Origin of the sequence: Cryobacterium sp. 10I5, from assembly GCF_035019865.1 — a bacterium.
GTDB classification, from domain to species: domain Bacteria; phylum Actinomycetota; class Actinomycetes; order Actinomycetales; family Microbacteriaceae; genus Cryobacterium; species Cryobacterium breve_A.
Window position 1 is genome coordinate 1 of record NZ_JASJVI010000020.1, and the last position, 47,310, is coordinate 47,310.

A 47,310-nucleotide genomic window follows, 5' to 3' on the forward strand; every position below is an offset into this window, starting at 1 on the left:
GGGGCCCCCCCCCCCGGGGGGGCCCCCCCCCCCACGGAGGTGGAACAGCCCGGTCGGAGCATCCGCCTGGGGAGTGTGAATCACGAAGTTCGCTGCTAACTGCTCACTCGGCGTGAACGGATCGGACGGGCCAAACGGGTCGAGCGAGTGGTGCGGGCCGTGCGCGTCAGCTGACCCGCACGACCCGCAGCTCCCCTACTTGTTGACGGGGATCGACTGCGCCGTCATGGCCGCAATCGTAGCCGTCTGCCCGGTCTTCAGGGCATCGATCAGGGTGCCCTTCTTAGTGACCGCAGCCTTGAATCCGTCCGAGACGTCGTTGTACGTCTGCGTCATGGTCGGGCCCCAGGTGAAGTCGGGCGAGACCTGCGAGGATGCCTTCGAGAAGACGTCGTAGATGGCCTGGCCACCGTAGAAGTCGACTCCGGCCTTGAGCGCGGGCAGTTCGAGGCCGGACTTGGCCGCCGGGTACAGGTTGGCGGACTTGTTCAGCAGGGTCAGCGCCTCATCGGAGGTGTTCAGCCAGAGCGCGAACTTCGCGGCTTCATAGGGGTGCTTCGATCCCTTGAAGACGGCGGTCGAGGATCCGCCCCAGTTGCCGCTGGCCTTGTCGCCGGCAGCCCACTGCGGGGACTCGGCGACGGCCCACTTGCCGGCCGTGTCGGGGGCACCGCTCGCGATGGAGTTTGCACCCCAGGCTGCGGAGTTCCAGGTCCAGTCACTGCCGGTGTTGTAGGCGTTGTTCCACTCATCGGTCCACGGCGGGTTGGTCGAGACGAGGTCCCGGTCGATCAGGTCCTGCCAGTATGCGGCCACCTTGGCGGTGGTCGGGTCGGTCAGGTTGACCGTCCAGTTGGTGCCGTCGTTCTTGAACCAGGTGCCGCCGGCCTGCCAGACGAGTCCGGCGAACTGGTTGATGTCGCTCTGGGAGAAGTTGGTGATGTAGCCGCCGGTCGCGCGGATCTTCTCTGCGGCGGCGGTGTACTCGGCCCAGGTGGTCGGGATGGCGATGTTGTTCGCCTTGAACAGGTCGGCGCGGTAGAACATGGCCATGGGGCCGGCGTCCTGCGGGATCGCGTACACGGACTTGTCCTCGCCGAAGTTGACCTGTCCCCAGGTCCAGTCGACGAAGTCCTTCTTCGCATCGAGCACGCCGGCGCAGGCGGCGAGGTCGGTCAGGCCGTCCTGTACCCGGAAGTTCGGGAGCGCGTCGTACTCGATCTGGCCGAGGTCGGGCGCGTTGCCGGCCTTGAGCTGGTTGAAGAAGTTCTGATAGGTGCCGCCGTTACCGTTCGGGCCGGTCTGCACCTTCACCTGGATGTCGGGGTTCGCCTTGTTCCAGACCGCCACGGCGTCCTCCATGCCGGGGACCCAGGTGGTGAAGGTGAGGTCGACCTTGCCGGTGGACGGTGCGCAGGCTGCGGCAGCGGTGTCGGAGCTAGTGGTCGAGGCGGAGCAGCCGGTCAGGGCAACCGAAGCTGCGGCGAGCAGGGCAACGGCGACCGCTCTTTTCTTCATTCGCATGTGTCTTCTTCTTTTCTCTTGGGAAAGGAACCGTCCGGCGTTCCGGGCGGGTGGTGCTGTGGGTGACGCGGAGGTGAAGCGGGGGGGCTACTTGACCGAGCCGGCGCTGAGGCCGTTCCGCCAGAAGCGTTGAAGGAGCAGGAAAATGATGATGAGCGGGATGATCGACAGCAGCGCGCCGATGAGCACGTAGTCGCGCAGCACGGGGATCTGGTTGACCTGCGAGTTCCAGCCGTAGAGCCCGAGCGTGACCGGGAACAGCGTCTCGTCGCGCAGCATGATCAGCGGCAGGAAGAAGTTGTTCCAGATCGCGACGAACTGGAAGAGGAACACGGTGACCAGGGCGGGCACCATCATCCGCACCGAAACGGTGAAGAAGGTGCGCACCTCGCCGGCCCCGTCGAGGCGCGCGGCCTCGATCAGTTCGTCCGGCACGCTCGCCGAGGCGTAGATGCGGGCGAGGTAGACCCCGAACGGGCTGACGAGGCTCGGCAGGAACACCGACCAGAACGTGTTGGTGAGGCTGATCTGGCTGAAGATCAGGAACAGCGGCAGCGCCAGGGCCGTTGCGGGAACGAGCACCCCGCCGAGCACGACGTTGAAGATGAGTTCGCGTCCGGGGAACCGGTACTTGGCGAGGGCGTAGCCGCACATGCCGGCGATGATCGTTCCGACCAGGGCGCCGAGCCCGGCGTACAGCGCGCTGTTGAGCATCCATTTGAGGTAGACGCCGTCGCGGTAGCTGACCAGGGCACCGATGTTCTGGAACAGGGAGAAGTCCGCGAACCAGAGCGGGTTCGTGCCGGTGAACTGGGCGCGGTCCTTCGTGGCGGCGACGAGCAGCCACCAGACCGGCACCAGGAAGTAGAGCGTGAAGACGCCCATCACGATCATGGCGCTGGCCCGGGCGAACGGGCTCTCGCGCTGGGCACGGGGCGGCTTCGCGGTCGAGGGGCGGATGCCGCGGGCCGGGCCGCCGGCACCGGTGGAGGTCTCGGGGGTGGGGACCAGGGTGCTCACTTGGCTTCCTTCCGCTGGGTGAACTTGAGGAACGTGAACGAGAGCACGAAGGTGGCCAGGGCCAGCACCACCGAGAACGCGGCCGCGAGGTTGACGTTGGGGATCGACGAGGTCGTGTACACGGTGAGGTTCGGGGTGAACGTGCTCGTCACGGCGGAGCTGAAGCTCCGGAACACCTGCGGCTCGGCGAGGAGTTGCAGGGTGCCGATGATGGAGAAGATCGCGGTGAGCACGATCGCGGGCATGATCAGCGGGATCTTGACCGACCAGGCGATGCGCAGCTGCCCGGCGCCGTCGAGGCGGGCGGCCTCGTAGAGCTCGGCCGGGATGGCCAGGAGCGCCGAGTAGATGATCAGCATGTTGTAGCCGACGTAGACCCAGGTGACGACGTTCGCGATCGCCCAGAGCACGAGGTCGGCGGAGAGGAAGTTGACGTTCTGGGTGACCGCGCTGAACGGCGACAGGTTCGGGGAGTAGAGGTAACCCCACATGATCGCGGCGATGACGCCGGGGACCGCGTACGGCACGAAGAACGCGAGCCTGAAGAACTTCTTGCCGCGCACGAGCGGGGAGTCGAGCAGCAGCGCGAACAGCAGCGCGAGTCCGAGCATGATCGGCACCTGCACGGCGCCGAAGGCGAGCACCCGGCCGACGGACTGCCAGAACGGGCCGTTCTGGAAGACCAGCACGTACTGGCTGAAGCCACCGAAGACCTCACTCGCCGCGCCGAAGGTGCCCTCCCGCTTGATCACGAGCAGGGACTCGTAGATCGCGTAGCCGATCGGCACGAGGTAGAACAGGGCGAACAGGACGCCGAACGGGAGCACGAAGATCAGGATCGCGCGCTTGTGCTGCACCCGGGGCCTCGCGGGCCGCGGGCGGGTGCCGGGCTGTCTCGCGAGCCGGCGGGCCGTGCGGGCGTCGCCGCCCGGGGCATCCGTGAATCGGGCGGTGGAAGCGCTCATGCTGCCGTGTCCTCTCTGATGACGCGCACGGCGCCGGCCGGTACGCGCACAATGCGGTCGACGGCGACGTCGGTGACGAGTTCGCGCCCGCTGGCTGCGATCTCGATCGTGCTGTGGCCGTGGTTGATGATGAAGAGGTAGCTGTGCGTCGCATCGGCGCGACGCACGACCTCGATCGAGCCGTCCGATTCCGGGCCGAGCGCGGTGACGTGCGCGGCCTGGGTGGCCGTGCGCATCACCTCACGCAGGGCGTCGGAGTCGAGGGCGGTGGCCAGGTACCAGGCGGTGCCGCGGCCGAAGCTGTTGCGGGTGATCGCAGGGAAGCCCGGCAGGGGGCCGTCGAGGTACCGGGCGATCGCGGTTGCGCCGTCGAGGTGCAGCCGCTCGGTCCAGAGCCCGGCGGCCGCACCGGAGTCGAGACCGACCTGCCGGCCAGGCAACAGCGGGGAGAATTCCTCCACGCGGATGCCGAGCAGCTCGCGGAACGCTCCGGGGTAGCCGCCGGGGCGCACCCGGTCGTCCTCGTCGACGATGCCGCTGAAGAAGGTCACGACCGAGTGCCCGCCGTTCGCGACGTAGTCGCTGAGGTTCGCGGCATCCGCGTCGTTCACCAGGTAGAGCGTGGGCACGACGACGAGCCGGTACCGGCTCAGGTCTGCATCCGGGGCGACCACGTCGACGGTCACGCCGAGCCGGTGCAACGCCGTGTACGCGGCGTGCATCTGGCCGAGGTACTCCACGGAGTGCGAGGGCCGGGACTCACCGTCACCGGCCCACCACGCCTCCCAGCTGAAGATGATCGCGGCGTCGGCAACGACCCGGGTGCCGGCGACGTCGACGAGCCGGTCGAGTGTGGCACCGAGCGCGACGACCTCGCGCCAGAGTTCGGTGTCGGTGCCGGCGTGGGGAACGAGCGCGGAGTGGAATTTCTCCGAGCCCTGCAGCGAGGCCCGCCACTGGAAGAAGCAGACCGCGTCCGCGCCGCGAGCGACATGGGTCAGCGAGTTTCGGGTCAGCTCCCCCGGAGCCTTGGCGAGGTTGTGAGGCTGCCAGTTCACGGCGCCGGTCGCCTGCTCCATCAGCAGCCAGGGTGCCCCGCCGGCGAGCCCGCGGGTGAGGTCTGCGGCGAAGGAGAGCTCGGTGACGGGGTCGCCGAGGCGGTGGTCGAGGTAGTGGTCGTTGGCGATCACGTCGACCTCGGGGGCCCACTGCCAGTAGTCGAGGTTGCGGATGTGCGCGGTGACCATGAAGTTGGTGGTGACCGGCACCGCGCTGTGGCGGCGGATGATGTCGCGTTCGCTGCGGTAGTAGTCGAGCAGTTCGTCGGAGCTGAACCGGTGGAAGTCGAGCACCTGGCCGGGGTTGCGGCTCGAGAGGGTGAGGCGCGGGGTGAGGATCTCCGACCATTCGCCGTACTGCTGGCTCCAGAATGAGGTGCCCCAGGCCGCGTTGAGCGCGGCGATGGTGCCGTAGCGCGCCTGGAGCCAGCGCCGGAAGGCGACCGTGCTGTCTTCGTCGTAGCAGAGCGCGTTGTGACAGCCGAGTTCGTTGGAGACGTGCCAGAGTGCGATCGCAGGGTGCCGGCCGTAGCGTTCGGCGACCTTCTCGACGAGGGCGAGGGCATGCTCGCGGAACACCGGCGAGCTCGGGCACCAGGCCTGGCGACCGCCGGGGTAACGGATGCTGCCGTCCTCGGTCTCCGGGAGGATCTCCGGGTGCAGCGTGGTGAGCCACGGCGGCGGCGAGGAAGTGCCGGTGCCGAGGTTGACCCGGATGCCGTTCGCGTGCAGCAGGTCGATGATCGTGTCGAGGTTGGCGAAGTCGTACTCCCCCGGCCGCGGCTCAATGTGGGACCAGCCGAAGATGTTGATCGCGACGAGGTCGACGCCGGCCTCGCGCATCAGCCGCATGTCCTCGGCCCACGTCTCGGGGCCCCACTGCTCGGGGTTGTAGTCGCACCCGTATGCGAGGCCGTCGTGGGCGAACGGGACCGCAGGGGCCGCCTCGTTCTGGACTGCTGCTCGCGCGTTCATCGGCTCCCTGACGTCATTGGCACCGGCATCCGCCGGATAGTCTGTGAACGTGCACAGAGCCGGCGGAAAAAAAAGGCCGTACCGGTGATCTGTGAACGTACACAGAGTAAGTACGGATCGCGATCCGTGTCAAGGACCATTTCGCGAAACGGGCGATACAGTTATCGAATGGTGACCAATCCGGGGCAGCGCAGACGTGCCACGATCCACGATGTCGCCCTCGAGGCCGGGGTCTCGCGCGGCACCGTGAGCCGGGTCGTGAACGACGAGCCCTACGTGTCCGCCGAGGCGCGGATCGCGATCGAGGCCGCCATCGAGAAGGTCGGCTACGTGCCGAACACCGCCGCCCGCAACCTCGTCATGCAGCGCTCGCAGGCGATCGGCTTCATCGTGCACGAGCCACACTCGCTCTTCCTGGAAGACCCCAACATCGGCGAGATCCTGCTCGGGGCCAACGCCGCGCTGTCCCTCGCCGACTTCCAGATGGTCTGCCTCATCATCGACTCCGAGCGGGACACCGACCGGGTCGCCCGGTACCTAAGCGGCGGCTTCGTCGACGGGGTCATCGTCGTGTCGGCTCGCAAGAATGACCCGATCACGCGCATTATCGAGAAGCTGGGACTGCCGTCGGCGTTTGTCGGGCATCCGCCGGACCTCCGGAAGTTGCCGTTCGTCGGCATCGACAACCGGAGCTCGGCGCGCGCGATCACGGACCGCCTGCTCGCCACCGGCCGCACGCGTGTCGGCATGATCGCCTCCGCCCTCGACCGCGACTCGGGTGCCGACCGTCTCGCCGGGTTCACGGATGCCCTCGGCCCCCTCTTCGACCCGGCCCTCGTCGCCCGGGTGCCGTTCTACGCGTATGCCGATGGCGTCAAGGGCATGCGTGCGCTGCTCGCCGCCGAGCCCCATCTCGACGGGGTGTTCGCGGCATCCGATGCCGTTGCGGCCGGCGCACTCGAGGCGCTCCGCGAGGCGGGTCGCAGCGTTCCAGGAGACGTCGGCGTCGTCGGCTTCGACGACAGCGCCTGGGCGTTGCGTTGCCAGCCGCTGCTCTCGACCGTGCACCAGCCGGCCGCGGGCCTCGGCGAGCGGGCCGCGGAGTCGGTGCTCGCCCAGCTGCGCGGCGAAGAACCCGAGCTCGGCGGCATCCTGCTCACCACCCCGATCGTCTGGCGCGACTCCGCCTGACCCGTCTGCCCCGCCTTGCACCCGTCGCTCTCCCTCGCGAGAGTACGTTTTTGGCCCTTAAACCACGGGTTTAAGGGCCAAAAGTGTACTCTCGCGGGAGGTCGTGGCCCGGTTCGTGGGGCGGGAGCGGGAGCGGGAGCGGAAGCAGGAGCGGGAGTGTGGCGGCTAGCGGCCGAGCCAGCCGCCGTCGACGGGGAGGACGATCCCGTCCACGTAGTCCGAGGCGGCGGATGCGAGGAAGACCGTCGCTCCGGCGAGGTCGGCGGGGGTGCCCCAGCGGGCGGCGGGGATCCGTTCGAGGATGGCGTCGGACCGGCCGGCATCGTCCTGGAGGGCCTGGGTGTTGTCGGTCGCGAAGTACCCGGGGGCGATGGCGTTGACGTTGACGCCAAGCGGCGCCCACTCGTTGGAGAGGGCCTTGGTGAGTCCGGCGATCGCGGACTTCGAGGCCGTGTACCCGGGCACGTTGAGCCCGCCCTGGAAGCTCAGCAGCGAGGCGGTGAAGATGATCTTGCCGTGTCCCTGCGCGATCATGGTGCGGCCGATCTCCCGGCTGAGCACGAACTGGCTCGAGAGGTTGACGGCGATCACGCGGTCCCACATCTCGTCGGGGTGCTCGGCGGCGGGCGCGCGGGCGATGGTGCCGGCGTTGTTGACGAGCACGTCGACCGGGCCGAGCGCCGTGATCTCGGCGGCGAGGGCGGTCACTTCGGCCCGGTCGGCGAAGTCGGCGTGCAGTGCGGTGAACCGGTGCCCGAGTGCGGTGACCGCGGTCTCGATCGCGCTGCCGTGTTCGGGCATCCTCGACGAGACGCCGACGATGTCCGCCCCGGCCTCGGCGAGGGCGACGGCCATGGCGAAACCGATGCCGCGGCTCGCGCCGGTGACGACGGCGGTCTTGCCACTGAGGTCGAAGAGATTCAGGACACTCATGAGTTGTTTCCTAACGTTGTGGTCGCGAATGCGCTTCCCTGGTAGCCGAGGGCGTTGGAGATCGCGGCAGCGGCCTGCAGAAGGGGCCCGGACATCGCCTCGATCTGGGCGTCGGTGTGCTCGATCGAGAGCGTGGACACGCTGAGACCGTAGCGAACGGTTCCGGTGTGGTCGAAGAGGGGCGCCGCGATGCAGGCGATTCCGGGCACGTTCTCGCCGCGGTCGCGGGCGGTGCCGCGCGAGCGCACGTCGGCGATCTCGCGGCGGAAGGCGTCCGGGTCGGTGATCGAGGCATCCGTCACCCGGGCGAGGCCGGCGCTTGCGATGATGCGGTCGACGGTGTCGTCGGGATAGCTCGCGAGGATGACCTTGCCGATGCCGGTGGTGTGCAGCGGGGCGGCGTGGCCGACGCGGGACGGCATTGTGTACGGCTTGCGGGAGTCGCTGCGCATCACGTAGACGATCGAGTCGCCGGCGATGTAGCCGACGTGGACGGTGCAGTCCACGGTGGCGACGAGCACGTCGACGAAGGGTTGGGCGATCGCGGAGATGTCGATGCCGGCGAGCGCCCGGCCGGCGATCGCGAGGAGCGCCGGGCCCGGCAGGTAGCTGCCGGCCGGGTCGGTGGCGAGGAATCGCTGGGTCACGAGGGTCGCGAGCAGGCGGTGCACGGTGGCCTTGGGCAGGCCGGTCGCGGCGACGACGTCCGAGAATCTCGGGTGCTCGAGGGCGGCCTCGAGCACGACGAGGGTGCGCTCGGCGGCGCCGGCCGGGGCGGCGGGGTGCGCGGTCGGCGCGGCGGGGTGCGCGGTCGGCGCGGCGAGCGCGGCGTCCGCCGGCGTTGACGAGGGCAGAACGGGCGCAACGTCCGCGGCGACCCGGACGGCGGCGGGGGCCGACGGCATCCGCTCGCCGGCCAGGTCAGCGGTCATCAGGAAACGGCCGTGATGTCCACGGCGTCCATGTCGTCGAAGGACTGGTTCTCGCCGGCCATGGCCCAGATGAAGGAGTAGTTCGAGGTGCCGACGCCGGAGTGGATCGACCAGCTCGGCGCGATGGTCGCCTGGCGGTTGGCGACGATCAGGTGGCGGGTTTCGGTCGGCTCGCCCATCAGGTGCACGACGCGGGCGGCCTCGGGCAGGTCGAAATAGAGGTAGGCCTCCATGCGACGGTCGTGGGTGTGCGCCGGCATGGTGTTCCACATGCTGCCCTCGTGCAGGCTCGTCACGCCCATCACGACCTGGCAGCTGCGCACGCCGTTCTCGTGGATGTACTGGTTGAGCGTGCGACGGTTCGACGTGGACTGGTCGCCGAGCTCGCGCACGATGCCGGTTCCGGCGGGCACGAGAGTGGTCGGGTACGCGGTGTGCGCCGGAGCGGAGAAGACGTAGAAGCGGGCGGCGTCTTCGGTCTCGGGCGCGGCGCTCGCGCTGTCCGAGATGAATTCGACGACGGATGCCCCGCGCCCGATGTACAGGCACGATCCGTGTCCGAGGTCGAACGGCACGCCATCGACGACCACGGTTCCGGATCCGCCGACGTTGACGACCCCGGCCTCGCGGCGCTCGAAGAAGTGGTCGGTGCGCAGTTCGGGAAAGCTCTCGAGGGTGAGCGGGGACGTGACCGGGCTGACCCCGACCAGGATGACGCGGTCTTCGTGCGAGTACACGGCCCGCAGTTCGTCGTCGACGAAGAGGTCGGTGACGAGGAAGCGTTCGCGCAGTTCGGCGGTCGTCATTCCCTGAACTTCGGTCGGGCTGGTGGCATTGCGGATCTGCACGGAGACTCCTTGCGCTTCACGGCCCCAAAATGGAACTTAGTTCCATTCTGAGCGCTGATGCGCCCTCGGTCAAACCGACAGCGACCGTCGGACTGGTGTGACGAGCCTCGAATGGGGGATCCGGCTGCCGCGCGGCCACCCGATAGCCTGACGAGAGGTGCGCTGGTGTATCCCGTGGATGCCCAACCGACGTCCCCCGATCACCGATGAAGCGAGGACTGCATGGGCACCGGAACAGGAACCGACACGACCGCAGCCGGCGGGGATCGGCCCAGCCCCGCACCGGGTGGCGCGGACGGGCCTGACTCGACCTCCCCTGCCGACGGATCCGCGGTGCGGCTCCCCGTGCGGTCCCGGAAGCAGCGAACCGTGCTCGCTGTGACAATCGCCATCGGTCTCGCGACCCTCCTTACCGCCGGGATCGGCATCCCGCTGGCTTCGGCCGAACACGATCGGGTCGTCGCCGAGGACGCCAGGCGTGCGACCCTCGCGGCGACGGCCGCGCGAGCCGTGAGTGAACTGGCGGCGCTGCGCACCGAAGTCGCCCTTTTCGTTCTCCCGTTGGATGACTTCGATACGGGCCTGGCCGGTGTCGTCGACCCGACCCTCGTCGCTCAAGTGAACGTCGCTCGGGACCGGCTGAGCTTGGCCGCGCACGCCGGTTACCCCCGGGCGATCGCCGAAGCTCGCTCCGTCGTCGTGCGACGGCTCCAGGCCATCGCGGATGCGGAAGCCACCGCAGCGGAGACCGCCGTCGGTGTGCAGACCGCTGCCGATCAGAACTCCCGGGATGCTGTCACCGCGGCCGTTCGCGCACTGCGCGCCGCGGCCATCACCCAGGGGGAACTGCCGAAGGCCTTCACCGCGGTCGTCGTCGCGAATGCCGCACTGACGGCAAATCAGGCGGCCGCCGTGGCCGCAGCCCAAGCCGCAGCCGAAGCCGCCGCCGCTGAAGCCGCACGGGTCGCCGCAGCGACCGCCTCCAGGAATTCCGGTGCCTCCGGGAGTTCCGGGTCGAGCGGAACCGGCAGCACCGGCGGCACGACGCCCAACTACCCGGACATCAAGGTCCTGCCTTACCCCAGCTTCCTGTACCCTCCCGTTGTCCAGAACAACGCCAACTACCGACCCATGTGCCAGGGCGAGGCCTTCGACGACATCATGGTCGAGGGCGGCACCTCGTATACCTTCGACTACGACTTCGCGTACTCCTACATCGTCCGGATTGCCTTCGAGACGAGACAGTGGCGCCTGACCGTCTTCGCCTGCCTCTGACACCGGCCGCCACGTCGCGCCACTGGTGCACTCCCCCGCCACTCCCGGCAGCGCGGGTACGTCCGGGACGGGCCGCACCCACGCCGGTCACGAACACCGCGGTCCAGAGCGGTCGCGAGCGCGACAGCCGCGCATCGAACCGCCCCCTAGGCTGGCGGGATGGCCGACTCCAGCTCCAGCCCAGCGCACGACGCCAGCCCGGTGGAACCGGCGACACCGGTAGCATCCGGTTTCGTCGCCGCATTCGGCCGGCGCCTGGAACGCCTCGATCGTTGGGCGGATGCGATCGGCATCGGCCGCAAGCGGCTGATCCTCCGCACGGTGTGCGTGCTCCTCACCCTGGCCGGGCTGGCCATGCTGCTCGGCAAGGATCTCACCCCGCCCGACACCCTCGACCAGTACCTGCACCCGGCCAAGACCTCCGCCGACGAGTTCCTGATCCGCAACCTCTCCGTCGACTACACGCTCGACGCCGACGCGCAGGGCCACTCGCGGGCGACCGTGCTCGAGACCGTCGATGGAATATTCGGCTCCGACTCCACGGCCACCGGCATCACCCGCTACCTGGTCGCCGAAAGCCGCGGCCACACCGTGCACACCACGGTGACCTCGGTGACGGATGCCGAGGGCACCGCCGTTCCGTTCACGGTCACCCGCAGCGGCGACACCTGGAAGATCTCCACCGACACCGGCGCCCGACTCGTCGGCGACCACCGGTTCCTGATCCGTTATGTACAGACCGAGCTGACCGATCATGTCCAGGACGCCCAGAACACCGCGTTCGAGGACAGCCTGAACTGGAGCGTGACCGGCGAGCGCTGGCTGCAGGGCATCGGCGGTATCGACGTGACCGTGCGCATGGACACAGCGCTCGCGGCGCACTTGACCGGAGAACCGAACTGGGGCGTCGCCTGGGCGATCCTGGGCAGCACCGCCTCATTCGACCGGGTCGCCGACGACGATCCCCTCGCCCAGCCCGGGCAGGCGGTCTTCCACAACCGGGTGCTCTCCACGCTGCCGCCGTTCGGCACGGTCTGGGTGGAGTTCCACTTCGCCGACGGCACTTTCGTGCCCTCCGACCGCTCGCTCCTCGAGTGGATGCGCCTGCTCGCGCCGTTCCTGCCGATCCTGGTGGGCGTCGGGCTGCTCCTGCTCGGGCTCCTCGCCCGGGCCACGGTGTGGCGGAATGCCTCAGGTCGCGGCATCGTCATCGCCGAGAGCACGCCCCAGGCGGGCGTCGACCTCATGCTCGCCTCACACATCCTGGGCCGGAGCCGCCGGTCCATCGTCGCTTCCCTGCTCGACCTGGCTGTGCGCGGCAACGTGCGACTGCTCCGGGTGAGTCCCGTGACCGACGGCAGGGTCGACGGCGGCAACGACGGCGCGAACTCCCCCGCCGGCCGGCACTGGTACGAGTTCGAATACGTGCATGAGACGGCCCTGACCGACGCCGACAAGGACCTGCTCAACGCCGTCTTCGGCGACGCCCGCATCATCAGCACGAAGAGACGTCCCGCCAAACGCTCGATGCGACCCGTTCGCCTCGACGTGCGCGGCGGACTGCTGAGACCGGCATTCCGGCAACTGAGCCTGCGCGGCTGGCGCCGGTCCCTCGCCGAGGGCTACCGACGGGTGCCGAACGGTTTCGTCCGGGACCTGCTGACCTGGGGCGTCATCGCCACGACCTCCCTGCAATGGGGTCTCTCCCGCCAACTCGCCTACGACGGCATCGAATCGCAGGCCTGGTTGCTGTTCTGGGTGAGCGTGGCGAGCGCCGCCGTCACTTTCAGCGCATTCGCTCTTGCCGTGACCCGCTACCCGCTGACCCGGAAGGGCGCCCTCGCCCGGGAGCACCTGCTCGGCCTGCGGGAGTACATCCGGGTCGCCGAGCAGCTCCGGATCAACTTCCTGCAGAGCCCCTCCGGCGCGCTGTACACCCAGCGCCGGGCATCCGTCGAGGTCGCCGACCTCACGGACCCGCTGCTCGCCTACGCCATCCTGTTCGGCCTGGAGCGTGGCTGGCGACGCGAACTCGACCTCGCGTCGGCCGGCGCGCTGCCCCGCGGCTGGTGGCTCCCGCGGGACCTTGACCGCACCCCCTGAACATGAAAAGGTAAGGAAATTCTGTCGATCGGCGTGACGAATGAGCTGCGACACCGTCCTACCAATGACGGATGTCGCTTGAGAGTGGCCGCCGAGCCGCGCGGGACCGAACCCCCGCGCCCAACCCGGAGGACACCATGACGGACACCGACCTGACCACCCCGAACGCGCGCGGCGCCGACGCGCCCGGCACGTTCCTGCGAGGATCCGACGCCGACGCGGCCACCCGGACCGGCCTGGCCGCGGTCGTCTACAACCCGATCAAGGTCGACCTTCCCGCGCTCAAGGCCTCCGTCGCCACCGAAGAGTCCGCCGCCGGCTGGCCGGAGACACTCTGGTTCGAGACCTCGAAAGACGACCCGGGACAAGGCGCGGCCCGGCAGGCGATCGAGGCGGGCGCATCCGTCATCATCGTGGCGGGCGGCGACGGCACCGTGCGCGCGGTCGCCGAGGTCGTGCACGGCACCGACCGCGCGCTCGCCCTGCTGCCCTCGGGCACCGGGAACCTGCTCGCCCGCAACCTCAAACTCGCCCTCGACGATTCCGCAGGGTCGATCCGCTCGGCGTTCACCGGGACCGACCGCCGCATCGACGTGGGCATGATCGACGTCCGGCGCGCCGACGGCACGGTCGACCGGCACGCCTACCTGGTCATGGCCGGTCTCGGCCTTGACGCCAAGATGCTCGCCAACACCGACGACGACCTCAAGGCGAAGGTCGGCTGGCTGGCATACGTTAAGGCCCTCGTCGCCGTGGGGCAGGACCGGAACGACCTGCACTTCCGGTACAGCCTCGACAAGCAGCCCGCGCAGTCCATGCGGGCGCACACGATCATGATCGGCAATTGCGGCCTGCTTCCGGCCGAGATCGTGCTGCTCCCCGACGCGGTCGTCGACGACGGGCACTTCGACATCGTCGTGCTCAAGCCGAAGGGAGTCCTCGGCTGGGTGCAGATCCTGTCCAAGGTGATCTGGGAGAACGGGGTGCTCAGCCGCACCCCGCTCGGGCGCCGGTTGAGGACCAAGGACGTCGACGCCCTCAACTACGCGACCGGGACCGAGCTCGTCGTGCGCCTGCACCGGCCGGAGGAGATCGAGCTCGACGGCGACGAATTCGGTTCGGCCATCGCGTTCAAGACCTGGATCTCTCCGGGCGGCCTCACCGTGCGGGTGCCCGCCCCGACCGCGTAGCCGTTACGGCCGGGACCCGGCCTGCACCGGGTTCGCGGCCGCTGCGACGGAGACCGCAGCGCCGGTGAACCGCACCCGGCGAAACCGCCGAGCACGTTCCCTGCACTTCTCCGACTCGGAGGCCGGGAAACGACTACCCGCCGACGCTCAGCAGTGCGGCAAGGGCCGGATTGTCGATCTCGGCGCCGAGAAGCCGCGCCGCGCGTCCGGCATTGTCGTCGCCGAGGGCCTCCGCGTGGAGCAGGGACCGCACCACGAACTCCTTCATCCCCGTACGCGAGGCCAGCGCGCCAAGCGCCGCGACCCAGGACGCGGTCTCGGGATGCCCGTGACGCAGCCCGAGGGAGCACTGGGCGTCCAGGATGTGTGCGTCCAGCCACACGTAGGGGTCGGCGAGCCGGTTCGAGCGGATGCGCGCGTCGGCGAGGATCTCGAACGCCCGGTCGGATTCGCCGGTCGCCTCGGCCGCGAGGGCGCGTCCTCTGGCCGATATGCCCTCCCAGCACGGATCGCCCAGCTGACAGGCCCTGGCGAAGGCCTGGTCGAAGAACGCAGCGGCGAGCTCCGGTTCCGTTCGACCCAGTTCGACCTCACCACGAAGTGCCTGCGGCCACGGCACGAACGCGAGCCAGTGGCTTCGCTCGCACAGCTCGAGCGCGAGATCGAGGCTGTCGGCAGCCGCGTCGAAATCGTGGCGGAGCACGTGGAACCGGCCGAGCATGGCCAGCGCGAAGGACTCCAGCCGGACTTCGCCCGCGGAGCGCGCGGCGTCCACGGCTCGGCTGAGATGCCTCCGCGCGGCGGGATAGTCACCACGATCGCTCTCGACCGCCCCCCGGTACATGTCGGCCTTCGCGGCCATCGCGAGCGAATTCCTGCCGAGCGTGCGCGCATCCGTCAGCCACACGTCTGCCCGGTCGTAGCGTGCCCGCAGGAAGTCGACGTAGCCGATCTCGGCGCGAGCCTCGGCGGCAAGGCCCGGATCGTGCAACTCCCTGGCCACCTCGTCCGCGGCGTGCAGTGCGGCCAGGCCTTCCTCGTCCTGGCCGCGCAGCGAGTGCACCAGAGCCTCGGCGAGGGCGAGGCGCGCGAGGATCTTCAGCCGGCCGGACGAGCCGGTGTCCGCGAGGGCCACGCCGCGCCGCAGGGTCTGTACCCCGGCCTCGACCGCTCCCGCGCCGACCGCTGAGCGGCCGGCCTCGACCGTTGCGGCAATGGATGCGGCGTCCGCCGTGCCGTCAACGTGCACCCGCCGTGTCCGCAGCGCCGCCTGAACGGCCGCGCCCGGGTCCACTCCCAGCTCGGCGACGAACAGCTCCGCGCAGGCGTCGAACTGTCGCCGCGCGGCCTCATCGTCGCCGGTCAGCCGGTAGAGCCGGATCAGGAGGGACTGGTGGTTCTCGTCGAGGGGGTTCATTCCGATCAACCGCACTGCGCAACCGATGGCCGCCTCCAGGTCCCCTCGGGACATCATCCCCAGGGCCGCCTCGTGCAGAATGGCCTCGGCGGCCGCTGCGAGCCGGCGGCGTTCCGACAGCAGCCAGGTCTCGAAGGGCGCCGCGTCCCGGAACGTCGCGCCTTCCAGGAACTCCAGGCCCAGGCCCGGCAACCTCACTGCCGCGGCCCACTCGCCGCGCGTCACGACGCTGACATCGACCGTGGCGTGCGGGGGCATCCGCAGGACCACCGGGTCGCCCACGATGGACCCGTCCGGGCCGAGCGCACGGCGAATCTCGGCGATGCTCCACCGCAACGCCCGCAGCGGGTCGTCCGCCTCGCCGAACAGCAGGGCGGCGAGTTGCCTGCGCGACGGCGGCCGTTCGGTCGAAAGGAGGTAGGCCAGCAGCCCCCAGCTTTTCCGGCTGCGAAAGGCGGGAGATCGCTCACCGCCGTCATCGATGGCCGGATGACCGAGGAGTTGCACGACAAAACTCATGAGTTCCACATCCGGGAAACAGTCAAACGCTCCGTCAAACGCTGAAGATGCTCAATGGTATCCAGAACCTCGAAAACGTCGAGGCCACACGAAAGGAAACCAAACAATGTCGCTGTACATGGACGTTCACACCATCGATGGCGGAGTCACGGCCGAGGCCGTCGCCGGGGCGCATCGGGCGGATCTCGCCGAGCAGGACGCCCACGGCGTGAAGTACCTGCGGTACTGGGTCGCCGAAGACGCCGGCAAGATCTTCTGCCTGGTCGAAGCGCCAGACGCCGAGGCCGCCACCACTGTTCACCGGGAGGCACACGGTCTCGTGGCCGATGCGGTCTTCCCGGTGAGCGAGCACGTCTAGAGCCCGCGGAGCTCGCGAACGCCGAGGGAGAGTGCGATGAGGCGACATGACCGACCGAACGGATGCCGCGTCGCCGCCGCCGCCCACGCTACCCCGGGTTCGCGGCCGCTTCGACCGAGACCGGGGCGCCGGTGAAACGCACCCGCACGGCGTCGCCGGGAGCGGTGTGCACCCGCACGCCGTGCTGCACCGAGACCTCGGCGCCGTCGGCGAACCGCACCCGGGTGCGGCGAAGCGACCCGTGGAAGCTCGAGGCGGTGACGACGCCCTCCACTCCGTCCGCGGACAGCTCGAGGTCTTCCGGCCGCACCGCGACGAGGACGGTCCCGTCCGCCTGCGACGGGTCGAGGAGGGGCAGCCGGGTTCCGTACAGCTCCGCGAATCCGTTGCGCACCATTCCGGTCAACTGGTTGCTCAGGCCGACGAAATCGGCGATGAACGGCGACGCCGGCCGGGAGTAGAGGTCTTCGGGCGTCCCGACCTGCTCGATCCGGCCGTCGCGCATGACAGCGACCCGGTCGGCGATCGCGAGCGCCTCATCCTGATCGTGCGTCACGAACAGGGTTGTGATGCCCAACTCAGTCTGGATCCGCCGGATCTCCTCGCGCAGGGCCACCCGTACCTTGGCGTCGAGAGCGGAGAGCGGCTCGTCGAGAAGGAGCACCCGCGGTTCGGTGACGAGGGCGCGGGCCAGCGCGACCCGCTGCTGCTGACCGCCGGACAGCTGGTGGGCGAACCGGTCATAGTGGTCCGCGAGGCCGACGAGGCCGAGAGCATCCGCGGCCCGACGGCGGCGGGCCGCGGCGGCGACCCCGCGCATCCGCAGCCCGAATTCGACGTTCTCGCCCGCGCTCAGATGCGGGAACAGCGAGTAGGCCTGGAAGACCATCCCCATGTCGCGCCGACTCGTCGGGAGAGTGGACACGTCGACCCCGTCGACCGTGATGATGCCGGCATCCGTCGATTCGAGGCCCGCGAGGGCTCGGAGTGCCGTGGTCTTGCCGCTTCCGCTCGGGCCGAGCAGCGCCACGAACTCACCGGCCTGCAGGGTCAGGTCGAATCCGGCGAGGGCCCGGTGTCCCCCGAAATCCTTGGTGACGCCCGAGAATTCGACGACGGCTCCGTGCCGCGCCGGCGGTGCGCTCGCGGCTTCCACCCCCGTCACGGCAGCACGCCCGGCAGGAGCCGGCGCCGTGCCCCCGGTCGGCGTGTCCAGCGGGGTGTTGCTCGTGTTGCGGGTCATTGCCGGCCTCCGATGGGGCGGTGTCGTGGCGAGCGGGTGCGTTCGGCACCCAGGCGGCCGATGAGCAGGAGCAGCAGGAACGCGAGGATCAGCGAAAGCAGGGACAGGATCACGGCCGTGTACGGGTCGGCCTTGCTGACCACGACGAGCGCGGTCTGCAGGTTCACCCGGCTGAGCAGCGACGCGATGGTGAATTCGCCGAGGACCACGGCGACCGCGATGAAGGCGCCGGCCAGCAGGCCACGACGCAGGTTCGGCAGAAGCACGCGGAACAGCACGCTCCCCCAGCCTGCTCCCAGGGTGCGGGCGGCCTCGCTCAGCGTGCGCACGTCAACGGCGTCGAGGTTGGCCTGGATCGCCCGGTAGGCGTACGGCAGCACGATGATGCCGTATGCGAGGGACAGCGTCCAGACTCCGCTGCCGACGAGCCGGGAGAGCGCCGAGTAGACCGGCGCCAGTCCGACGACGAGGACGATCGCCGGGATGCTGATCGGCAGGATGCAGACGAACTCCAGCAGGCGTCGCAGCCGGGGAAAACGGATGTGCACCAGCAGCATCGTCGGCACGAGCAGCAGGAGCACGATCAGCACCGTTCCGACGGCCAGGCCGACCGAATTGCCGACGGCGACGGGCACCTGGCGGTACGGCCCGGTGAGACCGCCCTGGAACAGGGCGATCCAGCGGGAGAAATCGTGGCCGCCGGCCAGTCCCTTGCGCAGGGTGAACTCGACCATGGCCACGAACGGAATGATGAAGAGGAAACCGATCACACCCAGGATCAGGGCGCGCACGACGCGTGAGGGGGCGTGCGCGACGCCGTCCCGCACGATCGGGCCGGTCACCGCTGCCACCGGGCGGCCCTCGATTGCAGAGCCGAATATCCGGCCATCACGATCACCATCACCACAACCATCCCGAGCGCGAGAGCACCGGCCAGGTTCTCCCGGCCGAGCACCGTCTCACTGGTCAGCGCCGACCGGATCTGCAGGGGAACGATCTGGGAACCCTGGCTCGTGAGCGCCGCAGCGGTCGCATACGACGAGAACGCGTTTGCGAACAGCAGCAGGAGGCTGCCGAGGAACGAGGGCGCGAGAACCGGGCCGGCGATCCTCAGCCAGTAGGAGAGGGTGCTCCCGCCCAGGGTTGCGTTGGCCTCAGCCCAGGTCGGTTTGAGCGCCTGAAGAGCGGGCATGAACGTGATGATCATCAGCGGAATCTGAAAATAGAGGTACGGCAGCACCAGCCCGGGCAGTTCGTAGAGCCAGACACCGCCCGAGAAGATGTCCACGCCGAAGGTGTCGCGCAGGATGAGCGTGACCATGCCCTGGATGCCGATGGTGGCGATGAACGCGAAGGCCAGCATGACGCCGCCGAACTGGGCAAGGACTCCGCTGAGCGAATCGACCACCGTGCGGAGGGCACCGTCCGGCCGCGCTCCGAGCAGCCCGTAACACGCGATCGCGCCGAGCACCGCCCCGAGGACGGCGGTCAGGGCGGACAGCCACAGGGAGTTGCCGAACGCGTTGAGCACCACCGGGTTACCGAGTGCCGCGATCGTCGCCAGGGTGAACCTGCCGGACTTGTCGAAGAATCCGGTTCCGACGGCGATCAGGGTCGGCAGGGCGAGGAAGAGGAGCACGTAGACCGCGAACGGCAGCAACCCGAAGGCTGCTGCCGATGCGCGGACCTTACTGGACAGCGGCCGCCCAGGTCGCGCCCAGCAGGGTAGCCGCGGCTGCGCTCTGCTCTTTGGTCGGGACCACGGTCTCCGTGGGGGCCTTCGGAAGGGCGCTCAACAGCGCCGCATCGATCGTGCCCGCGGTCGTCATCGCTTCGGCGCGCGCGGGGCGCGCCCCACCGGCGAGCCACAGGTTCTGGCCTGCGTCGCTGTAGAGGAACTCCTGCCACAGCCGGGCGGCGGCCGGGTGCGGGGCATCCTTGCTCACGGCCTGGTTGTAGTACCCGGCGTAGCCGGTGCCCGGGAACACGACGACCTTCCAGTTGCGCTGACCGGCGAGCTTCTTGCCGTAACCGACATTGAGGTAGTCCCAGTCGAAGACGACGGGGGTCTCGCCGGACGCGATCGTGGCCGGCGTCGGGTCGATCTTGACGAAGTTGCCTGCGGCGTTGAGCTTGGAGAAGAAGTCGATTCCGGGCTGGAAGTTGTCGACGGCGCCCCCGTTCTGCACGGTCGCCATGCCGACAGCGGCGAACGCGGCCCCGGCCTGGGTCGGGTCGCCGTTGATGGCGACCTTGCCCTTGTATGCTGCACCGAGCAGGTCGCTCAGCTGCGTCGGCGCCGGGACGGCGTCGGGGTCATAGCCGACGGCCAGGTATCCGCCGTAGTCGCCGGTGTAGAGCCCGGTGGATTCCTTGAGCGCGTCGGGGATGTCGGACCAGGTGGCCACCTTGTACGGGGCGAACCGGTCGGTGCTCGACAGGGCGACGGCCAGGCCCAGGTCGAAGACGTCCGGCGCGGTGTCCTGTCCCTTGAGGGTGTCTGCAGCCTGGATTTCCTCGGCGCTCGAGCCGTCCGGCGAGGCTTCGTTGATCGCGATCTCGGGATACTTCTTCGAGAACGCGTCGAGCACGGCGCCGTAGTTCGCCCAGTCACGAGGGAGGGCGATGACATTGAGGTTGCCTTCCGCCTTGGCGGCGCTCTCAAGGGCCGGAAGATCGCCGAAGGCGCTGAGGCTGGTGGCCGTTGCGGCGTCGGTGGTGGAGGCTCCGGTTCCGGTTCCGCTCGCGGCCGTGCCGGAGCATCCGGTCAGGCCGATTGCAAGCATTGCCGTGGCGGCCAGTGACGTGATCAGGGTGCGTGGGGTGACCATTTTTCCTCCGTCTGACCAGCAACGAGAGGCCGCGCACGCATTGGCGCGCGCCGTTCGTAACCGCGGTGCTGGTCACCGAGAGACTAAAAGCCGCTCTTGACGGGACAGCGAAACGCTCCTGAACAGCTCATGAATGCTCGGCGTCGCCATTCCGTCTGCACGGAACGACGTCCGCTCTCACCGCCGCGATCGGGCGAACACCGTACGCAGCGACACCCGCTTGGTGTACTCGACCGAGCCGTAGCGGAACAACTGCACCGCGAGCCGGAGCACGATTCCGCCGAGCAGGAACAGTTCCGCAATGACGATGCCGGACTCCAGCGGGCTGAGCGACCCGAGCCCATTCCGGAGCATCGCCGTCACCGGCGCGGAGTATGGGAAGAACGTGAAGAGCTGCACGATCAGCGCGTGCGGGTCCGACACCACGAGCGACACCGCGTAGAGGGGCACGAACACGAGCGCCATCACGATGCCGAAGACCTGGCTGGCCTCCTTCGCGGTGGGCATGATCGCCCCTGCCGCGACGAGGGTGCCCATGAACAGGGTGAACCCGCCGATCAGGAGCAGCGCGCCGACGACCATCTGGCCGGGGTTGACGATGAGCTGGGAGAGGTCGACGTCGGGCAGACTCAGCGAGGTGCGGAAGAACAGATAGCCGACCAGCACCGGCAGGATGAACACGAGCATCTGCACGATCCCGATGATGAACAGGGAGATGATCTTGCCCATGATCAGGGTCGTCGGGTTGAGGGTGGTCAGGATCATCTCGGTGACCCTGTTCTCTTTCTCCTCCAGGGTGCTCGTGAGCATCTGATTGCCGAGCATCACGATCACGACGTAGAAGATCAGCAGGAAGAGCAGGGGGGCGACGGCACCGAGGATCCCCCCTGAGACCGCGCCGTCCTTATAGGTGACCGCATCGACCTGGAAGGAGCCCCGCGCGAGCCCGGTCAACGTCGGGTCGCCGATCTTCGCCTGGGCGCTGGCGACCATCAGCTGGGTCGCCACCGAGGAGTACTTGCCGTTGTCGAAGATGCCGACGTCGGTGCCGTAGACCGTGGTGGCCTCCTTCGTCGGCTGGGCCGGGTAGGAGAAATGGGCGGCCGATACGCCCGACTTCACGTCGGCGATCGCCTGGTCGGGGTCGGCGGCGAGGGTGCCGCCGAATGCAGTGGCGATGGCCGGGTCGATGTAACCGGATGCGTCGCTATAGGTGAACCGAAGGGTCGCGTCTTTCTGCGAGTCGACCTTGCTCTCCGTGGAGGTGTTCGACAGCACGATGAGCGCGATCACGATGCCGATCACCACCGGCACCAGCAGGGTCGTGAGCCAGAACTGCTTCTTCTTGAGCGTGCGCGTCACTTCGAACGAGACGACCGTGCCGAGATTGTGCCGAGCCATGGTCTACTCCCCCGCCGTTCCGACGCGTTCACCGGCAGCGGCGCCGGCGTTTTGGTCACCGGCGTTCTGGTCACCGTAGACGGCGACGAAGATGTCGTCGAGCGAGGGACGGCCGGCGGTGAACTCACGAACGGTCACTCCGGCATCCATCAGCTCACGCAGGATGACGGCCTCGTCGATCGGGCCGGTCACGGTCAGTTCGGCGTAGCTGCTCTCCCGCCGGGTCACCGTGTAGTGCGGCGACTCGGGGATCTCGCCGGTGTAGCGGACTCGGACCACGGTTCCGCCGTACTGGTCCTGCACGTCCTCGACGGTGCCGTAGGCCTCGGCCTCACCGTTCTTCAGGAGGACGATCCGGTCGCAGAGGCGTTCGACCTCTTCCATCTGGTGAGTGACCATCAGCACGGTGGCGCCGGCCCGCTTCTGGTCTTCGATGATATCCATCAGCAGTTTGCGGTTGACCGGGTCGAAACCCTTGGTGGGCTCGTCGAGGATGAGCAGCTCCGGGTCGTTCATGATCGTGACGCCGAGCTGCACCTTCTGCTGCTGGCCGCCCGAGAGCTTGTCGAGCCGCACCTTGGCCTTGTCGGCCAGCGCGACCCGTTCGAGATACTGCAGCGACCAGGAGTGCGCGTTCGACCGGCTGAGTCCCTTGAGGCGCCCGAAATAGGTCATCACGTCGATGACGGATTCCTTCTTGTACAGGCCGCGTTCCTCGGGCAGGTAGCCGAGGGTGGCACCGTCTTCGGGGCTGAACGGCTTCCCGTTGATGTGCAGCAGACCGGCGGTGGGCTGGTAGATCCCGAGCAGCGCACGGATGGTGGTGGTCTTGCCGGATCCATTGGATCCGAGGAACCCGAAGGTCTCGCCCCGGTTGATGTCGAAGGACAGGTCCCGAATTACGGTCGAGCGGCCGAAGTCCATCCGGAAGTTGCTGATGTGCACGAGCGGCTCGCCATCGGACCGCGAATCCTTTCGCGGAACAGCCTGCTGATCGGGCTTATCGAGTGAAGTGAGCAGTGAAGACGCCATGCCGAAAAGACCCCCAATTTCGTTATCACGACGCTACACCGGATGAGCCTGTGCGGGTCAGTGCGCGGGGACTTCGGCGGGCGCACCGGCATCCGCACCCTCGACCGCGGGCGTGCGGCGGATGAAGAACGCGGCCGGGATCGCGAACAGGGAGATCACGGCGCCGCAGAGGAAGGCCGCGTGGATCCCTGCGCTCGTTGCGGTCACCGCGGTCACACCGGGGGCCAGCTGCGACGCGGCGACGGAGGCCATCACCGTCACGAACAGGGCGGTGCCGAACGCGCCGGCGAGTTGCTGGATCGTGCCGACCATCGCACTGCCGTGCGAGTAGAGCTCGGGGCGCACGGCCGCCAGCCCCGCGGTGAACAGCGGGGTGAAGAGCAGGGCTAGGCCGAGACTCAGGGTCACGTGCGCAGCGACGACCATCCATGGCGCGCTGTGCTCGTTCAGCAGGGTCATCCCCCAGAACACCGCGCTCACGATCACCGAGCCAGTGACGAGGAGCCGGGTGGGGCCCGACCGGTCGTAGAGCCGTCCCACGAGCGGCGCGAGCAGGCCCATCACGAGCCCCCCGGGCAGCAGCATCAGCCCGGTGGTGAGCGTGTCGAGGCCGAGCACGGTCTGAATGTAGATCGGCAGCAGGATGATGGTGCCGAACAGGGCCATCATGCTGATCGCCATCATCACGATCGCGAACGTGAAGGTGCGCGAGCGGAAGGTGCGCAGGTCGAGCAGCGCGCGGTTGCGCTTCTGCAGCGACAGCTGGCGCAGAATAAACGTCGTGAGGCCGAGCGCGCCCACGGCGAGCGGCAGCCAGCCGGACACCGAGGCGATGCCGCCGCCCGCCGCGCCCAGGTTGCTCAGCCCATAGACCAGCCCACCGAAGCCGAGCGCGGAGAGGATCACCGAGAACACGTCGATCGGGGTCTTGGTCGGTGTCGTCACGTTCTTCATCAGGATGCCGCCGACGACGAGCGCGGTCAGCGCGATCGGCAGCACGAGGATGAACATCCAGCGCCAGTCGAGCACGCTCAGGATCGCGCCGGAAATGGTCGGACCGATCGCCGGTGCGACCGAGATCACGATGGAGATGTTGCCCATCATCCGGCCGAGGTGCGCCGCGGGCACGAGGGTCATCACGGTCGTGAGCAGCAGCGGGAACATGATCGCCGTTCCGGTCGCCTGCACCACCCGGGCGACGAGCAGCACGGTGAAGCCGGGCGCGAGCGCTGCGATGAGTGTCCCCGTGCTGAACAGGGTCATCGCGGCGATGAACACCGGCCGGGTGTTGTAGCGCTGCAGCAGGAACCCGGTGATCGGGATGACCACCGCCATCGTGAGCATGAACGCGCTCGTCAGCCACTGCGCGGCACTCGCCGAGATGTTGAGGTCTTCCATCAGCCGTGGCAGCGCGACACCCATGATCGTCTCGTTCAGGATGACGACGAACGTCGAGATGAGCAGCAGGGTGATGACGAGGCGGTTGCGAACACCGAGGGCCGCCTCGGCCGCGGTCGTTGCGGCATCCGTGCTCACTGTGTTGTCTGCAGACGCACCTGCGAGGGTGCCTGTATTCGTGTCGGTACTGGCGGTGGCGGTTTCAGACATGAAGGTCCCGTCGAGGTGTGCGGTCAAGATGTGAGGCGGTGCAGATGTGAGGCGGTGTCGCTACTGAAACTCAAACCACTGACACCGCCCGATTGTTCCGGCGAAGCGGAACTCGGTCAGACGTAAAGTCGGAGATTTTTGCGCCACGCCGCAACTCCGGGCAGCGGATGCCGCGAGTCGCGAAAATCTCCGACGTTGCGTCGAGAAGGTGCGAGGCCCGGTCGGCCTCGCACCCTCCCTCACCGATAGGGCGTGGTCATCCGGTAGCGGAGCAGGTCCGCATGCTGGCGTTCGAGAGCGCGCTCGCGTTCTTCGCGCACCCGCCGCAGCACCTCCCAGTCGACGGATGCGACCGGGCGCGCCGGGCGCGGCCGCCGCCCCCACCGGATCAGCGCGACGCCCAGGTGCAGCGCCAGGCGATCGACACGGCCGAGAGGCCGCAGCTGCGGCGCAACCGACTCCACTACGGATTCGGGTTCGGATGCGGACGGTGGTTCCGGTTCGTGCTGCCGGGGCAGCGGGCGGTCGTGGCGACCGGGATCGGTCGGCAAGGTTATGGTCATGGTGATTGAGCCTCACTGTGACGGCGCGCAGGACGGATGCGGAGGCATCCGTCTGCTGCACCGGCGGGGCCGCCGAAGCGGCGCAAGAATGGACGTCGTCAGGTATGCGACGTCAGGGAACGGGACTGATCCCGGGGCGCGCAAAGCGCCGGCTGCGAGCGGGCATCGAGGGCGTCGCCACCGCAGAACCGGTGGTGGAAACTCGCGCCGGTCAGGCGGTAAAGACGCCGACGAGGCCGGCGGCGAGGCAGTTTACTGCGGAAAAGTTTGACTGAATCATGGGACGGCTCCTCTCGTCGTGTGGCGTTGCTGCCACGGTACCCGTCGTCCGCACGATCGCGCAAGGGAATCGGGAAAGGTGCACTGAATCCGTTACCTCAGCTCTCGGCGAGGCCCAGCTGCCGCAGAAGCCGGGGAAAGTCCGTGACGAGCGCGTTCCAGACGATCTGATAGTCCGTGTTCGCGTAGTCATGGGCGAGGTAATTCCGCATCGCACGCAACTCCGCCCACGCGACCTCCGGGTGTTTGTCCCGGTATGCGTCCGGCAACCGCTCGACCGCGGTTTGCAGATCGATCACGATGGCCTTGGCCGCGAGTTGCTGGGTTCGGTCCGCCCGGTCGAAGAAGACCTCCCGGCCGCGGGCGGTGATGAGGCGCGCATGACGCACGAGGTCGCGGATGTCCGCGAGCAGCGCATCCGTGCGGTCGAATTCGTGGGTCATCGGGTCACGCTCACAGCGGCACCGCCTCGGCGACGGCACGATCGCGGATGCTGCCCTCGGCCCGGTCGCTCATCACGTCCACCCGCACGCCGAGAAGGTGTTCAAGATCGAGGACCAGGCCCGCCGCATCGAGGAGGGAGGCCTCGGGCGCGAATTCGACGAGGAGGTCGATGTCGCTGCCGGCGACATCCGTGCCCCGGGCGATGCTCCCGAAGACTCGTACATGGCCGGCGCGGCGGCGGGCGGCCAGCTCGAGCACGCGCTCGCGACCCCGCTGCAGCACGACCGATGGTCGCTCGGTAGTCGCGGCCAGGATGCGGGCAAGGGTTTCGGGGCGGGGTTGCACCCGACCGGACTCATAGGCGGAGAGATTCGGTTGCGGCACGTCGGCGCGTACGGCGAGTTGACTCTGCGAGAGCCCGGCGCGCGTGCGTGCCTCGAGAATACTCTCCGCTGTGTTCATGCACGGAGTATAGCTCGCAGCTATAGGACCTCCGCGAGCCCGCTCGCGTCACCGTCATTCGCGCCTGCGCCCCTTTGGGCAGCCCGCGCCCATCTGAGCTCGCCGCCGCGCCGGTTTCGGCACACCGCGCCGGCCGTTTCGGGCGCGGCATGCGCAAACCGGCGCGGGCGCCACCACGATGGCCGGACTAGTCGAGCTTCAGGTCTGCGAGTAGGTCCTCGAGGACCGACTCCTCTTCGACGCGCAAGCGCAACTCCTCCATCGCGCCGGAGAGAGCACTGTCCCAGGGAGTGGCGCCGACGCTTCCGGTGAACTCCGAGGTCGCGAGGCTCGACTCGCACGCGGCGCGGTAGTCGGCTTCGCCGTATCGCCACGGAGTCCACGGCACGCTGCGGGCGACCGTGCGCGCGATCGTGACGCCGCCCGCATCGAAGTCACCGTGGTACCGGAGCCGCGAACCGCCTTCGACGAGTTGCGTGAGTAACCGCAGCACCGCAGCCCCCGGTTGCCCGTTCACACACACGATCGGTACGAAACCGCCACCAGCACCAGCACCAGCACCAGCACCAGCACCAGCACCAGCACCAGCACCGTACCGGTCGGCCGCGGCCGCGATCACCGCAGGGTTCTCGCACACCGAGACCAGCGCCGGGGCCCGGCCGATGTCATCCACGGCGAGCTGCCGGTACGTCAACACGACGGGCTGGCCGGACTCGGCGAGCGCCGCCAGGGCACGGGCCGTCGGAGATGTCACGCCGCCGGGTAGCCCGAGCGCGAGCACGGTCGAGGACAGCTCATCCACGACGACACCCGACTGCTGCCACGCGTCGCGCCGCCACCGTGATCCGTTCCCGGCGGGTTGTCCGGTCGACGCCGCCGCGAGCCCGACCGCGATCGACCCGAGTGGACTCTTCGGGTCGAGCGCATGCGCGTCCCCGAACAGGCGCGCCGCGAGCACACCGAGGGCCTCCCCCTCCGCCGGCAGGGCGCGGGCGAGCACACCGAGGTGGAGGGTCATCGAGTGTGCGGCCAAAGCGGATGCCGTCGCTCGCCGCAGCGCGCCCGACCGGTTCACGCTGTCCACCCAGCCCGCGAGTTCGGGCCGTTCGACGGCGATCACGCGCAGGGTGTCGGCGACCTGCTGCCAGCTCGCCCGTTCCGCGCGCCGGACCTCGGGGCCCACGATCGGCCCGACGAGTTCGGTGACCGCCGAGACCAGCCCCGCGGGCCAGGCGTCCCGCCGCAGCAGGGCATCGAGCTGGTCGAGCGACACCGAAGCCGATGACCCGGAGCGCACGGGCCGGCCGACGAGCCGGGCCGCCGCCATCCGCTCGGTCGCACTCGCGCTCTGCTTCGTGACGATGCCCACGAGCGTGCCGGTTTGCTCGAGCCGGGAGCGCATGCGCGTCAGCAGCCATGCGGTGTCCGGGGTATCGAGCAGACGACGGATGCGCGCAACGGCTTCCGCGCTGACCTCGCCACCCGAGCCTGCCCCGGCCCCGACGTTCACAGAATCGCTCACCAGAGCCCTCCAGCCTCGGCCTCAGCGGCAGCGACACCGGCGTCGACGACGGCAGTGCGCCGTTTCCCGTCCCACTGCCAGCGCTGCACGTGCACGGCGTCGGTGCCGTCGAAACGGGTCAACTGCGAGATACCGAGCCCGGGCACCTCCACGTAACAACCCCACTCGCGTTCGCTCGTCATCACGACGTCGAGGTCGAACTCGGCGAGCAGACCGAGGCAGCTCGCGCGCGAGTTGTCGTCGACACCCGCGAAGGCCTCATCGAGCATGATCATCCGCGGCGCATACGGGTTGGTCGCGGTGCGATAGTGCGAAGACGCCGCCGCGAACAGCGGGATGCTCGCGGCGAGCACCCGCTCACCGCCCGATGCCGGGCCGGTCGCCGACTTCCAGACGCCGCCCTGCTGCCGCTCGATGGTGAACCGGTGCCAGCGGCGGTAGTCGAGCGCCTCGCCGAGGTGGTCGTACCAGTTGCCGGCCTCGTCGGCGTCACGCACTTCCGCGATCCGGGCCTGCAGGAAGCCGCCCAGCGCAACTCGATCGGATTCGTCCCAGACATCCGCTGTGGTCGCGAGCAGGCGCCGGGCTTCGGTCAGCCCGGCAGGCCCGTCCGGTCGCGGTTTCCAGAGCACTCGCAAAATCATGCCTGTCGTGGTGGGCCGGGCCCGCAGTTCCTCGTTGAGCTGCACGATCTGCCGGTCGGCCTCGCCGATCAGCTCGGACAGTTGAGCTCCGACCTCGGTGACGAGGTGCGACTGGATGATCTCGCGTTCCTTGGCGCTGAGCAGCCGCAGGTGCTGCTCGATCTGCCCGCCGAGCTGCTCGGCAAGTTCCACGAGCAGCATCTCCCGTCCGCGGAAGGTCACGACCACGCGCACCCCGTCGTCGTTCGGGTAATAGGCCGCCTCATGCCCGTGCCGGCCGAGCGATCGTTGCAGGTCGGCGAACTCGGTGAACACCTGCGACTGCAGCCGGGTGTACTTCTCGTCGGTGGCGTCCAGCTCGGGTAGCGCCGCCTCGATGGCGCGGGCGAACTGCACCCCCCGGGTCACGGTCCAGTCGGTGTCTCCCCCGGCATCCGGTTCGACGACGGCGAGCGCGGCGACGTCTGCGACCTGCACGAGGCCGAGCGCGGTCGTGCGCTGCAGTGCGGCGACGGCGGCGACCCGGTTCGCGGCCACGCGGTCCTGGTCCGCACGGATGCCGCGGAGCCGCTCCCCGAGACCGGCCTGCTTCTCGCCGTCCCGGCGAGCGCTCTCGCCGAGGCGGCCCAACGCGGCGCTGATCGATTTCAGCTCCGCGGCCACGGCGGCGACCCGCTCCCGGTAGCCTCGCACGTCGGCGCCGAGCTGCTGGCGCAGAGTCTCGAGGTAGCTGCCGGTGCGGGTGCGTTCGTCGGCGGCGGACCCGACCTCGGCCAGGGTCCGATCACGTTCGTCGCGGGCGGCCGTGAGCCGCGTTTCGGCGCGCCCGAGCCGACGCCCAGCGGATGCCCACCGCTCGGCCGCGTGCCAGAGCGCGGTGACCTGACGTTCATACTCCGACAGGGCGGAACCAAGCCCGCGGATCGCGTCCGGTCCCGTGGGGAGGTGGAGAGTGGCCGCATCCGCGGCGAGTTCGGCTTCCGCCTCGGCGAGCTCGCGGCGGGCACCGGCGGAACGAACGCGGGTCTCTTCGCGTTCGCTCGTGCGCTGGGCGACATGGTCGGCGGCACGTTCCGCGGACCGATCCGCCGTCTCGAGCGCGGTCGGGTACGGCACCGCGGCCTGCTCGCGTTCGATGACAGCGGACCGGGCGGCGATCTCGTCGAGGTCGATGGTCAGGCCCTCCTGCTCTGCGGAGATCGTATCGAGTTCGGCCCGCGCCTCGCGCAGCCGGTGTGTGCGGGCCGTTTCGCGTGCGCTCTCGCCGATGAACCGGGCCGTATCGACGGACCAGGCGCCGAACGCAGACCCCAGGCGGTACCGGCCGGTGAGGCTCACCCACACCGCGGGAGAGTCGTCGCCGATGCCGCGGGGCGATGAGCTGGCGGCGTCGGAGCGGGAGTCGGAATCGGCGTCGCCAGGGCTGGAGTCGTCACCCAGGCGGATCCCCCGCAACACCGCCTCGATCGTCTCCGCGGTCACGGCAGACCCCGCTGGCGGCTCCGCCACCAGCACCGACGCAAGTGTGCCGGCGGATGTCCCGGTGAGCGCCCCGTGCAGCAGTAACTGTCCGTCGCCGGGCTGACGCAGGTCCCCGTCAGGCAGCACGAGCGCCGTGAGCAGCCCACTGCCCTCGAGAGCGGCCTCGAGCCCGGCCCTGTGCTCCGCGCTGACCCCGTCGGAGAAACTCACCGCGCGCCACAGGGGAAGGGACCCCCCGGCCGGTGCGGTGCGGGTGTGCGGCAGGGTCGGTTCGACCGACTCGCCCTGCTCGAGCCCCGAAATCTCGGCGAGGAGCGCCGAGTGCCGGGTCGCGAGGTCGCCGAGCCGGTGCCGAAGGTCGGCGCGCCGCCGTTCCAGCTCACCCTGCAGCCGCTGCGCATCCCAGCGCAGCGCAGTGCTCGCCGGGTTCTCGCCCGTGCGCAGGCGCACCCAGTCGGTGAAGGCGCCGAACGCGTCATCGGAAACGGCGAGCTCAGTGAGTGCGGCCAGTACGATATCGACCTCGGAGACGTAAGCATCAACGGCGACCTCGACCGCGGCATCCGTGGCGGCACGTTCGTCGGTTGCCTCGGCCAGCCGGGTCTCGGTTTCGGCCTCGCGCAGGTTCGCCGCGCCGAGGCGTGCCTCGGCCTGCTCGAGCACCGCGATCAGCGCGGAGACCCGGTCGAGGGACTCACGCAGGCGGGTCACGCGGGCGGCCGCCGCGGTGCGCTCGCGCTGGAAGGCGGCCTCGAAGCCGTCGAAGCCGCCCGATGCGTCGCCGCCCCGTCCGCCGCGCTCGAAGGGCCTGCCGGTCTCGTCCGGCACGATTCCGAGTCCCGCCGGGTCGTGCTCGATCCCCGCGTCGACGGCCGCAGCGACCGCCGAAGCGCTCGCCGCACGGAACTGGGTCGCGCCCGCCACGAACTCGGCCCGGTCGTCCGCCGCCTCGGTGTCGGCGCGAGTGAGGGCGGCATCCGCACGCTGAAGGCCGGCCTCCGCAAGTGCCGCGCGTTCCCCGGCGGCGGTCGCCGCGGCATCCGCCATGTGGAGCAGCCGCTCGCTCTCGGCGTGCACGCTGTCGCGCAGCGCCTCCTGCTCGGCCTCGAGGGCCCCATGCTCGGTGCGTCGTTCCGCGGTGGCCGCGGCGTTGGCGTTGAGTGACTCCCGCAGCCGTTCGAGCTCCGCGGTCACCTCAAGGATCGCCCGCCCGTACTTGTCGAAGTCGGACTGCTCGCGACGGGGGCCGACGGCCTGCCGCTTGAGCATCACCTGCGCATAGGCGCGGTAGTGCTGCAGGAACCCGTGGACCGCCTTCTGGGCGGCGGCGAGTTGCTGCACCTCGTCGCGTTCCTCGTCGAGCGAGCGCAGCCCGTCGGCGACGGACTTGATCACGTCGTCGCTGACCGGGGTCAGCGCGCGGGTCAGCGCCTCGGACAGGGCGGCCTCGCTCGGCTTCTTGGAGAGCTGCGGTGCGCGAATCTGCAGCAGCAGCTCGATCAGTTCGGCGTAGCGCCGCTCCCCGAGGCCGAAGAGCTTCGCGTCGACAGCCTGACGGTACTCGCCCTTGGTGTCGTAGACCCGGCCGCGGTCGCCGAGAGCCTCGGCGAGGCGGTCACGCCCGAGCGCGAGCCGACTTGCGTCGATGAGGTCGAGCGTCTCCCCCACGCGCTGATCGGTCACGAAGAACCAGTGCCGGGTGATGCCGCGGCCCCGGGCCGCCTTGAGGCCCGCGCCGATCGTGACGTACTGCGCCTGGCCGGCCTCGTCGATGCGGCCGAACTCGAGCCAGCTGTAGCCGAGGCGTTCGCCGTTCGGGTGCTCGTCGCCGAGCAGCAGATTCCACTCCATGCGCTTCTGCCGGTCGCCGTCGGGTTCGACCCGCTGAGGCGAGAGGTCCCCGTCAAGGAGGAACGGCAGGGTCAGGGCGAGCACCTTCGACTTGCCGGCGCCGTTGTTGCCGCGCAACAGCAGGCGGCCGTCGACGAAGGGGAATTCCTCGTTGTCGTAGTAGAAGAGGTCGACGAGGCCCAGTCGCTGCGGCTGCCAACGCACGCTCGTCGGCACCGGCTGCGAGTCAGAGCGGAATGGTGCAACTGTGTCGAGGGTCACGACTGTCGAACTCCCATGATTGTCGGTGCAGTGAGGGCGTATCGGGCCAGAGCGGGCAGCACACGGATGCTGTTCCCGTCCCGAGCGACGAGCCGAAGGGCACGGAGGCGGCCGAGAGCGGTCTCGACGAGGTCGGCCGCGTCATCCGCCGCGCCCTTCCGCCAGAACTTGGCGTAGTTGGGGGCGAGGGCGCGCACCTGGCCGACAAGGACGTCGACCGGGACCTCCGGTTCACCGCACCGGGCCAGGAACTCGGCCAGGAGTAGGGTGACGTGTCCTTCGGTGCCCTTTTCGGGCATCCGCACGTCGCTGAGGTCGTCGTCGAAGTCGACCATGGCGATGCCCTCGAGTCGGATCTCGGCGACGAGCCCCGTGAACTCGGTGATGCGCCGGCAGATCGCGGCGCGCTGGCCGCGCAAGTAGGCGGTCTCGTCGTCGTCGAGCTCGTCGAGGTAGAGCACGGGGTCGTCGAGCAGGCGACGGGTGAGGCTGTGCCGCAGGCGTAGGTTGCGGAGGTCAGCGGTCGGGGCGGTGCCGCGGTCGCGCATGGCCGTGGTGCGTGCGCCGAGCGTGGTGGCGCCGATCGTCGACGGGCCGCGCCGGGTGACGAGCAGCTGGGAGAGCACCCGTCGGGACACGTCGTAGAGCGCATCCCCGGTGTTCTGCACGAAGTCCGCCTCGTCGCCGGCGACCCGGGCGAGCACGCCCCATTCGAGCAGCAGTTGCACGGCGGCGACGAGGTCGCTGCGTTCCTCGCGGCTGCCGAGCTCGAAGACGAAGCCCGCCGCGACGAGCTCGGGCACCGTCGCGGCTACGAGCACCTGCTCGGCGAGGCGGCCGAGCGCGATCTGACTGTCGCTGCGCTCGAGCACCGAGAGGCTGAGCATCAGCATCACGTACCGGCGGCGCGAGAACGGCACCCCGCCGCGGCGGGCTGCGAACGGATGCGTCGCATCCGTCACGGTGGCCGGCTCCCGGTCGAGCCGCACGACCTCGCTGTCGACATGCAGCGCCCAGCCGGTGTTGATGTCGAACCACTCGGCGAGGTCGCCCGCGTGCCGCCGCACGAGGCGGTAGCGCTCTTCGTCGGTCGAGCGGATCAGGGGCGTGCGCAGCAGCATCCGGGCCGCCCGCTGCCGGTCGTCGACCGCCGAGACGCTCATGACACCTCCACGAACACGTCGGCGTCAGCGTCAGCGTCAGCGTCAGCGTCAGCGTCGGCGTCAGCCCCGGCGTCGGCGTCAGCCCCGGCGTCGGCGTCAGCGTCAGCCCCGGCGTCGGCGTCGGCGTCAGCGTCAGCCCCGGCGTCGGCGTCGTGCGCGCCGGTCGGCCGTGTCTCGTCCTCCGCCATCAGGTCGGTGATGCGCACGAGGTGGTCGGGACCCCAGAGCGTGCCGCGCTCGGTCTCGAGGGCGACGAAACCGGCATCCGGCAGCTCGGTCAGCTCGATGCTCATGGTGCCGTCTGTCGAAGCGGTGCGGATCGGCCCGCCGTCCGGCGGGCGCGCGACGAGCGCATCGCCGAGCAGGGTGAGGAACAGACCGAAGGCGGTGCTGTCGAGCCCGGCGAGCGCGCTCAGCTCGACCGTGCCGTCGGTCGCGAGGCGCTTCCGCGCTGCGGCGATCTGCTCCGCCTGTTGACGCACCTGCAGCGCGATCAGTGCCCGCGCCGCCGACCGGTCGATGACCTGATTCGGCCGGCCCTTGCGCTCGTAACTGCCGGTTCGGCGCAGCTGCGGCGAGATCTCGATCGCGGGGGCATCCGCCCACGGCGCCCCGACGAGCGCGGCGTTGTCGCTCCAGTGCGCCCAGGTCGCCGAGTCGACCGTGAGGTGCCGCGCGGAGTAGAGGCCGAACGCGGCCCGGGCGAGCCGGTGCCGGTCGTCGTCGTCGGGCGCTTCCTGGAACCACTGCGCGAGACGCAGGTAGTCAGTTGACCGGTCGGAGCGGCCCGATCGCCTCGCGTTGACGGCGCGCACGGCGTCGAGCAGGGCCGGGATCGCGGCGAGCGCGGCCATCCGCAGCAGCTTCGCCTGGCTGTCCCTGCCGTGGCTCGAAAGAAACCACGACCGCAGCCCCTCCCATCGGTTTGCCCAGACGCCGTAGTGACGCGCCGACTCGGCGAGGGCGCCGTGGCCGCCGGGTCCGTCGGCATGCTCGGTGTGATCGGCATGCTCGGCATGGTCGGGATCGGGAACCTGAACGAGGGCATCGCTCGCCTCGCGTTCGGCGAGCGCGCGGAGGGCGCGGTTGACCGCCGCCCTGTCCACACCGCCGAGCAGGGTCGCGATCTGCGGTCCGCGCACGGTGAGGTCCTGGATGAAACGCTCGAGGTAGTCGACGAGTCGCGACTTGTAGGCGACGAAGGCCGCCTCGTCGGTGTCGGTGAGGTCGATCGTGCGCTGGAGCGAGGCCATGAACGCGCTCGCGTTGTCGGCGAGTTCGGTGAAGCGCAGGGTGAGCGCGGCGAGGGTCTGGTGCAGCTTGCCGAGGTCCGGGGTTTCGGCGCCGATCAGCGTCACGAATTCGTGCAGGGTGACCGCGATGTCCTCGAGGGCAACGCTCTGCAGGGCGCCGCGGCGGCCGAGGGTCTCTTCGAACCGTTCGAGGGCGCGTTCGGCGGCCTCGCCCGCCTGGCTCAGCTGGAACAGATGGCGCTTGCGGTAGAAGTCCTCGACCTGCACGACGCGGCCGGTGTCGGGCGACGCGAGGAGGTTGCCCCAGCCGACGAGTGAGTCGAGGGCCGCGGTGACGGCCTCGATCGACAGGTCTTCTGGCACAGGGACGGTCGCACTGGTCGCACCCGCGGCCGGATTGGCGGCTGCGCCCGGGGTCGGTTCCGCGGCATCCACTGCAGCATCGCGACGCAGCTGGCCGAGCACGTCGTCGGGGCGCAGATGCACCTGGAACCGCTCCTTGGCCGTCACGAAGGTGCCGAGCACGCGGCGGTAGATCTCGCTGTTCTGCGCGTTGAGGTGGCTGAACACGCTGAACGACTCGGAAAACTGGACCTCGGCAGAAACGATGCTCACCTACCCTGGACTCGACACGGTTCAGAACGACTCGACACGCCGCGCGGTGCGCACGACGGACCCCCATTCATCATGCAGCATTCCACCGACTTCAACAGTCGCGCCGCCGCCCCGGGCGAGACAAGTCGGCGATTTCACCTCACGAGAGTCGGTTGACAGAGGTGACACCGAAGTTAGGCTTGGTTGACAGAGATGACAACCGATGGCTCACCGGGAGGGCTCATGATGACACCCGACGCCGAAGCGCAGACACCCCCCGGGGAGCGCCACTCCCGGACGCTGATGCTCACCGACTACCAGGCCGAACTTCTGACCGAGCTCGCGAAGCGTCTTCCGGACCGCCTCGAAGCATCCGTCGCCGGCACCGCTCGCACCGTGGCCGAACGCATGGTCGCCACGATCCCCGGCACAAGCGTCTGGCAGGAGAAGATCGGTCCCTTCTATGAGGCCTCGGCGATCGCGAAGTGGAAGGGCGTCAGCCGCCAGCACGTCCACAAGCTGAGGAACCAGGGCGTGCTGCTCGCCGTGCAGACGGCGGATGCGAAGACACTCCTTTTCCCGGCATGGCAATTCGGCCCCGGCGGCGAGCCACTTCCCCACCTGAGGCAAGTGATCGAGGCGTTGCTCCCCGCCGCCCGTGACGAGTGGTCGCAGGCGCTCTGGCTGAACGTGAAGACACCCCGGTTCGGCGGTCGCTCTGCGGCGGACCTGTTGAAGTCGAACGAGCTGGGACCGGTTCTCGACGCCGCGCGAAACGATGCCGCTCGGCTTGCGCCGTGAGCCGGCAGGCGACTTTTCAGGCCAATCCCCTTCCGGGCCGCGACTTCACCGGCTTCCCGGCAGTACATACTCGGGGCGCTGAACGGAAATACCGATCCCACCCGATCGGGCGTGGAGCCTGGTTCTTCGCGTCGGCGCCCGGCGGCCCGGGCGGGGGTCGCTTCGATCTAGCCCCACCACTCGGCACCTGTTATCTCGCCGACACCGTGGCCGTTGCCGTCCGCGAGCGTTTGGGACCCAGCTACGCTGCATCCGGCATGGTGCCCCGCTGGGCCGCCGAGGAATTCCAGGTCACTGAGCTCGACCTCAGCGCGGGCGAGAAGTGTGCCGACGTGGCCGCGGCGGACGCCGCCACGTTCGGTGTCACCCGTGAGTTGAGCACCATGGACAGCTACGGCGTTCCGCAACAGTGGGCGGCCCTGTTCGAGTCGCTCGGCTTCGACGGCATCCGGTACCCCGCACGATTCAGCACCGGCTACTCGCCTGATGCCTGGGCCGTGTTCGGAGCTGCCGGGCCACGATCGTGGCCAACATATGCAGTCGTCGACGGGGTCGCCGCCTCTGAATTGAGCGGCTTCTCCGTCTACTCGCCGCCCGCATCCGCCGCAGGTTTGAGCGTGAGCCTTCCGCCCGGCGTGACCTAGAGTGCCGCGGCGCACCGTCGGAGATTCTCGCGACACGCCGCGTTTCCGGGCAGCGGATGCCGCGAGTCGCGAAATTCTCCGACATAACGTTCCGCGAGACCCGGTTCAGTCTTGCGCGCCCGCGCCCTTCCGTTTCCGGAAGGCGATCATGTTCATCCGGCTGCCGCAGCGCGCACTGCAGAAGCGCTTGGACCCGTTGCGGGAGAGGTCGAGGATCAGGCCGGTGCAGTCATCCGCTTCGCAGAGGCTCAGGCGCCGCATCTCGTTCATCCGGATCACGTCCATCAGGGCGAGCGAGGCTTCGACGCGCAGGCGTTCGCCGAGTGGGGCGTCGGGCGTGGTCGCGTGCAGGTGCCAGTCGGATGCGTCGTGCCGGGCGAGGTACGGCATGGCCCGGGCCTCGGCGAGCATGGCGTTGACCTGGAGCGCCGCGGAGTCGCGGTCGAGGGTCCAGACGAGTCGCACCTCGTCGCGGGCGCGCAGCACATCGAGCCGCTCGCGCTCGTCGCCGTCGATGCGGCCGGAGAAGGGATACCCGGCGAGGAAGTCCGCAAGCAAATCGAGGGTCGCGAGCTCATCCGTGCCACTGCGGGAGGCCGCGGGATCGGTATTGCCGAGGTCGACCGCGAACTCGAGCGACTCCACGGTGTCATGGGCAAACTGCATGTTGACTCCTAACCCGACCATCGCCTAACGTTATGGTCATACCCAATAGTAGACCGTAACGCGGCGCGTGGTGCTGGCGCGCGGCAGTCAAGCTCGGCAGCAACACTCGGCAGTAGAGCTCTGCAGCAGAGCGCGCACGGCAGACGCAGGCAGCGAAAGCTACCCATACGACAGGCAGCAGAAGGAGTCCCATGAAGATCTCGTCCCCCTCAGCGGGCCTCGTCGTGGCGGTCATCGGCTCCCTCTCCTTCGGCACCTCCGGCGCGTTCATCAAGCCCCTGCTCGAGGCCGGCTGGTCCCCGAGCGCCGCCGTCACCGCACGCGTGCTCCTCGGCGGGCTCGTGCTGCTGCCGCTCGCCCTGGTCTCCCTGCGCGGATCCTGGCCCGCCCTGTGGCGGGCACGGTGGCGCGTTCTCGCGATGGCCCTCGCCGGCGTCGCGGCCACCCAGTTCTTCTACTTCGCCGCGATCCAGACCATTCCGGTGGCGACGGCCGCGCTCATCGAACTTCTCGCGCCGCTGCTTCTGGTCGGCGTCGTGTGGGTGCTGACCCGGCGCATCCCCCACGCACTCGTTTTGGTCGGGTCGCTGTTCGCCGTCGGAGGGCTCGTGCTCGTGGTCGGCCCCGGCGCGATTCGGGCGGTCGACCCGCTCGGTCTCGCCTTCGCCGCGTGTGCCATGGTCGGCTGCGCGATCTACTTCGTGATGGCCGCCCGCCCGAGCGAGGGGCTGCCCCCGGTCGGGTTCGCGGCCGCGGGACTCGTGCTCGGCGGCCTCGTGCTCGGCGGGTTGGGCGTCACCGGCGTTCTGCCCCTCTCCGCGACGTTCGGCCCAGTGCCGCTCGCGGGCACCGCCCTGCCCTGGTGGGTGCCGCTCGTCATCGTCGCGGTCGTCAGCACCGCACTCGCCTACGTCGCCGGAATCACCTCCGCCGAAGCCCTCGGGTCCCGGCTCGCCTCCTTCGTCTCACTGCTCGAGGTCGTCTTCGCGGCCCTGTTTGCCTGGCTGCTGCTCGGCGAGCAGCTCACACCCCTCCAACTCCTCGGCGGCGCGCTCATCCTCGGCGGCATCGCGGCCGTGCGTGCGGCCGGCTCCGAAACCGCCGTTCCCGCCACGCTCGAACCGCTCATCCCGGTACCCCTCATGGCCGACGCCGGGGTCGTCGAGCCTGTGACGGCCAACGAATACCGAGGCTGACGAGCACCTGCCAGCGGATGCCGCCCGTCGCCGCGAGCATCCAACGCACGTGCCGCGCCGCATGCGTTCACCCCACGCCTGCGACGGTTTCGGCAAACCGCGCCCGTCCAACTGCGCGCCCGCGACGGTTTCGGCAAACCGCGCCCGTCCGGCTGCACGCCCGCGCCGGTTTCGGCAGACCGCACCCACTTCACCCCACGCCGGCGCCCGTTTCGGCACACCGCACCCGCCGTTTCGGGCGCGCCATGCCGAAAGGGCGCGGGCGTGATCGGACAACGCCGGCCGACAAGTCGATCGCCGCAGCACTGCCGGCTTCGGCGGCCCGCGCCGCGTTCCCCCCGCGCCCGTTTCGGCAGCCCGCGCCCTCTTCGCACCGCGCTCGCGCCGGTTTCCGCAGACCGCACCCGCCGTTTCGGGCGCGTCCTGCCGAAAGGGGCGCGGTCGTGAGCGGATGCCGCCCTTCGCCGCCAGCATCCAGCGCACGTACCGCGCCACATCCGTTCACCCCGCGCCCGCGCCGGTTTCCGCAGCCCGCACCCGCCGTTTCGGGCGCGGGCTACCAAAAGGGGCGCAGGCAACGCCCGGCAGGCCTACAGTTCTTGCCGCCGGAAGGCGGCGACCGCGAGCGCGACCAGTGCCGCGGCCAGCAGAAGCGCCGTGCACACCGGCCAGAACGTTTCGACCGACTTCCCGAGCGCGAGCGAGGTGGGCACGCCGGTCAGCGCCGCCGGTGAATAGGTGCCGAGCGGCGTCCACAGTGCGGCGATCGATACGAGCGCATACGCGCCCAGCCCGGCGCCGGCCGCCCCGGCCGTGGGACTGATCACCACGGAGAGCAGAGTCATCAGGGCGACGAACAGGATGCCGAACACCAGCCAGGCGAGCGACGCCGACCAGAGCGCCCCGCCGGGTGCCTCCCCGAAGACGATCGCCGTGCCGCCCCAGGTCACGAGCGTTCCAGCGACCACGAGCACCGCGAGGAACGCCGAGTGCACGGTCGCCTTCGCGAGGATGAACGCGCCACGCGACACCGGTTTCGTCAGCACGAGCACCGCGGTGCCGCTCCGCCGTTCAGAAGACACGATGCCGCCGTAGACGATAATCAGCGCGAAGAGCACGATCTGGGACAGGTTCTTGATCCACCCCGTGTAGGCATCCGCATACGTCGGGTCCGGGAGCGTGAACTGCCCGAGCTGGTCGGAGGCGACCGCGCGCAGGATCTCCGGCGTGAACCGGGCCATCAACGGCCCGGTCAGCGCGAAGAACAGCACGATGCCGGGGAGCACCCAGAGCCGCCAGGTCCGCACGATCTCGAGGACCTCCTTGCGCGCGAACGCCGCGAATCCCCTCATCGGTTTCCCCCTCCGACCAGGCTGACGAAGACGTCCTCGAGGCCCAGCTCTCCGGCATCCATGCGGCACAGACCGGTGTGCCGGTTGGCGACGAGCACCGGGATGGATCGGCGGGCCGCGTCCATGTCGGTGACGGTGATTTCGAGGGCGCCGGTCGGGCCCACGGCAACGGATGTCGCCCACGGCTCGCGGGAGATGTCCTGCGCGAGGTCGGCCGCGGCATCCGTGACCTCGAGGATCACCTTGCGTTCGGCGTACCGGGACGTGAGCTCCTGGATCAGCCCGTGGGCAACGACGCGGCCGCGGTCGAGAATGGCGACGGTGTCGCAGACCCGCTCGACGTCGGCGAGGATATGCGTCGAGAAGAATACGGTGGTGCGCCCGCGCAGTGAAGTGAGCATGTCGAGCACATCGCGGCGTCCCATCGGGTCGAGGGCGCTCGTCGGCTCGTCGAGGAGCAGCAGCTGGGGCGCGTTGATGAGCGCCTGGGCGACCCCGAGCCGCTGCTTCATGCCGCGGGAGTAGCCGCCGATCGCGGTGGTCACGTCGGTCAGCCCGGAGAGGCCGAGAAGCATGCCGATGCGTTCATCGAGGGTGCGCCTGTCGATCGAGAAGAGCCGGCCGACGAAGCGGAGGAATTCCTCGGCGGTCATCCAGTCGTAGAAGCCGGGCACGTCTGGCAGGAAACCGATCCTGGCGCGGATCGAGTCGTCGACCGCCGTGACGTCGTGCCCGAGGATCTGCACGACGCCGCTCGTGGGTCGGGCGAGCCCGGTCAGCATCCGGAGCAGCGTCGTCTTCCCGGCGCCATTCGGGCCGAGGAAGCCGAAGATCGAGCCCTCCTCGACCTCGAGGTCGACGTTGTCGAGCGCGCGGTGCTCGCCGTAGGTCTTGGTCAGGCCGCTGGTGCGGATCGCGAGGCTCATCGAAGACCCGCTCCCCCACGCGGCGCGAGCACGGTCATAACTCCGGCAAATTCTGGGGGGTCGGAATTTCCGGCCCGGAATTCCGCGGCTGTCCGCCGGCATCCCCGGGATTTGCAGGAGTTATGGCGGGGCCGTATAGCGCATCCGCGACGGCGTCGGGGCTGGTCGACGGCGGCCGGGGCGCCGACGCGGCCGCGTCGAGCGGGGCCGGCTTTCGGGCCACGACCAGGTAGAGGATGGCGCCGAGCAGGTTGGCGAGCAGGATCACGGCCAGCCACACCCACTTGTTGCCGGTGAGCACCCGATCGGCGGGCCGCCGGTACAGGTCGACCAGGGCGATGACGTCGAGGGTGACCTGGACGACCGCCATCGCCGCAATGACGATCCACGCCCACCCGGGGAGTGACGACAGAGGCATGTTCATGACACGGAACCCTTCTTCGAGGCCGACGCGAAGTCGCGGCGCTGTTCGGCGGCGCGACCGCTCCGGGAAACGCCCACGAGCAACCCCAACGGCAGCACGAGCGCGAGGAACAGTCCGATCCAGGTCGGCCACATGCCGGCGCCTCCCTGCACCGCGAAGATGGTCTGCGCCAGGCAGGCGAGCGCGACGAGCGCGAGCGCGAAGCTCCCGGCGGATGCGGCGACGCGGCTCCCCGCCGCACGCCGGGCCAGGTGCACCCAGGCCGCGGCGAGCAGCGGCACCAGCACGAATCCGCTGAGGAGCAGGAGGTTGGCGGTGCGGCTCGAGTAGCCGTCCGGTTCGCCGGTGAGTCCCCAGTGCGAGGGGACGGTGTCGGGCAGGCCGGCCCAGGTGACGGCCGCGAGGGTGGCGAACGCGATCCCGGCGAGGATCGGTGCGGCGAGCGTCGCCGTGACCACCCACGCGGGTGCTTCGGCGAACGGCTCGTCCTCGTCGTCCGGCCGGATCAGGTGGGCCCGCACGGCGAGCGCGGCGAAGTTGACCGTCCAGCCGATGCCGAGCGCCTTCGGCACGAAGATGCTCGGGTCGGCGGGGTCCCACGACCGGCTCGCGAACCGCTTCGATGTCGGCTGCCGGGTGTCATACGGCACGCCGAGGAACCGGCCCGCCCGGTGGGTGCGCGGCACTCCCCCGGCGGCGAGGTCCCGGGGGCCGCAAGCGGCGGCATCCGTGCCCCCGTCGTGGTCGACGTCGGAGTTAAAACCTCGGTCGGTGTCGTAACCGCCGTCGACGTCAGAGTCGGGATCGTCGGTCGTATAGGCGCGCGCGAGCGCTTCGGGCTCTCCGAGCTCGGCCAGCACCCGGAGCACCGTGTCGTCGCTGCGATCGGTTCCGTCGAGGCGATGCTCGACGTGCGCCAGCAGGTCGGCGAGCGCGTCCGCGTCGATGTCGATGCGCAGCCGCGCCGCGGCGCCGCGCAGGCGGTCGAAGTAGTCGTCGAGCAGCGCATCCGCCCCGGCAGGCGGGACGGCGTCGCCGGGTAGCGGTTCGGAGTGGTCACGCACGGGTCGCGTCCTTTCCCAGCAGGTCGGTCATGTCGGCGCTCATCGCGGTCCAGACCTTGGTCATCGCGACGAAGGCTCGCTCGCCCGCGGGCGACAGCCGGTAGTACTTGCGCGGCGGGCCGACGGGCGATTCCTGCCACTCGGAGGTGATCAAGCCGGACTTCTTCAGCCGGTTCAGCAGCGGGTACGCGGTGCCGGCGCTGATGGCGAGGCCCGGGTACTGGACGAGTCGGTCGACGATCTCGGCGCCGTATGCCTCGCCCCGGTGGAGCAGCGCGAGCACGGCCAGCTCGACCACGCCCTTGCGCAACTGAGACGGAATCGCCTCGCCCTCGATCGCCATTGCCCCGCCCCACATCCTGTACCGTGTCACACCCGGTTGCTTGTTATGCCAACTACAAGGTAACACACGTTACCGGCGCACGGCGGGCGAGTTCACGAGCCCCTCGCACGCACCACCACTCCCCCACGCCCGCGCCGGTTTCCGCAGCCCGCGCCCGCCGTTTCGGGCGCGGCGTGCCGAAACAGGCACGGCGGCGGGCGGGACCAATTCCCCGAGGAAATGCCGCACTTCTGCAATCACGAGGAAGAGGTCCACCGGCCACGGCAACCCTCACACGTTTCCAGGCCGTCGTCCGACCGCGGACGGGATCGGGCATAGGGAGCGAGCCAAGCCGCGTCAGCGCGGCTGCGCCCTTCTACGCCGCACCATTCACGAACCCACCGGTGGAGTCCCTGATGATCAGTCGGCTAGGCATGAGTGGCGGCCCGGAATCGGGGGCCCGGCCTTCGATCAACGCAACGAGCAGGTCGGCCGCCGCCCGGCCGAGTTTCCGGGCAGGGAGTTCGACGGTGGTCAGGCTTGGGTGACTCATCGCGGAAAAAGGCAGGTCGTCGAAACCTGAGACGGCCAGTTGCTCCGGCACACGCACTCCCAGCGAGTGAGCCACCTGGAGAACGCCGTACGCGTGGGTGTCGGTCGCGCAGACGACGGCAGTGACTCCCGCCCGCTGCCAGGCCGGCCACACTTTCGCGAATTCGGTGGCTGCCGACCCTACGTCGATGGTGCTTCTGGCTCGCGGCGTTTCGATGGGGCTCATCCCGCATTCCTGGGCCTTGGCCAAGAACGCACGACGACGCAGAGCGAAGGTCGAGGCGGCAGTGACGCTGTCCAGGTAGGCGACCGTGCGATGACCGCGCTCTGCAAGATGCACAGCCAACGCCTCCGCCCCCCGCACGACGTCGAGATTGACGGCCGGAACACCGGCGTCTGCGCCGGGTGCGTCGAGGAACACGATCGGTTCATCGACGACCAGGCTCTGTATCAGGCGCGCGCTCGGTGCGTCAACGAGCAGCCCGGCCGGACGAAAAGCAAGCAACTCCCGCACACTCTCGAGCTGGGGCATCTGGCCGGAGTCCGTGACGGACAGCAGCAGCTGGTACGACGAACCCAAGGCCTCGCGCACCCCGGCAATGACCCTGGCAAAGAACGGGTTGGAGATGTCCGGTGCAACCAGGATGACGAAATTGCTCGAACCAGTCGCCAGAGAGCTGGCGACCCGGTTGACCACGTAATGCAGATCGGCGATGGCCTGCTGGACTCGGATGACCGTGTCCGCTGACACCCGGCCGTCGGTCTTGCCGCTGGCGACCAGAGACACCGTTGCGACAGACACGCCCGCCCTGCTGGCGACCATGGATGCTGTCGCGCGCGGGAAACGAGCGGGCGACTCGCTCGTGCCGTGGATGGCCATGAGCCAACTGTAACCCTGCGCGCCGTCCAGCCTGCCGCGAAAATCGCCGGATGCCGTCAAGCGTTTGATATCTGGACATTAACCGCTTAACTCAACTACACGTTAAGCGTTTGACTTATGCAGTGACTAGGCGCATGCTTCGGGAGAGCACGCTGCAGCCGCCACATCCCATGGGTGGGCAACGTCCCCAATGAAGTGGAGCACCATGCCTAAGAAGATCATTCTGGACTGCGACCCAGGCCACGATGACGCGATCGCCATCCTGTTGGCGCACGGCAGCCCGGAAATTGAGCTGCTGGCCGTCACGACTGTCGTCGGGAACCAAACGCTCGAGAAAGTGACCCGCAACGCGCTGGCAGTTGCCCGTGTCGCCGGCATCACGGATGTCCCGTTCGCGGCCGGCTCCGCTCGCCCGCTCATGCGGCAGAGTGAGAACGCCCCGTCCATCCATGGTGAATCGGGCCTGGACGGACCGGTCCTGCCGGAGCCGAACCTGATACTGGACAAGCGGCACGCTGTCGACCTGATCATCGACATCATCATGACCAACGAACCCGGAACAGTCACGCTTGTCCCGACGGGCGGCCTCACCAACATTGCACTGGCGGCGCGCAAAGAACCCCGGATTGTGGAACGAGTCAAAGAGGTCGTGCTGATGGGCGGCGGATACCATGTCGGCAACTGGAGCGCAGTCGCCGAATTCAACATCATCATCGACCCCGAGGCCGCGCACATTGTCTTCAATGAAAAGTGGCCGGTCGTGATGGTCGGGTTGGACCTGACCCACCAGGCGTTGGCCACACCGGCGGTCAGGGAACAGATTGCCGCCATCAACACCGGGCCGGCCCGTTTCGTTGGCGAACTGCTCGATTTCTTCGGCGAAACCTACCGGGACGTCCAGGGCTTTGACTCGCCCCCGGTGCACGACCCGTGCGCAGTGGCCTATGTCATCGACCCGAGCATTGTCTCGACAGTGAAGGTACCTGTGGACATCGAGCTGAACGGCACCCTCACCCTGGGCATGACCGTTGCCGACTTCCGGGCTCCGGCACCGGCGGACTGCACGACATCAGTGGCCGTCACTCTCGACCACGCACGATTCTGGAACCTGATTGCAGATGCCCTGATCCGCATTGGAGACGTTGAATCATGACCGCGACATTGATCCCCACCGAACACACAAAAAAGGTCAACACAGCAGCGCTGATGACGGCGCTTCTCGCGGCTTGTGTCGCATTCCAGCTCAACGCAAGCATGCTGAGCCCGGCCTTGGTCACCATGGGCAAGGAGCTCGGCGCCGATCAAGCATCCATCGGCTTGTCCCAGACCTGGTTCTTCACCGCGGCCGCGTTGTTCTCTCTCGTGCTGCCGAGATTGAGCGATATCGTCGGCCGCAAGAAGATCCTGTTGGGCATGATGCTCATGATGGGTGTCGGGTCCGCCGTCGCGGCCATGGCACCGGATGTCACCTGGCTGTTCGTCGGTCGAATCATCCAGGGCGTCAGCGGACCCACAGTGCCGCTCTGCCTGATCATGCTTCGCTCGGCCATCTCCAACCCCCGCAAGTACGGAACCCTGATGGGATTTGTGGCTGCCGTCAACGGTGGCATCGCTGGAATCGACTCCTTCGCCGGCGGGTATCTCGCTGAGCACCTGGGCTTCCGCAGCATCTTCTGGCTGATGGTTGTCTTCTCGATTGTGGCACTCCTGCTGGTGCTGTTCCTCGCCGTTGAGTCCCGGCCTGCTGCCGGAACCCGGATGGACTGGCTCGGCGCCTTCTGCATCGTTTTGGCCGTCGGATCGATCCTCACCGCCCTCAACGAGGCCGCCAAACTCGCCAGCAGCTTCTCGGTGGGCACCCTGATCTTGGCCATCGGACTGACCGCGGTCGCTGCGGCCGCATTCGCAGCGTTCTGGTCGGTCGAGAAGAACAGCAAGCAGCCCATGGTGCAGATCGTTCACCTGCGGCTCCGGTCCACCTGGGCGCCGCTGCTGACCACAACGCTGGCAATGACCGGGATCTTCGCGGTCATCAACGGAATTGTGCCGGCCTATGTGCAGGCTGCTGCTCCCGGATTCTCGGTGAATGCCACCCAGATGGCCCTGATCATCCTCACCCCGTACGCCCTGTTGGGCTGGCTGGTCGGGCCCTTCAGTGGTCGGCTGGCGCCCACATTCGGTTATACGAAGATGCTGCGCATCGGGCTGCTGGGCAGCGCACTCGCGCTGGCGGTCATCGGGATCGGCGGCCTTAACAGCCTTCCCCTGATGATCGTCGGTGCGGCACTGCTGGGCATCCTCTACGCCGGCACCGCGAACATCATGCTCAATGGGCTCGGCGTGGTTCTGTCCCCACCCGGTAACCCGGGGTTCCTGCCTGGGATGAACGCCGGAGCCTTCAACCTCGGCGCCGGGCTCAGCTTTCTGGTGCTTCCGTCCACCCTGGCCGTGCTGAGCACCTCCGTTGATATGCGCACGTCATATTTCGTCGTCGTTGCGGTCGGTTTCGTCCTGACCCTCGCCTCCTTCGGGGCGTCGTTCCTCATCCCGAAACCCGTCAGCGCAGAGGTCTAGTCCTGACGTGCCCGTCTGTCTGGCCTGCCGCGAGCCGCGGCAGGCCAGACTGTTGGCCGCACGACCGAAGGGGTGTCGGGTGGCGGATGCCGCCACTCCCGCTGGCCTATCCCCTTGGTGCCGCTAGCTCTCCGGGTCGTACCCGAACTCGCGAAGCTCCTGCGCGCACCGGCAGGCCACGGCAATCCGCCGCGCCCACTCGACCGCGTCCTCCCGGGTCGGCAACTCCAGCACGGTGAACCCGCCCGTGAGGTCGGAGCCCGGATACATCTCGGCGCTCGCCGACCCATCGGCGGCCACCAGCACCGGAGCAACGCCCTCGTCGATCCCCCCGCCGAAGACCCAGACGCCGGCCGCCTTCGCCTCCGCGACGACAGCGTGGGAGTCGGCGACGACGACCGGGAATTCCTCGTCGGTGACCACCATCGCGTCGCTCGGGAAGGAGATGAGGTACTTGGTCATGAATCGGCGACCTCATCGGCGTCGTCCAGGCGGAAGCCGACCTTGAGCGTCACCTGGAAGTGGTGGATCACGCCGTCTTCGACGTGCCCGCGGGTCTCCACCACCTCGAACCAGTCCACATTGCGCAGCGTGCGGGTCGCGCGCTCGAGTCCACTGCGGATGGCCGCATCCGTTCCGTCCGGCGACGTCCCGACAATCTCCGTGACGCGGTACGTGTGATTCGTCATCGCTCAATCCCTCCACCATGGTGCCCAACCCGCGGCGTCCTCGCCTCGGGTGCTCCGACCATAGACCGGGATCGGCGAGCCTTCAACGGCCACGGTTCGGCGCCAACCCAGGCGGCAGCCGCCTCGTAAAGTCGGAGATTCTCGAGACACGCCGTGCCTCCGGGCAGCGGATGCCGCGAGTCGCGAAAATCTCCGACCTTACGCACCGAGCACCCCGGCTTCGCCCCTTCTCCCCTACGCCCGCGCCCGTTTCCGCAGCCCGCGCCCCTTCTCCCCACG

General features: G+C 68.9%; 41 protein-coding genes. 10 read left to right on the top strand and 31 right to left on the bottom strand.

Annotation, left to right across the window (positions count from 1 at the left end; genetic code table 11):
* Nucleotides 1-195 precede the first annotated feature (195 nt).
* The 4 genes from QN350_RS07705 to QN350_RS07720 form a co-directional block, all read right to left on the bottom strand.
* A complete protein-coding gene (locus tag QN350_RS07705) occupies nucleotides 196-1,524 on the bottom strand; it encodes an ABC transporter substrate-binding protein (RefSeq protein WP_416173001.1) in 1,329 nt (442 codons plus the stop codon).
* 87 nt (nucleotides 1,525-1,611) lie between these two features.
* Nucleotides 1,612-2,418 carry a carbohydrate ABC transporter permease gene (locus QN350_RS07710; RefSeq protein ID WP_134446013.1) on the bottom strand — a complete coding sequence of 269 codons (807 nt, stop codon included), beginning with the start codon at nucleotides 2,416-2,418 and terminating at the stop codon, nucleotides 1,612-1,614.
* Between the two features lie 122 nt (nucleotides 2,419-2,540).
* On the bottom strand, nucleotides 2,541-3,509 hold the full coding sequence (locus tag QN350_RS07715) for a sugar ABC transporter permease (RefSeq protein WP_322137697.1): 969 nt from the start codon (nucleotides 3,507-3,509) through the stop codon (nucleotides 2,541-2,543).
* Entirely contained in the window at nucleotides 3,506-5,542 is a 2,037-nt protein-coding gene (locus QN350_RS07720; protein WP_322137698.1) for a beta-galactosidase, read from the bottom strand. The genes QN350_RS07715 and QN350_RS07720 overlap by 4 nt, the downstream gene beginning before the upstream one ends.
* A 168-nt stretch (nucleotides 5,543-5,710) precedes the next feature.
* On the opposite strand from QN350_RS07720, the gene QN350_RS07725 reads away from it, so the two are divergent.
* Entirely contained in the window at nucleotides 5,711-6,733 is a 1,023-nt protein-coding gene (locus tag QN350_RS07725) for a LacI family DNA-binding transcriptional regulator (RefSeq protein ID WP_322137699.1), read from the top strand.
* Between the two features lie 165 nt (nucleotides 6,734-6,898).
* Here the strand turns inward: QN350_RS07725 and QN350_RS07730 are convergent, their stop codons facing one another.
* Genes QN350_RS07730 through kduI form a run of 3 tightly spaced genes read right to left on the bottom strand, consistent with a single transcriptional unit; the run spans nucleotide 6,899 to nucleotide 9,446 of the window.
* Nucleotides 6,899-7,666, bottom strand: a complete 768-nt coding sequence (locus QN350_RS07730) for an SDR family NAD(P)-dependent oxidoreductase (RefSeq protein WP_322137700.1) — start codon at nucleotides 7,664-7,666, stop codon at nucleotides 6,899-6,901.
* A complete protein-coding gene (locus QN350_RS07735; protein WP_322137701.1) occupies nucleotides 7,663-8,598 on the bottom strand; it encodes an IclR family transcriptional regulator in 936 nt (311 codons plus the stop codon). The genes QN350_RS07730 and QN350_RS07735 overlap by 4 nt, the downstream gene beginning before the upstream one ends.
* Nucleotides 8,598-9,446, bottom strand: a complete 849-nt coding sequence (gene kduI, locus QN350_RS07740; protein WP_281535569.1) for a 5-dehydro-4-deoxy-D-glucuronate isomerase — start codon at nucleotides 9,444-9,446, stop codon at nucleotides 8,598-8,600. The genes QN350_RS07735 and kduI overlap by 1 nt, the downstream gene beginning before the upstream one ends.
* Before the next feature lie 378 nt (nucleotides 9,447-9,824).
* Here kduI and QN350_RS07745 point away from each other — a divergent pair, with 378 nt between their 5' ends.
* The 3 genes from QN350_RS07745 to QN350_RS07755 all read left to right on the top strand — a co-directional run bounded on the left by QN350_RS07745 (nucleotide 9,825) and on the right by QN350_RS07755 (nucleotide 14,014).
* Nucleotides 9,825-10,721 (top strand): hypothetical protein, encoded by an 897-nt coding sequence (locus QN350_RS07745; protein WP_323507833.1) that lies wholly within the window; start codon nucleotides 9,825-9,827, stop codon nucleotides 10,719-10,721.
* 159 nt (nucleotides 10,722-10,880) lie between these two features.
* On the top strand, nucleotides 10,881-12,824 hold the full coding sequence (locus tag QN350_RS07750; RefSeq protein WP_322137703.1) for a DUF2207 family protein: 1,944 nt from the start codon (nucleotides 10,881-10,883) through the stop codon (nucleotides 12,822-12,824).
* A gap of 137 nt (nucleotides 12,825-12,961) precedes the next feature.
* The gene (locus QN350_RS07755) at nucleotides 12,962-14,014 is read left to right on the top strand and encodes a diacylglycerol/lipid kinase family protein (protein WP_322137704.1); all 1,053 of its coding nucleotides are present in this window, start codon (nucleotides 12,962-12,964) and stop codon (nucleotides 14,012-14,014) included.
* Nucleotides 14,015-14,147: 133 nt separating this feature from the next.
* Here QN350_RS07755 and QN350_RS07760 read toward each other — a convergent pair whose 3' ends face one another.
* Nucleotides 14,148-15,950 carry a BTAD domain-containing putative transcriptional regulator gene (locus QN350_RS07760; protein ID WP_322137705.1) on the bottom strand — a complete coding sequence of 601 codons (1,803 nt, stop codon included), beginning with the start codon at nucleotides 15,948-15,950 and terminating at the stop codon, nucleotides 14,148-14,150.
* Nucleotides 15,951-16,056: 106 nt separating this feature from the next.
* On the opposite strand from QN350_RS07760, the gene QN350_RS07765 reads away from it, so the two are divergent.
* Nucleotides 16,057-16,308: a DUF4242 domain-containing protein gene (locus QN350_RS07765; RefSeq protein WP_322137706.1), complete on the top strand. Its 252-nt coding sequence runs from the start codon at nucleotides 16,057-16,059 to the stop codon at nucleotides 16,306-16,308.
* 88 nt (nucleotides 16,309-16,396) lie between these two features.
* Here the strand turns inward: QN350_RS07765 and QN350_RS07770 are convergent, their stop codons facing one another.
* The 14 genes from QN350_RS07770 to QN350_RS07835 all read right to left on the bottom strand — a co-directional run bounded on the left by QN350_RS07770 (nucleotide 16,397) and on the right by QN350_RS07835 (nucleotide 34,962).
* Nucleotides 16,397-17,551: an ABC transporter ATP-binding protein gene (locus QN350_RS07770; RefSeq protein WP_323502831.1), complete on the bottom strand. Its 1,155-nt coding sequence runs from the start codon at nucleotides 17,549-17,551 to the stop codon at nucleotides 16,397-16,399.
* On the bottom strand, nucleotides 17,548-18,402 hold the full coding sequence (locus QN350_RS07775; protein WP_281535576.1) for an ABC transporter permease: 855 nt from the start codon (nucleotides 18,400-18,402) through the stop codon (nucleotides 17,548-17,550). Before QN350_RS07775 ends, QN350_RS07770 begins: the two co-directional genes overlap by 4 nt.
* The gene (locus QN350_RS07780) at nucleotides 18,390-19,250 is read right to left on the bottom strand and encodes an ABC transporter permease (RefSeq protein WP_322140335.1); all 861 of its coding nucleotides are present in this window, start codon (nucleotides 19,248-19,250) and stop codon (nucleotides 18,390-18,392) included. The genes QN350_RS07775 and QN350_RS07780 overlap by 13 nt, the downstream gene beginning before the upstream one ends.
* Nucleotides 19,240-20,382, bottom strand: a complete 1,143-nt coding sequence (locus tag QN350_RS07785; RefSeq protein WP_322137708.1) for an ABC transporter substrate-binding protein — start codon at nucleotides 20,380-20,382, stop codon at nucleotides 19,240-19,242. The genes QN350_RS07780 and QN350_RS07785 overlap by 11 nt, the downstream gene beginning before the upstream one ends.
* A 177-nt stretch (nucleotides 20,383-20,559) precedes the next feature.
* Nucleotides 20,560-21,783 (bottom strand): ABC transporter permease, encoded by a 1,224-nt coding sequence (locus tag QN350_RS07790; RefSeq protein ID WP_323502833.1) that lies wholly within the window; start codon nucleotides 21,781-21,783, stop codon nucleotides 20,560-20,562.
* 3 nt (nucleotides 21,784-21,786) lie between these two features.
* Nucleotides 21,787-22,707 carry an ATP-binding cassette domain-containing protein gene (locus QN350_RS07795; protein ID WP_322140336.1) on the bottom strand — a complete coding sequence of 307 codons (921 nt, stop codon included), beginning with the start codon at nucleotides 22,705-22,707 and terminating at the stop codon, nucleotides 21,787-21,789.
* A gap of 165 nt (nucleotides 22,708-22,872) precedes the next feature.
* The gene (locus tag QN350_RS07800; RefSeq protein ID WP_322137710.1) at nucleotides 22,873-24,423 is read right to left on the bottom strand and encodes an MDR family MFS transporter; all 1,551 of its coding nucleotides are present in this window, start codon (nucleotides 24,421-24,423) and stop codon (nucleotides 22,873-22,875) included.
* Nucleotides 24,424-24,662: 239 nt separating this feature from the next.
* A complete protein-coding gene (locus QN350_RS07805) occupies nucleotides 24,663-24,986 on the bottom strand; it encodes a hypothetical protein (RefSeq protein ID WP_322137711.1) in 324 nt (107 codons plus the stop codon).
* A gap of 377 nt (nucleotides 24,987-25,363) precedes the next feature.
* Nucleotides 25,364-25,708 carry a DUF86 domain-containing protein gene (locus QN350_RS07810; protein ID WP_322137712.1) on the bottom strand — a complete coding sequence of 115 codons (345 nt, stop codon included), beginning with the start codon at nucleotides 25,706-25,708 and terminating at the stop codon, nucleotides 25,364-25,366.
* 10 nt (nucleotides 25,709-25,718) lie between these two features.
* Nucleotides 25,719-26,171, bottom strand: coding sequence for a helix-turn-helix domain-containing protein (locus QN350_RS07815; RefSeq protein ID WP_322137713.1), 453 nt, complete (start codon nucleotides 26,169-26,171; stop codon nucleotides 25,719-25,721).
* 187 nt (nucleotides 26,172-26,358) lie between these two features.
* Complete coding sequence (locus QN350_RS07820; protein WP_323516064.1) at nucleotides 26,359-27,693, bottom strand: TIGR02679 family protein; 1,335 nt, start codon at nucleotides 27,691-27,693, stop codon at nucleotides 26,359-26,361.
* A complete protein-coding gene (locus QN350_RS07825) occupies nucleotides 27,690-31,931 on the bottom strand; it encodes a TIGR02680 family protein (RefSeq protein WP_322137715.1) in 4,242 nt (1,413 codons plus the stop codon). The genes QN350_RS07820 and QN350_RS07825 overlap by 4 nt, the downstream gene beginning before the upstream one ends.
* The gene (locus tag QN350_RS07830) at nucleotides 31,928-33,094 is read right to left on the bottom strand and encodes a TIGR02678 family protein (protein ID WP_322137716.1); all 1,167 of its coding nucleotides are present in this window, start codon (nucleotides 33,092-33,094) and stop codon (nucleotides 31,928-31,930) included. The genes QN350_RS07825 and QN350_RS07830 overlap by 4 nt, the downstream gene beginning before the upstream one ends.
* A complete protein-coding gene (locus QN350_RS07835; protein WP_322137717.1) occupies nucleotides 33,091-34,962 on the bottom strand; it encodes a TIGR02677 family protein in 1,872 nt (623 codons plus the stop codon). Before QN350_RS07835 ends, QN350_RS07830 begins: the two co-directional genes overlap by 4 nt.
* A 222-nt stretch (nucleotides 34,963-35,184) precedes the next feature.
* Here QN350_RS07835 and QN350_RS07840 point away from each other — a divergent pair, with 222 nt between their 5' ends.
* Complete coding sequence (locus QN350_RS07840; protein ID WP_322137718.1) at nucleotides 35,185-35,742, top strand: hypothetical protein; 558 nt, start codon at nucleotides 35,185-35,187, stop codon at nucleotides 35,740-35,742.
* Nucleotides 35,739-36,386 carry an RES domain-containing protein gene (locus QN350_RS07845; protein ID WP_322137719.1) on the top strand — a complete coding sequence of 216 codons (648 nt, stop codon included), beginning with the start codon at nucleotides 35,739-35,741 and terminating at the stop codon, nucleotides 36,384-36,386. The genes QN350_RS07840 and QN350_RS07845 overlap by 4 nt, the downstream gene beginning before the upstream one ends.
* A gap of 105 nt (nucleotides 36,387-36,491) precedes the next feature.
* On the opposite strand, the gene QN350_RS07850 is transcribed toward QN350_RS07845, so the two are convergent.
* Complete coding sequence (locus QN350_RS07850) at nucleotides 36,492-37,052, bottom strand: CGNR zinc finger domain-containing protein (RefSeq protein WP_322137720.1); 561 nt, start codon at nucleotides 37,050-37,052, stop codon at nucleotides 36,492-36,494.
* 191 nt (nucleotides 37,053-37,243) lie between these two features.
* Between QN350_RS07850 and QN350_RS07855 the strand changes: the two genes are divergently transcribed.
* A complete protein-coding gene (locus QN350_RS07855) occupies nucleotides 37,244-38,248 on the top strand; it encodes a DMT family transporter (protein ID WP_322137721.1) in 1,005 nt (334 codons plus the stop codon).
* Nucleotides 38,249-38,838: 590 nt separating this feature from the next.
* Here QN350_RS07855 and QN350_RS07860 read toward each other — a convergent pair.
* The 6 genes from QN350_RS07860 to QN350_RS07885 all read right to left on the bottom strand — a co-directional run bounded on the left by QN350_RS07860 (nucleotide 38,839) and on the right by QN350_RS07885 (nucleotide 43,768).
* A complete protein-coding gene (locus tag QN350_RS07860; protein WP_322137722.1) occupies nucleotides 38,839-39,600 on the bottom strand; it encodes an ABC transporter permease in 762 nt (253 codons plus the stop codon).
* Nucleotides 39,597-40,526, bottom strand: coding sequence for an ABC transporter ATP-binding protein (locus tag QN350_RS07865; protein WP_322137723.1), 930 nt, complete (start codon nucleotides 40,524-40,526; stop codon nucleotides 39,597-39,599). Before QN350_RS07865 ends, QN350_RS07860 begins: the two co-directional genes overlap by 4 nt.
* Nucleotides 40,527-40,560: 34 nt before the next feature.
* Nucleotides 40,561-40,950, bottom strand: coding sequence for a PLD nuclease N-terminal domain-containing protein (locus tag QN350_RS07870; RefSeq protein ID WP_322137724.1), 390 nt, complete (start codon nucleotides 40,948-40,950; stop codon nucleotides 40,561-40,563).
* On the bottom strand, nucleotides 40,947-42,014 hold the full coding sequence (locus QN350_RS07875) for a DUF1648 domain-containing protein (protein ID WP_322137725.1): 1,068 nt from the start codon (nucleotides 42,012-42,014) through the stop codon (nucleotides 40,947-40,949). The genes QN350_RS07870 and QN350_RS07875 overlap by 4 nt, the downstream gene beginning before the upstream one ends.
* Nucleotides 42,007-42,387, bottom strand: a complete 381-nt coding sequence (locus QN350_RS07880; protein ID WP_322137726.1) for a PadR family transcriptional regulator — start codon at nucleotides 42,385-42,387, stop codon at nucleotides 42,007-42,009. The genes QN350_RS07875 and QN350_RS07880 overlap by 8 nt, the downstream gene beginning before the upstream one ends.
* Before the next feature lie 325 nt (nucleotides 42,388-42,712).
* Nucleotides 42,713-43,768 (bottom strand): LacI family DNA-binding transcriptional regulator, encoded by a 1,056-nt coding sequence (locus tag QN350_RS07885; protein WP_322137727.1) that lies wholly within the window; start codon nucleotides 43,766-43,768, stop codon nucleotides 42,713-42,715.
* 205 nt (nucleotides 43,769-43,973) lie between these two features.
* Between QN350_RS07885 and QN350_RS07890 the strand changes: the two genes are divergently transcribed.
* Nucleotides 43,974-44,921: a nucleoside hydrolase gene (locus QN350_RS07890; RefSeq protein ID WP_322137728.1), complete on the top strand. Its 948-nt coding sequence runs from the start codon at nucleotides 43,974-43,976 to the stop codon at nucleotides 44,919-44,921.
* On the top strand, nucleotides 44,918-46,342 hold the full coding sequence (locus QN350_RS07895; RefSeq protein WP_322137729.1) for an MFS transporter: 1,425 nt from the start codon (nucleotides 44,918-44,920) through the stop codon (nucleotides 46,340-46,342). Before QN350_RS07890 ends, QN350_RS07895 begins: the two co-directional genes overlap by 4 nt.
* Before the next feature lie 123 nt (nucleotides 46,343-46,465).
* Here QN350_RS07895 and QN350_RS07900 read toward each other — a convergent pair whose 3' ends face one another.
* On the bottom strand, nucleotides 46,466-46,804 hold the full coding sequence (locus tag QN350_RS07900; protein WP_322137730.1) for a transcription initiation protein: 339 nt from the start codon (nucleotides 46,802-46,804) through the stop codon (nucleotides 46,466-46,468).
* Nucleotides 46,801-47,031, bottom strand: coding sequence for a dodecin (locus QN350_RS07905; RefSeq protein WP_322137731.1), 231 nt, complete (start codon nucleotides 47,029-47,031; stop codon nucleotides 46,801-46,803). The genes QN350_RS07900 and QN350_RS07905 overlap by 4 nt, the downstream gene beginning before the upstream one ends.
* Between the last annotated feature and the right edge of the window lie 279 nt (nucleotides 47,032-47,310).

Bases quoted from the DNA above. Each gene is read 5' to 3' on its own strand.
- QN350_RS07705 (WP_416173001.1), bottom strand. From the start codon at position 1,524: ATGCGAATGAAGAAAAGAGCGGTCGCCGTTGCCCTGCTCGCCGCAGCT.
- QN350_RS07710 (WP_134446013.1), bottom strand. From the start codon at position 2,418: ATGATCGTGATGGGCGTCTTCACGCTCTACTTCCTGGTGCCGGTCTGG.
- QN350_RS07715 (WP_322137697.1), bottom strand. From the start codon at position 3,509: ATGAGCGCTTCCACCGCCCGATTCACGGATGCCCCGGGCGGCGACGCC.
- QN350_RS07720 (WP_322137698.1), bottom strand. From the start codon at position 5,542: ATGAACGCGCGAGCAGCAGTCCAGAACGAGGCGGCCCCTGCGGTCCCG.
- QN350_RS07725 (WP_322137699.1), top strand. From the start codon at position 5,711: ATGGTGACCAATCCGGGGCAGCGCAGACGTGCCACGATCCACGATGTC.
- QN350_RS07730 (WP_322137700.1), bottom strand. From the start codon at position 7,666: ATGAGTGTCCTGAATCTCTTCGACCTCAGTGGCAAGACCGCCGTCGTC.
- QN350_RS07735 (WP_322137701.1), bottom strand. From the start codon at position 8,598: ATGACCGCTGACCTGGCCGGCGAGCGGATGCCGTCGGCCCCCGCCGCC.
- QN350_RS07750 (WP_322137703.1), top strand. From the start codon at position 10,881: ATGGCCGACTCCAGCTCCAGCCCAGCGCACGACGCCAGCCCGGTGGAA.
- QN350_RS07755 (WP_322137704.1), top strand. From the start codon at position 12,962: ATGACGGACACCGACCTGACCACCCCGAACGCGCGCGGCGCCGACGCG.
- QN350_RS07760 (WP_322137705.1), bottom strand. From the start codon at position 15,950: ATGAGTTTTGTCGTGCAACTCCTCGGTCATCCGGCCATCGATGACGGC.
- QN350_RS07765 (WP_322137706.1), top strand. From the start codon at position 16,057: ATGTCGCTGTACATGGACGTTCACACCATCGATGGCGGAGTCACGGCC.
- QN350_RS07770 (WP_323502831.1), bottom strand. From the start codon at position 17,551: ATGACCCGCAACACGAGCAACACCCCGCTGGACACGCCGACCGGGGGC.
- QN350_RS07785 (WP_322137708.1), bottom strand. From the start codon at position 20,382: ATGGTCACCCCACGCACCCTGATCACGTCACTGGCCGCCACGGCAATG.
- QN350_RS07790 (WP_323502833.1), bottom strand. From the start codon at position 21,783: ATGGCTCGGCACAATCTCGGCACGGTCGTCTCGTTCGAAGTGACGCGC.
- QN350_RS07795 (WP_322140336.1), bottom strand. From the start codon at position 22,707: ATGGACTTCGGCCGCTCGACCGTAATTCGGGACCTGTCCTTCGACATC.
- QN350_RS07800 (WP_322137710.1), bottom strand. From the start codon at position 24,423: ATGTCTGAAACCGCCACCGCCAGTACCGACACGAATACAGGCACCCTC.
- QN350_RS07805 (WP_322137711.1), bottom strand. From the start codon at position 24,986: ATGACCATAACCTTGCCGACCGATCCCGGTCGCCACGACCGCCCGCTG.
- QN350_RS07810 (WP_322137712.1), bottom strand. From the start codon at position 25,708: ATGACCCACGAATTCGACCGCACGGATGCGCTGCTCGCGGACATCCGC.
- QN350_RS07815 (WP_322137713.1), bottom strand. From the start codon at position 26,171: ATGAACACAGCGGAGAGTATTCTCGAGGCACGCACGCGCGCCGGGCTC.
- QN350_RS07830 (WP_322137716.1), bottom strand. From the start codon at position 33,094: ATGAGCGTCTCGGCGGTCGACGACCGGCAGCGGGCGGCCCGGATGCTG.
- QN350_RS07840 (WP_322137718.1), top strand. From the start codon at position 35,185: ATGATGACACCCGACGCCGAAGCGCAGACACCCCCCGGGGAGCGCCAC.
- QN350_RS07850 (WP_322137720.1), bottom strand. From the start codon at position 37,052: ATGCAGTTTGCCCATGACACCGTGGAGTCGCTCGAGTTCGCGGTCGAC.
- QN350_RS07855 (WP_322137721.1), top strand. From the start codon at position 37,244: ATGAAGATCTCGTCCCCCTCAGCGGGCCTCGTCGTGGCGGTCATCGGC.
- QN350_RS07860 (WP_322137722.1), bottom strand. From the start codon at position 39,600: ATGAGGGGATTCGCGGCGTTCGCGCGCAAGGAGGTCCTCGAGATCGTG.
- QN350_RS07865 (WP_322137723.1), bottom strand. From the start codon at position 40,526: ATGAGCCTCGCGATCCGCACCAGCGGCCTGACCAAGACCTACGGCGAG.
- QN350_RS07870 (WP_322137724.1), bottom strand. From the start codon at position 40,950: ATGAACATGCCTCTGTCGTCACTCCCCGGGTGGGCGTGGATCGTCATT.
- QN350_RS07885 (WP_322137727.1), bottom strand. From the start codon at position 43,768: ATGGCCATCCACGGCACGAGCGAGTCGCCCGCTCGTTTCCCGCGCGCG.
- QN350_RS07890 (WP_322137728.1), top strand. From the start codon at position 43,974: ATGCCTAAGAAGATCATTCTGGACTGCGACCCAGGCCACGATGACGCG.
- QN350_RS07895 (WP_322137729.1), top strand. From the start codon at position 44,918: ATGACCGCGACATTGATCCCCACCGAACACACAAAAAAGGTCAACACA.
- QN350_RS07900 (WP_322137730.1), bottom strand. From the start codon at position 46,804: ATGACCAAGTACCTCATCTCCTTCCCGAGCGACGCGATGGTGGTCACC.
- QN350_RS07905 (WP_322137731.1), bottom strand. From the start codon at position 47,031: ATGACGAATCACACGTACCGCGTCACGGAGATTGTCGGGACGTCGCCG.